The 54,927-nt window shown below is 62.3% G+C and carries 57 protein-coding genes and 1 pseudogene (2 of these 58 only partly in view); 26 read left to right on the top strand and 32 right to left on the bottom strand.

From position 1 onward, the window contains the following. On the top strand, window positions 1–652 hold the end of the coding sequence (locus ACZ5G6_RS21715; RefSeq protein WP_498688079.1) for a PucR family transcriptional regulator. Its footprint begins 839 nt before the window's first position; only the last 652 of its 1,491 coding nucleotides appear in the window; the start codon falls outside the window, past its left edge; the stop codon is at window positions 650–652. 83 nt (window positions 653–735) lie between these two features. Here ACZ5G6_RS21715 and purU read toward each other — a convergent pair whose 3' ends face one another. From purU to glyA, 7 genes are read right to left on the bottom strand one after another with little or no spacing between them, the layout of a single operon-like run. Then, window positions 736–1,635 carry a formyltetrahydrofolate deformylase gene (gene purU, locus ACZ5G6_RS21710; RefSeq protein WP_223934851.1) on the bottom strand — a complete coding sequence of 300 codons (900 nt, stop codon included), beginning with the start codon at window positions 1,633–1,635 and terminating at the stop codon, window positions 736–738. Window positions 1,636–1,637: 2 nt separating this feature from the next. Then, window positions 1,638–3,041, bottom strand: a complete 1,404-nt coding sequence (locus tag ACZ5G6_RS21705; protein WP_223934850.1) for an L-serine ammonia-lyase — start codon at window positions 3,039–3,041, stop codon at window positions 1,638–1,640. Further along, complete coding sequence (locus ACZ5G6_RS21700) at window positions 3,041–3,685, bottom strand: sarcosine oxidase subunit gamma (protein WP_223934849.1); 645 nt, start codon at window positions 3,683–3,685, stop codon at window positions 3,041–3,043. Before ACZ5G6_RS21700 ends, ACZ5G6_RS21705 begins: the two co-directional genes overlap by 1 nt. Further along, window positions 3,678–6,623: a sarcosine oxidase subunit alpha family protein gene (locus ACZ5G6_RS21695; RefSeq protein WP_498688076.1), complete on the bottom strand. Its 2,946-nt coding sequence runs from the start codon at window positions 6,621–6,623 to the stop codon at window positions 3,678–3,680. Before ACZ5G6_RS21695 ends, ACZ5G6_RS21700 begins: the two co-directional genes overlap by 8 nt. Before the next feature lie 2 nt (window positions 6,624–6,625). Next, the gene (locus ACZ5G6_RS21690) at window positions 6,626–6,979 is read right to left on the bottom strand and encodes a sarcosine oxidase subunit delta (protein WP_223934847.1); all 354 of its coding nucleotides are present in this window, start codon (window positions 6,977–6,979) and stop codon (window positions 6,626–6,628) included. A 28-nt stretch (window positions 6,980–7,007) separates the two neighbouring features. Beyond that, window positions 7,008–8,228, bottom strand: coding sequence for a sarcosine oxidase subunit beta family protein (locus ACZ5G6_RS21685; RefSeq protein ID WP_498688073.1), 1,221 nt, complete (start codon window positions 8,226–8,228; stop codon window positions 7,008–7,010). Next, a complete protein-coding gene (gene glyA / locus ACZ5G6_RS21680) occupies window positions 8,225–9,586 on the bottom strand; it encodes a serine hydroxymethyltransferase (protein WP_498688071.1) in 1,362 nt (453 codons plus the stop codon). Before glyA ends, ACZ5G6_RS21685 begins: the two co-directional genes overlap by 4 nt. Window positions 9,587–9,738: 152 nt before the next feature. Between glyA and ACZ5G6_RS21675 the strand changes: the two genes are divergently transcribed. The 4 genes from ACZ5G6_RS21675 (at window position 9,739) to ACZ5G6_RS21660 (ending at window position 14,550) form a co-directional block, all read left to right on the top strand. After that, window positions 9,739–10,410, top strand: coding sequence for a GntR family transcriptional regulator (locus ACZ5G6_RS21675; RefSeq protein WP_498688068.1), 672 nt, complete (start codon window positions 9,739–9,741; stop codon window positions 10,408–10,410). A gap of 596 nt (window positions 10,411–11,006) precedes the next feature. Beyond that, window positions 11,007–12,374, top strand: a complete 1,368-nt coding sequence (locus tag ACZ5G6_RS21670; RefSeq protein ID WP_223934843.1) for an MFS transporter — start codon at window positions 11,007–11,009, stop codon at window positions 12,372–12,374. Between the two features lie 29 nt (window positions 12,375–12,403). Continuing rightward, entirely contained in the window at window positions 12,404–13,660 is a 1,257-nt protein-coding gene (locus tag ACZ5G6_RS21665) for an aminopeptidase P family protein (protein ID WP_498688065.1), read from the top strand. 86 nt (window positions 13,661–13,746) lie between these two features. Beyond that, complete coding sequence (locus tag ACZ5G6_RS21660; protein WP_223934841.1) at window positions 13,747–14,550, top strand: IclR family transcriptional regulator; 804 nt, start codon at window positions 13,747–13,749, stop codon at window positions 14,548–14,550. A 153-nt stretch (window positions 14,551–14,703) separates the two neighbouring features. Here the strand turns inward: ACZ5G6_RS21660 and ACZ5G6_RS21655 are convergent, their stop codons facing one another. Continuing rightward, window positions 14,704–15,183: a DUF4383 domain-containing protein gene (locus ACZ5G6_RS21655; protein ID WP_498688063.1), complete on the bottom strand. Its 480-nt coding sequence runs from the start codon at window positions 15,181–15,183 to the stop codon at window positions 14,704–14,706. Between the two features lie 156 nt (window positions 15,184–15,339). Here ACZ5G6_RS21655 and ACZ5G6_RS21650 point away from each other — a divergent pair, with 156 nt between their 5' ends. The 3 genes from ACZ5G6_RS21650 (at window position 15,340) to ACZ5G6_RS21640 (ending at window position 17,237) form a co-directional block, all read left to right on the top strand. Continuing rightward, window positions 15,340–16,311, top strand: a complete 972-nt coding sequence (locus tag ACZ5G6_RS21650; protein WP_498688060.1) for a hypothetical protein — start codon at window positions 15,340–15,342, stop codon at window positions 16,309–16,311. 93 nt (window positions 16,312–16,404) lie between these two features. Continuing rightward, window positions 16,405–16,773, top strand: a complete 369-nt coding sequence (locus ACZ5G6_RS21645) for an ArsR/SmtB family transcription factor (RefSeq protein ID WP_498688058.1) — start codon at window positions 16,405–16,407, stop codon at window positions 16,771–16,773. Next, the gene (locus ACZ5G6_RS21640) at window positions 16,770–17,237 is read left to right on the top strand and encodes an SRPBCC family protein (protein ID WP_498688055.1); all 468 of its coding nucleotides are present in this window, start codon (window positions 16,770–16,772) and stop codon (window positions 17,235–17,237) included. The genes ACZ5G6_RS21645 and ACZ5G6_RS21640 overlap by 4 nt, the downstream gene beginning before the upstream one ends. A 19-nt stretch (window positions 17,238–17,256) precedes the next feature. Here ACZ5G6_RS21640 and ACZ5G6_RS21635 read toward each other — a convergent pair whose 3' ends face one another. After that, complete coding sequence (locus tag ACZ5G6_RS21635; protein WP_498688053.1) at window positions 17,257–17,901, bottom strand: LysE family translocator; 645 nt, start codon at window positions 17,899–17,901, stop codon at window positions 17,257–17,259. 102 nt (window positions 17,902–18,003) lie between these two features. Between ACZ5G6_RS21635 and ACZ5G6_RS21630 the strand changes: the two genes are divergently transcribed. Continuing rightward, the gene (locus ACZ5G6_RS21630; protein WP_498688051.1) at window positions 18,004–18,459 is read left to right on the top strand and encodes an Lrp/AsnC family transcriptional regulator; all 456 of its coding nucleotides are present in this window, start codon (window positions 18,004–18,006) and stop codon (window positions 18,457–18,459) included. Window positions 18,460–18,462: 3 nt separating this feature from the next. On the opposite strand, the gene ACZ5G6_RS21625 is transcribed toward ACZ5G6_RS21630, so the two are convergent. Continuing rightward, window positions 18,463–18,921 carry an Lrp/AsnC family transcriptional regulator gene (locus ACZ5G6_RS21625; protein ID WP_223937668.1) on the bottom strand — a complete coding sequence of 153 codons (459 nt, stop codon included), beginning with the start codon at window positions 18,919–18,921 and terminating at the stop codon, window positions 18,463–18,465. Between the two features lie 337 nt (window positions 18,922–19,258). On the opposite strand from ACZ5G6_RS21625, the gene gluQRS reads away from it, so the two are divergent. From gluQRS to ACZ5G6_RS21600, 5 genes are all read left to right on the top strand, one after another. Next, the gene (gluQRS, locus tag ACZ5G6_RS21620) at window positions 19,259–20,146 is read left to right on the top strand and encodes a tRNA glutamyl-Q(34) synthetase GluQRS (RefSeq protein ID WP_498688049.1); all 888 of its coding nucleotides are present in this window, start codon (window positions 19,259–19,261) and stop codon (window positions 20,144–20,146) included. Window positions 20,147–20,170: 24 nt separating this feature from the next. Beyond that, window positions 20,171–21,295 carry a serine hydrolase domain-containing protein gene (locus ACZ5G6_RS21615; RefSeq protein WP_498688046.1) on the top strand — a complete coding sequence of 375 codons (1,125 nt, stop codon included), beginning with the start codon at window positions 20,171–20,173 and terminating at the stop codon, window positions 21,293–21,295. Between the two features lie 422 nt (window positions 21,296–21,717). After that, a complete protein-coding gene (mgtA, locus tag ACZ5G6_RS21610) occupies window positions 21,718–24,396 on the top strand; it encodes a magnesium-translocating P-type ATPase (RefSeq protein ID WP_498688043.1) in 2,679 nt (892 codons plus the stop codon). Window positions 24,397–24,443: 47 nt separating this feature from the next. Next, window positions 24,444–24,701: a hypothetical protein gene (locus ACZ5G6_RS21605; protein WP_498688042.1), complete on the top strand. Its 258-nt coding sequence runs from the start codon at window positions 24,444–24,446 to the stop codon at window positions 24,699–24,701. 432 nt (window positions 24,702–25,133) lie between these two features. Next, window positions 25,134–25,289, top strand: coding sequence for a hypothetical protein (locus ACZ5G6_RS21600; protein WP_498688040.1), 156 nt, complete (start codon window positions 25,134–25,136; stop codon window positions 25,287–25,289). A gap of 124 nt (window positions 25,290–25,413) precedes the next feature. On the opposite strand, the pseudogene ACZ5G6_RS21595 reads toward ACZ5G6_RS21600, so the two are convergent. Beyond that, window positions 25,414–25,830: pseudogene (locus ACZ5G6_RS21595) on the bottom strand (LexA family protein); the annotation flags it as partial. Then, entirely contained in the window at window positions 25,721–26,359 is a 639-nt protein-coding gene (locus ACZ5G6_RS21590) for a TetR/AcrR family transcriptional regulator (protein WP_498688038.1), read from the bottom strand. The gene ACZ5G6_RS21590 and the pseudogene ACZ5G6_RS21595, both read right to left, overlap by 110 nt. A gap of 122 nt (window positions 26,360–26,481) precedes the next feature. On the opposite strand from ACZ5G6_RS21590, the gene ACZ5G6_RS21585 reads away from it, so the two are divergent. Continuing rightward, window positions 26,482–27,270 carry an SDR family NAD(P)-dependent oxidoreductase gene (locus ACZ5G6_RS21585; RefSeq protein ID WP_498688036.1) on the top strand — a complete coding sequence of 263 codons (789 nt, stop codon included), beginning with the start codon at window positions 26,482–26,484 and terminating at the stop codon, window positions 27,268–27,270. A gap of 136 nt (window positions 27,271–27,406) precedes the next feature. Further along, complete coding sequence (locus ACZ5G6_RS21580; protein ID WP_498688034.1) at window positions 27,407–27,943, top strand: HD domain-containing protein; 537 nt, start codon at window positions 27,407–27,409, stop codon at window positions 27,941–27,943. A gap of 10 nt (window positions 27,944–27,953) precedes the next feature. Here ACZ5G6_RS21580 and ACZ5G6_RS21575 read toward each other — a convergent pair whose 3' ends face one another. From ACZ5G6_RS21575 to ACZ5G6_RS21560, 4 genes are all read right to left on the bottom strand, one after another. Then, window positions 27,954–29,159 carry a type II toxin-antitoxin system HipA family toxin gene (locus ACZ5G6_RS21575; RefSeq protein ID WP_498688033.1) on the bottom strand — a complete coding sequence of 402 codons (1,206 nt, stop codon included), beginning with the start codon at window positions 29,157–29,159 and terminating at the stop codon, window positions 27,954–27,956. Further along, the gene (locus ACZ5G6_RS21570) at window positions 29,156–29,398 is read right to left on the bottom strand and encodes a helix-turn-helix transcriptional regulator (RefSeq protein ID WP_498688031.1); all 243 of its coding nucleotides are present in this window, start codon (window positions 29,396–29,398) and stop codon (window positions 29,156–29,158) included. Before ACZ5G6_RS21570 ends, ACZ5G6_RS21575 begins: the two co-directional genes overlap by 4 nt. Window positions 29,399–29,524: 126 nt before the next feature. Further along, complete coding sequence (locus ACZ5G6_RS21565; protein ID WP_498688028.1) at window positions 29,525–30,769, bottom strand: low temperature requirement protein A; 1,245 nt, start codon at window positions 30,767–30,769, stop codon at window positions 29,525–29,527. A 115-nt stretch (window positions 30,770–30,884) separates the two neighbouring features. Further along, window positions 30,885–32,198 (bottom strand): ATP-binding protein, encoded by a 1,314-nt coding sequence (locus ACZ5G6_RS21560; protein ID WP_223934826.1) that lies wholly within the window; start codon window positions 32,196–32,198, stop codon window positions 30,885–30,887. A gap of 210 nt (window positions 32,199–32,408) precedes the next feature. On the opposite strand from ACZ5G6_RS21560, the gene ACZ5G6_RS21555 reads away from it, so the two are divergent. Continuing rightward, entirely contained in the window at window positions 32,409–33,557 is a 1,149-nt protein-coding gene (locus ACZ5G6_RS21555; RefSeq protein ID WP_498688025.1) for an FG-GAP-like repeat-containing protein, read from the top strand. A gap of 21 nt (window positions 33,558–33,578) precedes the next feature. On the opposite strand, the gene ACZ5G6_RS21550 is transcribed toward ACZ5G6_RS21555, so the two are convergent. The 7 genes from ACZ5G6_RS21550 to ACZ5G6_RS21520 form a co-directional block, all read right to left on the bottom strand. Beyond that, complete coding sequence (locus tag ACZ5G6_RS21550) at window positions 33,579–33,716, bottom strand: hypothetical protein (protein WP_223934823.1); 138 nt, start codon at window positions 33,714–33,716, stop codon at window positions 33,579–33,581. A 596-nt stretch (window positions 33,717–34,312) separates the two neighbouring features. Continuing rightward, window positions 34,313–34,435 carry a hypothetical protein gene (locus tag ACZ5G6_RS21545; RefSeq protein ID WP_498688022.1) on the bottom strand — a complete coding sequence of 41 codons (123 nt, stop codon included), beginning with the start codon at window positions 34,433–34,435 and terminating at the stop codon, window positions 34,313–34,315. Window positions 34,436–34,554: 119 nt separating this feature from the next. Further along, window positions 34,555–35,133 carry a chymotrypsin family serine protease gene (locus tag ACZ5G6_RS21540; RefSeq protein ID WP_498688020.1) on the bottom strand — a complete coding sequence of 193 codons (579 nt, stop codon included), beginning with the start codon at window positions 35,131–35,133 and terminating at the stop codon, window positions 34,555–34,557. Window positions 35,134–35,233: 100 nt separating this feature from the next. Further along, window positions 35,234–36,286: a CU044_5270 family protein gene (locus tag ACZ5G6_RS21535; RefSeq protein ID WP_498688018.1), complete on the bottom strand. Its 1,053-nt coding sequence runs from the start codon at window positions 36,284–36,286 to the stop codon at window positions 35,234–35,236. Next, window positions 36,252–36,848 carry an RNA polymerase sigma factor gene (locus ACZ5G6_RS21530; RefSeq protein WP_498688017.1) on the bottom strand — a complete coding sequence of 199 codons (597 nt, stop codon included), beginning with the start codon at window positions 36,846–36,848 and terminating at the stop codon, window positions 36,252–36,254. The genes ACZ5G6_RS21535 and ACZ5G6_RS21530 overlap by 35 nt, the downstream gene beginning before the upstream one ends. A 1,009-nt stretch (window positions 36,849–37,857) precedes the next feature. Then, window positions 37,858–38,619 carry an SDR family NAD(P)-dependent oxidoreductase gene (locus ACZ5G6_RS21525; RefSeq protein WP_498688013.1) on the bottom strand — a complete coding sequence of 254 codons (762 nt, stop codon included), beginning with the start codon at window positions 38,617–38,619 and terminating at the stop codon, window positions 37,858–37,860. Next, a complete protein-coding gene (locus ACZ5G6_RS21520; protein ID WP_223934819.1) occupies window positions 38,619–39,527 on the bottom strand; it encodes a fumarylacetoacetate hydrolase family protein in 909 nt (302 codons plus the stop codon). The genes ACZ5G6_RS21525 and ACZ5G6_RS21520 overlap by 1 nt, the downstream gene beginning before the upstream one ends. Before the next feature lie 144 nt (window positions 39,528–39,671). On the opposite strand from ACZ5G6_RS21520, the gene ACZ5G6_RS21515 reads away from it, so the two are divergent. From ACZ5G6_RS21515 to ACZ5G6_RS21495, 5 genes are read left to right on the top strand one after another with little or no spacing between them, the layout of a single operon-like run. Continuing rightward, window positions 39,672–41,006: an L-fuconate dehydratase gene (locus ACZ5G6_RS21515; RefSeq protein ID WP_498688010.1), complete on the top strand. Its 1,335-nt coding sequence runs from the start codon at window positions 39,672–39,674 to the stop codon at window positions 41,004–41,006. After that, window positions 41,003–42,292 (top strand): alpha-L-fucosidase, encoded by a 1,290-nt coding sequence (locus ACZ5G6_RS21510; protein WP_498688008.1) that lies wholly within the window; start codon window positions 41,003–41,005, stop codon window positions 42,290–42,292. The genes ACZ5G6_RS21515 and ACZ5G6_RS21510 overlap by 4 nt, the downstream gene beginning before the upstream one ends. Next, window positions 42,289–42,603 carry an L-rhamnose mutarotase gene (locus ACZ5G6_RS21505; protein WP_498688007.1) on the top strand — a complete coding sequence of 105 codons (315 nt, stop codon included), beginning with the start codon at window positions 42,289–42,291 and terminating at the stop codon, window positions 42,601–42,603. The genes ACZ5G6_RS21510 and ACZ5G6_RS21505 overlap by 4 nt, the downstream gene beginning before the upstream one ends. Next, on the top strand, window positions 42,600–43,544 hold the full coding sequence (locus tag ACZ5G6_RS21500; RefSeq protein ID WP_498688005.1) for an aldo/keto reductase: 945 nt from the start codon (window positions 42,600–42,602) through the stop codon (window positions 43,542–43,544). Before ACZ5G6_RS21505 ends, ACZ5G6_RS21500 begins: the two co-directional genes overlap by 4 nt. Further along, on the top strand, window positions 43,537–44,406 hold the full coding sequence (locus ACZ5G6_RS21495) for an amidohydrolase family protein (protein WP_498688003.1): 870 nt from the start codon (window positions 43,537–43,539) through the stop codon (window positions 44,404–44,406). Before ACZ5G6_RS21500 ends, ACZ5G6_RS21495 begins: the two co-directional genes overlap by 8 nt. Window positions 44,407–44,418: 12 nt before the next feature. Here the strand turns inward: ACZ5G6_RS21495 and ACZ5G6_RS21490 are convergent, their stop codons facing one another. The 5 genes from ACZ5G6_RS21490 to ACZ5G6_RS21470 all read right to left on the bottom strand — a co-directional run bounded on the left by ACZ5G6_RS21490 (window position 44,419) and on the right by ACZ5G6_RS21470 (window position 50,060). Then, window positions 44,419–45,090: a FadR/GntR family transcriptional regulator gene (locus tag ACZ5G6_RS21490; RefSeq protein WP_498688000.1), complete on the bottom strand. Its 672-nt coding sequence runs from the start codon at window positions 45,088–45,090 to the stop codon at window positions 44,419–44,421. Between the two features lie 141 nt (window positions 45,091–45,231). Further along, complete coding sequence (locus tag ACZ5G6_RS21485) at window positions 45,232–46,743, bottom strand: amino acid permease (protein ID WP_498687999.1); 1,512 nt, start codon at window positions 46,741–46,743, stop codon at window positions 45,232–45,234. A gap of 137 nt (window positions 46,744–46,880) precedes the next feature. After that, window positions 46,881–48,296 (bottom strand): aspartate ammonia-lyase, encoded by a 1,416-nt coding sequence (locus tag ACZ5G6_RS21480; protein ID WP_498687997.1) that lies wholly within the window; start codon window positions 48,294–48,296, stop codon window positions 46,881–46,883. Window positions 48,297–48,309: 13 nt separating this feature from the next. Further along, entirely contained in the window at window positions 48,310–49,314 is a 1,005-nt protein-coding gene (locus tag ACZ5G6_RS21475) for an asparaginase (protein ID WP_498687996.1), read from the bottom strand. Between the two features lie 17 nt (window positions 49,315–49,331). Continuing rightward, a complete protein-coding gene (locus ACZ5G6_RS21470) occupies window positions 49,332–50,060 on the bottom strand; it encodes a FadR/GntR family transcriptional regulator (protein ID WP_224093488.1) in 729 nt (242 codons plus the stop codon). Between the two features lie 100 nt (window positions 50,061–50,160). On the opposite strand from ACZ5G6_RS21470, the gene ACZ5G6_RS21465 reads away from it, so the two are divergent. From ACZ5G6_RS21465 to ACZ5G6_RS21450, 4 genes are all read left to right on the top strand, one after another. Further along, window positions 50,161–50,667: a hypothetical protein gene (locus ACZ5G6_RS21465; protein WP_498687993.1), complete on the top strand. Its 507-nt coding sequence runs from the start codon at window positions 50,161–50,163 to the stop codon at window positions 50,665–50,667. Window positions 50,668–50,745: 78 nt separating this feature from the next. Then, entirely contained in the window at window positions 50,746–51,354 is a 609-nt protein-coding gene (locus tag ACZ5G6_RS21460) for a hypothetical protein (RefSeq protein ID WP_498687992.1), read from the top strand. 61 nt (window positions 51,355–51,415) lie between these two features. Then, the gene (locus ACZ5G6_RS21455; protein ID WP_498687990.1) at window positions 51,416–51,877 is read left to right on the top strand and encodes a DUF3817 domain-containing protein; all 462 of its coding nucleotides are present in this window, start codon (window positions 51,416–51,418) and stop codon (window positions 51,875–51,877) included. Window positions 51,878–52,048: 171 nt separating this feature from the next. Further along, complete coding sequence (locus tag ACZ5G6_RS21450; protein WP_498687988.1) at window positions 52,049–52,381, top strand: hypothetical protein; 333 nt, start codon at window positions 52,049–52,051, stop codon at window positions 52,379–52,381. Here ACZ5G6_RS21450 and ACZ5G6_RS21445 read toward each other — a convergent pair. The 4 genes from ACZ5G6_RS21445 to ACZ5G6_RS21430 form a co-directional block, all read right to left on the bottom strand. Continuing rightward, window positions 52,378–53,352: a hypothetical protein gene (locus ACZ5G6_RS21445; RefSeq protein WP_498687986.1), complete on the bottom strand. Its 975-nt coding sequence runs from the start codon at window positions 53,350–53,352 to the stop codon at window positions 52,378–52,380. The two genes, ACZ5G6_RS21450 and ACZ5G6_RS21445, sit on opposite strands and share 4 nt — an antisense overlap. Further along, window positions 53,349–54,020 carry a DUF6318 family protein gene (locus ACZ5G6_RS21440; protein WP_498687983.1) on the bottom strand — a complete coding sequence of 224 codons (672 nt, stop codon included), beginning with the start codon at window positions 54,018–54,020 and terminating at the stop codon, window positions 53,349–53,351. Before ACZ5G6_RS21440 ends, ACZ5G6_RS21445 begins: the two co-directional genes overlap by 4 nt. 237 nt (window positions 54,021–54,257) lie before the next feature. Next, window positions 54,258–54,635: an RNA-binding S4 domain-containing protein gene (locus tag ACZ5G6_RS21435; RefSeq protein WP_223934799.1), complete on the bottom strand. Its 378-nt coding sequence runs from the start codon at window positions 54,633–54,635 to the stop codon at window positions 54,258–54,260. Between the two features lie 166 nt (window positions 54,636–54,801). Beyond that, a protein-coding gene (locus tag ACZ5G6_RS21430; RefSeq protein ID WP_223934798.1) for a sulfite oxidase crosses the window boundary here: on the bottom strand, window positions 54,802–54,927 show its 3' end. 978 nt of this gene lie beyond the right edge of the window; the window shows 126 of its 1,104 coding nt (coding positions 979–1,104); the start codon falls outside the window, past its right edge — the gene reads right to left on this strand; the stop codon is at window positions 54,802–54,804.

Below are 54,927 nucleotides of genomic sequence, written 5' to 3'. Positions count from 1 at the left end.
GTCGGGCTTTCCCGCAAACGGCCAGGTTGCTGCGCTGGTGATCCGCTCCACCGGCGCTGGGCACCTGCGCTCTGCCCTGGATGCCCTGCTTCGTGTGCACGTTCCGCACAGTGCCAGCTACGCAGACAACGCGGAGCTGATCGCGCTTGCTTCCGTTGGCGATGGCGCTGCGACCAGGACTGCTTTGATGGATGCGCTCCGTGCCTTGGAGATGCCGGCTGGCTCCGCCGTAGCCCTGGGCCCGGTGGGCAAGGGGATCGACGAAGCTCCATGGTCGCTGGCCCAGGCCCGCCGGACGCTGGACTTGGGCCTGGTGGGAGGTGGCGTGGTGGATGCTGAGGCCTTCGCCGTGGAACGGCTTGCCGAGGAACATCTGGACCCGGCCACGCGCGATGGTTTCGTACAGCGGCAGTTGGGGGCCGTCGTCGAGCATGACCAACTGCGCCGATCCGAGCTCTTGCGGACACTGACCGTGTGGCTGGACACCGGCTGCAACACGGCCCAAGCCGCACGCGAACTGCATTTGGAACGGCAGTCCATGCACCATAGGCTGCAGCGGATCTTCGAACTATGCGGGGGAGATCCGAGGGGAACGGGACGGCTCGCTGCACTGCATCTGGCAACGCGGCTGGCGCGTCTGTCGGCTCCTTAAAAGCCAAAACGACGGTCCCTGCGCAGTAGACGGTTGGAACCATCGAGTACGCAGGGAGCCATCGAAATGGGGCGGGCAAGGCCCTACTTCAGCACGATCGTCCTGTTCCCATTCAGGATGATCCGCCCCTCGCAGTGCCAACGAACGGCGTTGCTGAGGGCCTTGCACTCCGTGTCCCGACCGGCGGCTACGAGATCGTCCGGTCCGAACGTATGATCCACCTCAATCACCTGCTGCGAGATGATCGGGCCCTCGTCCAGCTCGCCGTTGACGTAGTGGGCGGTGGCGCCCACGGTCTTGACTCCGCGGGCGTAGGCCTGGTGGTACGGCTTGGCACCTTTGAAGCTCGGCAGGAACGAGTGGTGGATGTTGATGGCCCGGCCGTCCAGCTTCCGGGCGAGCTCGTCACTGAGGACCTGCATGTACCGGGCGAGCACAATGAGTTCCACGTCCAACTCGTCGATGATTTCCAGCAGCCGGGCCTCGGCCGCGGGCTTGGTTGCCGCAGTGACGGGCACGTGGAAGAAGGGAATCCCGTGCCACTCGGCGAGCCCCTGATGGTCCGTATGGTTGGACACGACGCCCACAACATCGATCGGCAGCTCACCGATCCGCGCACGGAACAGGAGGTCGTTCAGGCAGTGACCAAACTTCGACACCATGATCAGTACGCGCCGCTTGTAACCCTGACGTTCCAGTTGCCAGTTCATGTTGTACTTCTCGCCCACAGGGGAAAACGCAGCCCGCAGAGCGTCCACGGTGGATTCATCACCCGAGGAAGCGAAGTGCACCCGCATGAAGAAGTGTCCTTCAGCCCGGTCACCGAACTGCTTGTTGTCGATAATGTCGCAGCCATGCTCCAGCAGGAAGCCGGACACAGCGTGCACAATTCCGGGACCCTCGGGGCAGTCCAACGTCAGGACGTGCTCCACGGTGGTCGCGTTGGAGGAACCGGTAGAAGCTTCAGTTTGGATGGCAGTCATGGCTAGCACTCCACTACGTTGACGGCGAGACCTCCACGGGAGGTCTCCTTGTACTTGGATTTCATGTCGGCGCCTGTCTCGCGCATGGTCTTGATGGCTTTGTCCAGGGACACCTTGTGGCTACCATCGCCGTGCAGGGCAAGGCGGGCAGCGTTGATCGCCTTGACGCTGGCGATGGCATTGCGTTCGATGCAAGGGATCTGCACCAGCCCGCCCACGGGATCGCAGGTGAGGCCCAGGTTGTGCTCGATGCCTACTTCGGCGGCGTTCTCCACTTGCTCCGGCGTTCCGCCCAGGACTTCGCAAAGGCCAGCAGCGGCCATGGAGCAGGCGGAACCCACCTCGCCTTGGCAGCCGACTTCTGCGCCGGAGATGGACGCGTTGATCTTGAACAGAATTCCGACGGCGGCTGCCGCGAGCAGGAAGCGCACGACGCCGTCGTCGTTGGCCCCCGGAACAAACTTTGTGTAATAGTGCAGCACGGCAGGCACAATTCCGGCGGCACCATTGGTTGGCGCGGTGACAATCCTGCCGCCGGCCGCGTTTTCCTCGTTGACTGCCAACGCGAACAGGTTCACCCATTCCATGGCGAGGAGCGGGTCCGGGGGAATGGATGCAGCGGAGTCGGCCTTAGTGGCGGCGTCGGTCTCGGACAGCTTCTTAAACAACGACGGCGCCCGTCGCCTGACCTTCAGGCCTCCAGGCAGGATTCCCTCGGCAGAGCAGCCGTTGTCCACGCATTCGCGCATCACGGCCCAGATGCTGAGGAGGCGCTCGCGGAGCTCGTCCTCAGATCGCCACACCAGTTCGTTGGCCAGCATGACCTCGGAGATAGACATGCCCTCCCGTGAACAGATGGCCAGCAGCTCATCAGCCGTGGTGAAGGCGTAGGGCAGCACGGTGTCATCGGCTACCACTTTGTCCGTGCCCGTGGCATCCCCATCCACCACAAAGCCGCCACCGATTGAGTAGTAGCTGCGCTCACGTAGTACTGCGCCGGTGTGGTCAAGGGCCCGGAACGTCATGCCGTTGGGGTGTGCCGGAAGTGACTTGCGTCGGTGAAGAACCACGTCCTCGTCCCAATTGAAGTCCACCCGGTGCTCGCCGCCCAAGCGCAGTTCGGCGTCGAGTGCCGCTGCTGCAACTTGGTCATCAGCCGTTTTGGTGTCCACGGTTTCGGGTGAGTGGCCCTGCAGCCCCAGCACCACGGCCTTGTCGGAACCGTGGCCCCGGCCGGTGGCGCCCAGGGAGCCGAAGAGCTCAGCCTGGACGCGCACCGTGGCCGGAAGCTGGCCGGACGATTCAAGACCGTCCGTGAACTGCTTTGCCGCCCGCATCGGGCCGACCGTGTGTGACGACGACGGCCCGATGCCAACAGAAAACAGGTCAAGCACACTCAGTGCCATTAGGGGACCTCGGGTGAGGCATACTCCCGCATGGCGTCCAGGAGCCAGCGCCCCAGGAAGTCGGCAAACGAGGCCCGGGGAAAGATCCGGTAGGTCTCGTCCGAGGTCTTCCAAAGCATCACGGGAATGTGTGCGAGCTCCGTTGAGACGGCTGTTCCTGCCTTGAAGACGCGGGGGTGAAGGTCCAAAGAGCAGGTCTTTTCGAGCACAGCGCGGGCATGGCTGCCGGAGAGCTCGAACGTAGTGCGGTTGGCGGACAGGTCCACTACCTGGCCTTCATCGCTGCCGAGGGCCGTGGTCAGGTCGCTGACCAGGGAGCCGCCGAGCGAGTCGTGGGACTCCTCCGGAGCGACCACCAGGAACTCAGTCGGGCCAAGCCAGAGCGTGTTCACGGAACCGGCGCCCGTCACTTCACCGCAAGCGGCAGGCAAGCCGCCGGTGATGGACGCAACGCGGGTACCGGCGTCGGACGTTCGCTCAACCCGGATGCCCACCATGGCCTGGTAGGGGATTTCCTTCAGCGTCACCGTGCCCGGCACGGAGCCGGAGGTGAAGGCGTCAGCCAAGTGCTCGGCCGGGCTGCGGCGGGCACCCCGTACGCGGTCGACGTGTGCGGTTTCTGCTGGTGTTGCTGTTTCAGCCATCTTTGCGGGTCCCTTCAGCATCGAAAAGTACGGTTTCGCCAACAACCACGTCCACCAATTGGTCTCCCACCGAGGCCACGAGGGTCTCGCCGATGCGGTTGCGGCCGTTTTGGATCAGTGCCAGGCCGAAGGAACGGCCCAGTGCGGCACTGTGGTAGCTGGAGGTCACGAAGCCCTCCATGGGGACGGGTCCGTAGGCCGGGTTGACCGGGATGCCCTTCTCAACCAGCTGCGTGCCTTCCGGCAGCCTCAGCGAGTGATCCACGGGAAGGACGCTCACCAGATGCTTGCGGTCCTCGCGGCTGGCGTCCTCACGGAGGTAGGAGCGCTTGCCGATGAAGTCCTTGGCCTTGGAGACAATCCATTCCATGCCGGCGTCCTGCGGGGTGACCGTGCCGTCGGTGTCCTGCCCTACGATCGGGTAGCCCTTCTCAGCGCGGAGCACGTGCATAGTTTCCGTGCCGTACGGGGTGATGTTGAATTCGGCGCCCGCGGCAGCAACGGCTTCCCAGGTGTTGAGCCCGTACCAGGATGGGACGTTGATTTCGTAGGCCAGTTCGCCGGAGAAGGAGATACGGCAAACGCGTGCCTGCACTCCGGAGGCCAGCGTGGTCTCGCGGAACGTCATGAACGGGAAGGCTTCAGCGTCCAAGCCGCCGTTCTCGGCGAGCTGCGGAGCGACCTTTGCGATCACCGCACGGGACTTCGGGCCTACCACTGCGATGGTGCTCCACTGCTCCGTCACGGAGGTGAAGACCACATCGAGTTCCGGCCATTCGGTCTGGTGCCATTCTTCCAACCAGTCCAGCACCTTCGCGGCGCCGCCGGTGGTGGTGGTCATGAAGAAGCGGTCCTCGTCCAGGCGCAGGGTCACGCCGTCATCGAAGATCATGCCATCCAAGGTGCACATGACGCCGTAGCGGGCGGATCCCGGAGCGAGCTTCTTGAACGCGTTGGTGTACACGCGGTTCAGGAATTCGCCGGCATCCTTGCCACGGATTTCGATCTTGCCGAGCGTGGTTGCGTCCATGAAGCCCACGGAATCGCGGACAGCTGCGCATTCACGCAGGACTGCCGTGTCCATGTCCTCGCCGGACTGCGGGTAGTACCAAGGGCGCTTCCACTGTCCGACATCTTCGAACAGCGCACCCTGGGCAACGTGCCACGGGTGGATGGAGGTCACTCGGGCCGGATCGAACAACTCGCCGCGCTGGCGGCCAGCCAGGGCTGCGAAAGCTACCGGCGTGAAGGGTGCGCGGTAAGCCGTGGTTCCGATCTCGCCGACGCCGGGAACGCTTTCCGCGCCGCCGAACTTCAGCGCCGCGGCGATGACGCCGATCGCGTTGACGCCGGACGTCTTGCCCTGGTCATTGGCTGTGCTGATGGAGGTGTACCGCTTGACGTGCTCCACCGAGCGCATGCCGGCTCCGGTGGAGCGGAGGACATCAGCCACGGACTGGTCGCGCTGGAAATCAACGAAGTGGTGGTGCCATTCGCCAGGTTCGCCTTCCTGGCCGGGAACCAGCCACAGCTGGCGTGTCGGCGCGCTTGCCACGGGTGCCTGCAGTTCCGCGGGGGTTACGTCGGAGCTGAAACCTGCGGCGACGGACGCTGCAGCTCCGGCCGAGACGCCCTCTGCCAGGCAGTCCTGGAGTTCGTAGCTGCCGCGGCCGGCGCCAACAACCTGCTGGTCCCTGACCGGCTTGACGGGTACGAAAGCTGCGAGCTCGTCGTCCCAGCGCAGCTTGCCCTGGCGCTGGCTGTGGAGGTGGACCACCGGGGACCAGCCACCGGAAACCGCCAGCAGATCGGCAGCCAGCTGTTCGACGCCCGAGGTGAGTTCGCCGTCGTCGTTAATGCTGCGGATGGTGACGCCATTCAGGCGGCCATTCTCGTCTGCCGACGTGTCGGCCACGGCGCTGCCGATGAGTACCCGGATACCGGACTCGACGGCGGCTGCGGCCTTCGCGCTGATCTGCGGACGGGCATCGACGACGGCGGCAATCGCCACGCCTGCTGCCTTCAGGTCCGCGGCGAGCAAGTAGGCGGAGTCATTGGTGGTGCTGATGACGACGCGTGAACCTGCGGCCACGGCGTAGCGGTTGAGGTATGTGCGGACAGCCGAGGCGAGCATGATGCCCGGGCGGTCGTTGTTCTCGAAGACCAGCGGACGCTCGTGGGCGCCGGGTGCGAGCACAACCTGCTGTGCGCGGATGTGCCAGATGCGCTGGCGTGAAACGCCCGGCGCGGCCGGAACGGTCAGGTGATCCGTGCGGTTCTGCGCTGCGATGAAGTAGTTGGAATCGTAGGAACCGAAGGCAGTGGTGCGGTTCAGCACCGTGCATTCTTCGGCGGAGACCAGCTCGGCTTCAACGTCGGCAACCCATTCCAGGGCAGGCTTGCCCTCGATGGTTTCCTGCAGGCCCTCGGCCGTTGAGCCGGAGAGGATCGAACCGCCCAGTTCGGGCTGGTCGTCGATCAGGATGACGCGGGCCCCGGTGCGGACTGCTTCGCGGGCGGCTGCCAGGCCGGCAACGCCGCCGCCGACCACCAGGACGTCCGTGTGGACGTACTTCTTGTCGTACTCGGCCTTGTCCTCGGCAGGGTCAAGCTTGCCCAAGCCTGAGAGCAGCTCAACGTTCATGCCGTCGACGAGTGAAACGGCGGTGGCGGGGAGCATGGATTCGGCAACGTGGCCCGGGAACCGGGGCGCGATCTTGACCAAGGCGTTGGACTCTTCAACACCGGCGGCCATGATGCCGCGGGGACGGTCCTCGTAAAGGGAGTTGCCTGCGTTGATGTGGCCATTGGCCAGCAGCGCCGAGGCGATGGTGTCGCCGGGGTGGCCGGTGAATTCCTGGCCGTCCACAGTGAAGCGCCAAGCGATGCTGCGGTCGATGCGTCCGCCGGTGGCGAGGCGTGCGTTCTTGCTGGTCACTTCTAGACTCCTTCCGAGGAGGTGGGTGCGGTTGCTGCGCCGGGCGCAAGGCCCGGTCCGCCGGACTGGCCGTAATCGCCGCTTGTGTCGGGGCGGGGCTGCCCCATCGCGTAGATGGAGTGGATGTCGTAGGTCACGGTGTCGCGCAGCATGTTGAACCACTGCCTGCAGCCAGTGCTGTGGACCCAACGTTCGGCGAAGGTGCCCTTGGTGTTCTCGCGGTAGAACAGGTACTCGGCCCATTCACGGTCCGTGAGGTCGTTCGGGTTTTCCGGGTAGGCAATGTGTGCCTGGCCACCGTAGTGGAATTCGGTTTCGTCGCGTGGCCCGCAGTTGGGGCATGAAATGAGAAGCATGTCTTTCCTGTCCTGTGCTGGTGGGCGCTTAGTGGGCCACGGCTGCGGCGCCGTGTTCGTCGATCAGGGCGCCGGTCTCGAAGCGTTCAAGCGCGAACGGCTTGTTCAGCTTGTGCGGAGTACCGGTCGCAATGGTGTGCGCGAAGGTCAAACCAGCCGCAGGAGTGCCCTTGAAGCCACCCGTTCCCCAACCGCAGTTGACGAACATGTTCTCCACGGGGGTGAGCCCAACAATCGGCGAGGCGTCCAGCGTGGTGTCCACGATGCCGCCCCAGGTCCGGAGCACATGCGCCCGGGCGAAGATCGGGAAGAGCTCCACGGCCGCTGCCATTTGTTCCTCGATCACGTGGAACGATCCGCGCTGGCCGTAGCCGTTGTAGGAGTCCACGCCAGCGCCCATCACCAACTCACCCTTGTGTGCCTGGGACACGTACACGTGGACGTGGTTGGACATGACCACCGTGGGGTGGACCGGCTCGTGCAATTCAGACACAAGTGCCTGGAGCGGGTGCGACTGGATCGGGAGGCGGAAACCGGCCATCTCGGCGAGGACCGAGCTGTGGCCGGCGGCGCAGAGACCCACCTTTTCGGTGTTGATGGTGCCGCGCGTGGTCTTGACGCCGGTTACCCTGTTGCCGTCCTTGATGAAGCCCGTGACTTCGCAGTTCTGGATGATGTCCACGCCGAGTTCATCGCACTTGCGGGCGAAAGCCCAGGCCACGTGATCGTGCTTGGCGATGCCTGCACGCGGCTGATACGTGGCGCCCATGACTGGGTATCGGATGTTGTCACTGGTGTTCAGGATGGGGCAGAGTTCCTTGACCTGCTGCGGGTCCAGCCACTCTGCGTCCACGCCGTTGAGCCTGTTGGCCCCGACACGACGCATGCTTTCGCGGACGTCGCCCAAGGTGTGGGCGAGGTTCATGACGCCACGCTGGCTGAACAGGAAGTCGTACTCCAGCTCCTCGGGGAGGATTTCCCAGAGCTTGAGGGCGTGCTCGTAAATTGCAGCGCTCTCGTCCCAGAGGTAGTTGGAACGGATGATGGTGGTGTTGCGGGCCATGTTTCCGCCGGCCAGCCAGCCCTTTTCAAGGATGGCGATGTTGGTCATGCCGTGGTTCTTCGCAAGGAAGTATGCGGTGGCCAGGCCGTGCCCGCCGCCGCCCACAATGACGGCGTCGTAGCTCTTCTTGGGTTCCGGGTTGCGCCAGAGGAAGTCGGGGTGTTCGGGGAGGTGGTCCGCGCTCACTGGGCTGCTCCAATCATTTCTTCGAGTTCAGTTGCGGCGTCGTTGCCGTCGCTGAGGTGTGGGTAAAGCGGGAACTTGTCGGCAAGTGCCGTGACGCGGTTGCGGAGTTCGACGGCGGTCGCATCGTCAAGGGCGACGTCACCACTGTTGCTGCCGCCGGCTGCTGCGGTGATCAACGCCGTCGCAATGATGTCTGCGACTTCGGTGAATTCTTCGGCGCCGAAGCCGCGGGCCGCGAGGGCGGGGGTACCGATGCGCAGGCCGGAGGAGACCATCGGCGGGCGGGGGTCGAACGGGACGGCATTGCGGTTGACCGTGATGCCGATGTGGTGCAGCGTGTCCTCGGCCTGCTGGCCATTGAGTTCGGAATTGCGGAGGTCAACCAGGACCAGGTGAACATCCGTTCCACCGCTGACCACTGAGATGCCTGCCGCGGCAAGGTCGTCCTGCAGGAATCGGTCCGCGAGGATCTTGGCGCCCTCGAGTACGCGGATCTGGCGTTCCTGGAATTCGGGCTCAGCGGCCATCTTGAAGGCCACGGCCTTGGCTGCGATCACGTGCTCCAACGGACCACCCTGCTGGCCTGGGAAGACGGCAGAGTTAACCTTCTTGGCGATGTCGGCGTCGTTTGTCAGGATCACGCCACCACGGGGACCACCAAGGGTCTTGTGCGTTGTGCTCGTGACGATGTGTGCGTGCGGAACCGGGCTCGGGTGCAGTCCTGCTGCCACCAGGCCGGCGAAGTGGGCCATGTCCACCATCAGGTAGGCGCCTACGAGGTCCGCGATGCGGCGGAACTCTGCGAAGTCCAGGTGGCGGGAGTAGGCAGACCAGCCAGCAACGATCAGTTGCGGCTTGTTTTCAATGGCGAGGCGTTCCACCTCGGCCATGTCGATGGTGTGTGTGTCCTCCTGGACGCCGTACGGGACTACTTTGTAGAGCTTGCCGGAGAAGTTGATGCGCATGCCGTGGGTCAGGTGGCCGCCATGGGCAAGATTCAAACCAAGGATGGTGTCGCCGGGCTGGATCAGGGCGAACATCGCGGCCGCGTTGGCCTGCGCGCCGGAGTGGGGCTGCACGTTGGCGAACTCGGCGCCAAACAGGGACTTCAGGCGGTCGATGGCCAGCTGCTCGATCACATCAACGTGTTCGCAGCCACCGTAGTACCGCTTGCCCGGGTAGCCCTCGGCGTACTTGTTGGTCAGCACCGAGCCCTGGGCTTCCATGACAGCCGTGGGGGCAAAGTTCTCAGAGGCGATCATTTCCAGCGTGGACTGCTGGCGGATGAGTTCCTGGGCGATCGCCTGATCGACCTCCGGGTCCGCCTGTGCGAGCGAGCGGATCAGCGGTTCAACCATGGTGTTCTCCTTCTGAAGTACTTGTAGCGGCCGTCTGTTAGGCAACTGATATATTAGAACTATTGCCATAGTATGTTGAAGGTCACATGGTCGTCAACAGGTCTGCGGCGATCCATCCAGCAAACTGGATTGGCGACAACGGGAGAGAGCAAATGAGCGCAGCACTGGAAGCACTGGAATCCGCTCCGCAGGGTTCGTCCCTCGCGGAGAACGCCTACCTGCTCCTTCGCGACAGGCTCATCATGCTGGACATCAAGCCCGGCGACCCCATCAACGATGGTCAGATTGCTGCGGAACTCGGTATTGGGCGCACCCCTGTCCGCGAGGCCATCAAGCGTCTCGAAAGCGACCACCTCGTGGTCTCCTACCCGCGGCGCGGGACATTTGCGACAGGCGTGGACATCACCCAGTTGGCCGAGGTCTCCGAGATCCGCGAACTGCTGGAACCGCTGGCCTCCAGGAAGGCCGCCCGCATGGCGAGCCCCGCCCTGCGTCTTGAAATCCGTGCAGTTGCTGAGGCGATCCGCGACCTTGAGGGCCAGGATGCCTCCTCCCAGGAACTCATGCGGTACGACATCCAGGTCCACCGGCTGATCTACAAGGCCTCCGCGAATGCGCACCTGGAAGACGTCCTGATCCGCTACGACAACCTCGCCACCCGCATCTGGTGCTACATGCTGGAAAAGATGCCCTCCGTCTCAGGCCACATCTCCGAGCATGCTGAACTGTTGACCGCCATTGCCGACGGCGACGAAGACCGCGCCGCCGAGCTCGCCCTTCACCACGTGGTTAGCTTCGAAGAGACGATCCGCAAGGTCCTCTAGGCGTCGCAGGACTCTTGCTCGCTTCCTGCGGAGGCAGCCTGGGCCTCCGCCTGCCTCCGCCTGCCTCTGGCGGCGGGGTCATCCTCTCGGACTACCGGATAACCCCGCCCCCTCCCGATGTTCTCTCACGTCCTGCGGCTTTTTGGCGGTTGCTCTCTCACGTCCTGCTGCTTTCTGGCGGTTGCTCTCTCACGTCCTGCTGCTTTCCGGCGGTTGCTCTCTCACGTCCTGCTGCCGCGGCGGTATGGCCCCAACGCACTAAAGCCCGACGTCGGGCACTCACCGCGAGTCCCCGACGTCGGGCTTTCTTCGTGAAAGTGAGCGAGCGTTTCGCGATGGGCCGCAGGATGTGCGAGAGCATCCGCGGAAAAGGGTTGGGATGTGCGAGAGGATCGCTGGTTTTTGGGCGGTGACTGCAACGCGGTAGCGCTTCTTGCAACAACAGCGGCAAAGGCTCAAAATCGCCTAACGCCCAATGGGAGCCTCACGAAGCTTCCTAAGACTTTTAAATAGACTCTTGACCGTGACGCGGAACACACATACTCTGGTGCAACAGCGTTGCTTCTAATGCAACCCCAAATATTCTTGGTGGACACATGAGTAATGAACTTTCCTCTGTGGCAGCCGTTCCGGGAGATCGGTCCAATGGCGGACGCGGCACCTCTCCCGAATCTGGCCCCAATCACACAGTCAGCAAGGACACGCGCCGACGCGTAGTCACTGCAAGCTTCATCGGCAACTTTGTCGAATGGTTCGACTACGCCGTCTATGGATACCTGGCCGGCATCATCTCGACCGTCTTCTTCCCGGAGTCGGACCGGCAGACAGCCCTGCTCGCGACCTTCGGTGTCTTCGCCGTCAGCTTCTTCGTAAGGCCGCTTGGCGGATTCATCTGGGGCCATATCGGAGACAGGCTGGGCCGGAAGCAGGCGTTGTCGCTCTCGATCGTCCTGATGTCGGTGGCCACGTTCTGCATCGCCTTGATTCCGGGGTACGCCACTATCGGCGTCATGGCCCCGATCCTGCTGTTGCTCGTAAGAGTCGTCCAAGGCTTCTCCGCTGCCGGGGAGTACGCCGGTGCGTCCGCCTTCCTGGTGGAGTACGCGCCGTCGAACCGCCGCGGACTCTATGCCGCCGTCGTGCCTGCCAGCACCGCAGCGGGGCTGCTGCTGGGGTCCTTGCTGGCCGCCCTGCTGAGTTCAGTCCTGACCCCGGAGCAGCTCAACGAATGGGGTTGGCGCCTGCCATTCCTGCTGGCGGCTCCCATGGGCTTGATCGGCAGGTACATACGCACCAAGCTCGAGGACACCCCTGCGTTCCGTGAGCTCTCCGAGAAGGACACTGCAGTCAAGGCGCCGGCCCTGGCAATGTTCAAGACCTACCGGAAGCAGCTCATCATCGCCACGGGCGCAGTGCTGCTGAACGCCGTCGGCTTCTACGTAATCCTCAGCTACATGCCCACATACTTGTCCGTGGAATTGGGCTTCGGCGCGGCGGAGTCGTTCCTTGCCACCACCATCGCCCTGGCAAGTTACATCGGCTTCATCTTCCTGACCGGCATCGCGTCGGATAAGTTCGGCCGCAAGCGCATGCTCATCACCGCGTCTGTCCTGTTCGTGGTGCTGACCGTTCCGGCGTTCATGCTCCTTGATACCCGCAACTTCCTGGTGATCGTCCTTGTCCAGATCCTGCTGGGCGGAATGCTCACCCTCAACGACGGCACCCTGCCGAGCTTCCTGGCCGAACTCTTCCCGACGAAGGTGCGTTACACGGGCTTCGCTGTCAGCTTCAACCTCTCCAACGCGTTGTTCGGCGGCACTGCGCCGTTCATGGCAACGCTCCTCATCGGCATGACCCACAATCAACTGGCCCCAGGCTGGTACCTCGTGGCTGCCGCCCTGGTTTCCCTCATCGCAGTCCTGTTCGCCGCCGAGACTTCCAAGAAGCCACTGCAGCAGGACTGAAACCAACCCACCCATTGAAAGGAACCACCATGACCATCACCGAGAACGAGGCCATCAATGATGTGGCCAAGCTCGAACGGCTCAAGGTCCTCAACAACGGCGAGAAGGTCTCGCTGACCTTCTCCGACGCAGAGTTTGAGCGTCGCCTCGCCGGACTTCGCAGCATCATGGCCGAGAAAGACCTCGACGCCGTAGTCCTCACCAGCTACCACTCCATCAAGTACTACTCTGACTTCCTCTTCACCTACTTTGGCCGCTCCTACGGCATGGTGGTGACCAAGGATGACACCGTCACCATTACGGCAAATATCGACGCCGGTATGCCTTGGCGCCGCAGCTACGGCGACAACCTCGTGTACACGGACTGGCGTAGGGACAACTACATCCACGCCATCCAGGAAGTCCTGCGTACCCGGGGCATCAACCCGCGCCGCATCGGCGTCGAGGATGACTCCCTGCCGCTGGATAATCGCAACAAGATCCAGGCCGCGTTCCAGGAAGCCACCCTGGTGGACGTTGCCCAGGCTGCGATGCGCCAGCGCATGATCAAGTCGGACGAGGAAATCGCTGTCATCAAGCACGGCGCCCGCATCGGCGATCTTGGCGGCGAAGCCATCCGCAATGCGATCACTGCCGGCATCACCGAGTACGAGGTCGCCCTGATCGGCACCGAAGCCATGGTGCACGAGATCGCCCGCACGTTCCCGGACTCCGAAATCCGTGACACCTGGGTCTGGTTCCAGTCCGGCATCAACACCGATGGCGCGCACAACTGGGCGACCACACGGAAGATCCAGGAACACGACATCCTGTCCCTGAACTGCTTCCCGATGACCAGCGGCTACTACACCGCATTGGAGCGCACCCTGTTCTACGGGGAACCGGACGCCCGCTCCTTGGAACTGTGGAACATCAACGTGGAGGTCCACAAGCGGGGCCTGGAACTCATCAAGCCCGGGGCCGTCTGCAAGGACATCGCCGCGGAGCTCAACGAGATCTATGTCGGCCACGGACTCCTGGCCAACCGCACGTTCGGCTATGGCCACTCGTTCGGTGTCTTGAGCCACTACTACGGTCGCGAGGCCGGCCTTGAGCTGCGAGAAGACATCGATACCGTGCTGGAACCAGGCATGGTGGTTTCCATGGAGCCGATGATTACGGTGTTGGACGGCCAGCCGGGTGCTGGCGGTTACCGCGAGCACGACATCCTGGTGGTGGGCGAAGACGGCGCGGAGAACATCACCAAGTTCCCGTTTGGCCCTGAGTACAACATCATCGGAGCCTAGGTGGACCGGCCGGTGTGCGCAGTGCACGGCGTCCACCGGCCCAACGCTGTCCCTGTCCCTGAGCTTCAGCCAAATATAGTGAACCCATGACTCCCACGGAATCCAACGACGTCTCAGGCAACGGCGAAGCCAAAGGTACCTCGGTCATTGTCAATGCCATCGCGGTCCTGCGGAGTTTCAGTGCCGACGAGCCGCTTTTGGGGGTCACTGAAATCGCAGGGCGCGTCGGCCTGCACAAGAGCACGGTTTCCCGCATCCTGGCTACGTTGGAGCAGGAGCATTTGGTGGAGCGCGACGTCGATTCGCGCAGGTTCCGCTTGGGGCTGGGCATGATCGCCATGGCGGGCCCGCTCCTGGCGGAACTCGAAGAGCGACGCGTGGCATATCCGGTGCTGCGGGAACTAACAGAACGCACGGGTGAGACAAGCGCGCTCATGGTCTGGAATGGAAGCGAATCCATGTGTGTGGAGCAGATCCCCAGCCGCCATCAGGTCAAGCACCTCGCCCCGCTGGGTGTCCGCTATAGCGAGGCGCTTAGCTCTTCAGTGCAGGTTTTCCTGGCCGCCGAGGACCAGGACCGCGTCCGGAATTTACTGCGGAGTGGTGCCATCACCCTTCCCGGCCTCGATGAGGAAGCTATGGAGGCGTACCTGCAGCGGTTGGAGGACTCCACGAAGCGTGGCTGGGCTGTGAACTTTGGAGAGACGTCCATTGAGGAAGTGGGCGTGGCCTCGCCGGTCTATGACCACAGGGGAAACATGGTGGCGTCCGTGCTCATCCCCGCACCAAAGTTTCGGGTCTCGCAAGATACGCTCAACAGCCTCGGTGAAGCCTGTGCCGATGCCGCGGCCAAGGTCACCACACGCCTGGGTGGCCGCGCTCCACGGTAACGCCCATCAAGCCGCAGCGAGTTGGCATTTGATGACAGTCCCGAGGCCTGGGATTGTCATCAAATGCCAACTCGGCGCGGAAGCACAAGAACGGCGACCGTTCCCGCGAAGGGTCCGACCGCCGTCGTTGTTTGAGCTGGCGTACGCGAGGTATTACATCCTCCGCCGTGCCGCGGTTGTCTCGTCCATGGCATCCCTGCCCAGCCAAGCACCCAAACCGATCATGGCCACGCCGAGGATCAAGTGCAGCCAGTTGTCAGCAGTGTTGAACGGAACAAAGTTGGCGCCCGTTTCCTGATTGATGATCAAGCCGTAGATCCAAAGAACGATATAAACGGCGCCGCCGCCAATGAGGAACAGTCGAGCCATGCGTGCTGTCCTTGCCATGGCCAAACCGGCCACGCCAAACAGCAAGTGCACGATGTTGTGGAGAATGGACACTTGGAATACTCCAAGCAGCATGGCGCCGGATTCATGTCCCGCGAAGGTCATGGCGCCGTAATTGGTGGTAATACCTGGGATAAAGCCCAAGACACCGACCAGCAGAAAAACAATGCCAGCGCCCATGGCGGTGTTGTGAAGAGTCAACCCCATCGCATGATGGTGTTCGGTGGGGTGCGAAGCGGTGGTCATGAAGTCCTCCCTTTCACGCTGTTACACGGCTCTTCTCATGGAGAACCGTCCCGCGGCAAGGGGTGTCGGATAACCTTGCCGACGCCGCCATAATACTCCTGAAATGCCTCCAAATGCAGGGGATAGGGCCACTTAGGTGCCAGTTAGCATGGGTTCATGAGCCAAGCTCCAAACGGGGATTTCCAATCGATCTTCCATGACACGCGGGACCTCACTCCCTTCCGGGAAGGATACGTTCGCACGCCGGTCCGCGGGTTGGCCGACGGCGTGGGTGAGGTGCTGTCCGGCGTCCTGAGTGGCCGGGATCCTGCCCGCCTTTCCGTGGTGGGCGATGTTCCCCGGTTGAAGCGCTTGTCCACCAAGCCTGCCAAGGCTATGCACGAGGCTGTTTTCACTGCTACTGAGCCGGATCGGCTCATCTCGCTGGGGCGCCTTTACCCGGGGTGGGCGGGCTTGTGCTACGTGATGGCGGGATTGTTGGCGTACAAGCACGGTGGGTATCTGCGGGCATCGGAGTTGCTGCGGCGCGGCTTAACAACAAGGATCGACGACGACGCGAGCCAGTTCTCGGCGCTCTACCTTGGGCAGGTGGTCACCCGGGTGGAGGTGGCCGAACGTATTGAAGTCCCGGTTTTGTTCAGCGAGGAGTCCGTGTTCCTGGCGCTGGCGCATTGCCTTCGGGAGATGGGGATGATCGAGTCGGCGTTGGAAGCCGTGGTGGGTTTGCCGCCGTCGTTGCCTTCGGCCTTGGCCCGCTGCACCGCGGCGTTTGCGCTGGGCCGGCACCGGGACGTGGTGATGTGCACTGAGGGCTTGTTGAATACCGATGACCTCTCGGCGGCCTTGCTCCTGATCCGGGCTCGATCGCAACGGGCGCGTGGCGACTTCGAATCGGCCCAAGCGGCGCTGAAAGAGGTCCTTCGGCGGAGGAAGACCAGCCTGGCTCTGCGTAATGATGCCCTCACGGACCGCGCCCTTCTCGCATTGGACCAGGGTCGCCGGACCTTGACTCCCCGTTCCAAGCGCCCCGCCCCGCCGGCAGAGCTGGAGACACTGGAAGTGATCCGCAAGGATGCAGAGATGCGTCGGCTGTGGGAGAACGACTTCAGGCAGCTCAGCGGCGAATAAAGACATTGTGCAGGCGCTGATGTAAGCGTAATCTTGTAATCAACCAAATGATTGATAAAGCATTTGGTTGATAACGAAAGGTCGCGCAGGGTTATGGATCCAGACGCTCTGGACAAGGCGTTCATGGCCCTTGCTGATCCCGTCCGGCGGGGAATCGTCGCCCGGCTGTCACGGGGGGAGGCAACAGTCAATGAACTGGCAGAGCCGTTCGCCATCACCAAGCAGGCTGTTTCAAAACACATCCAGGTCCTGGAACGTGCAGGTTTGGTGACCCGCTCGCGCGAAGCCCAACGCAGGCCCGTGCATCTGGACGCAGCCGCGCTCGAAGAGCTGACGGCATGGATAGACCAATATCGATTGATCGCCGAGCGTCGCTTCCGGCTACTCGACGAACTCCTGGCCGAAACGGGTCCTGATCCCGCAGGGATCCCAAGTAAAGAAGAAGAAGAGGAACTGCAATGAGCAATCCAACAGCAATCACCGCTGATGACGGCGTTCCGTTCGTAGATACCGTCCGCGAATTCGATGCACCGGTCAGTGCAGTGTTCAAGGCGCACGTGGACCCGGACCTCCTGGCCAAATGGCTTGGTCCGCGGGACGCCAAGCTCAACGTCACCGAATACAACGCAACCACCGGCGGCAGTTGGCATTACGAAAGTGGTCACGAGACCGCCATGTACGGATTCCGCGGGGTCTTCCACACCGTAGACACCGACGAGTTGATCATCATGACCTTCGAATTCGACGGCGCCCCGGGCCAGGTGGGCATCAGTACCACCAGGTTCGAGGAAATCGACGGCCGCACCAAGATCGTGGTCCACGAGGTCTACCCATCGGTGGAAGCGCGCGACATGGCGCTGGCCACGGGCATGAACTATGGCGTGATCGAAGGGTACGAGCGACTTGACGAGGTTCTTGCCGCCTAGGCTGGGCTGGCCCTCGCCGCTACGCGCCCCGCACCACAAGGGGAAGGAGTTGCTCCGTCAACAGCACTGCTCCCAGCCCAATCATGATGATCCCGCTGGCCAGCGTCACCACGCGCGCGGCGCCCGGACGTGAAGCGAGCAGCTTCCGCGAGGTCAATGCGACCCCGGTGTACACCAGGCCGGCGAGGATCACGAAGGTCAGCCCTAGCAGCCCCGACTGAACAGGAACAGGAAGTGCGGCTTCGGGGCTGACGAATTGCGGCACCAGCGCCACAAAGAACAACAGGCCTTTAGGGTTGATGCCGCTGGTGCCCATGCCTTGGAAGAACGTCCGGAGCTGGTTGCCGGACTGCACGACGGCGCCTTCCGCACTGAAGGTGGCCCCTCGCCAGGAACGGATAGTCCCGAAGCCGAGCCACAACAAGTAGGCGGCGCCGGCGATCGTGAGCCAACCCAGCAGGCCGGGCACTCCCGCGAGCAGGGCTGCCAGGCCTGCCGTCATAAGCACGGTGTGAATCACATATCCGCTGCATAGCCCGGCGACGGCGGGCACGAAGCTGCGCTGGCGAAGTCCGGCCGAGATCGAGTAAGCCCAGTCGACGCCGGGAGTGCAGGCCAAGGACACTGCGACGAGCAAGAAGGCGAGGAACAGCTGTGGATTCACGATCTCTCCAGGGGTGTAGTGGTAGGAAAACTCTAGGGAAAATCCGCCCATAAGTGTTCCCCGATTTATCCCTGAAACCGGTGATTTGGGTAAGATCATTGCGTGATTGACAAGATTGATAGAAGTATTTTGCGCCACCTCCAAGAGGATGGCCGAATGACTGCCACTGCCCTGGCATCAAAGGTGGGTTTGACGGTTGCTCCGTGCCATCGCCGGCTCCGGGATCTGGAGACTTCCGGAGTTATCCGGGGTTATCGCGCGGACGTTGATCCAGCAGCGGTGGGGCTCGGATTCGAGGCAATTGTTTTCGTCACGCTCCGGCAAGTGGAGCGCACCATCATGGCGGAGTTTGAGGAGCGTGTCACCGCAAGCCCCAACATCGTTGAGGCTCAGCGGCTGTTCGGCTCGCCGGACTACTTATTGAAGGTCATCGCGGCCGACCTCCCTGCCTATCAACGCTTCTATGACGACGAGCTTGCAGCCCTCCCGGCTGTTGAGCGTCTCACTTCCACATTGGTGATGAAGAACTTGAAGACCAACATCGGGCCGCCGGTCTGAGCGCTATTCCTTCAGCAGTCCGGTTGTCCGGTAGGGAATCACTTCGCGCAGGAACATGCTGGTGGATGTGCGCACGATTCCCGGGCAGAGCCTGATTTCTTCCGAGACGCGGTAGAGGTCATCCGGGCTCTTGGCTACCACCCTGATGATGAGGTCTGTGTCGCCAGCAGGAGCATGGCATTCGAGCACCTCCGGGATTTCCCGCAGGGCAGCGATGGCTTCATTGAGGTGGCTCTGGTCGAGTTCGGCGCTCACAGCAGCGGCCACACCCCGGCCGAGTGCCGAGGGCAGCACACGGCTGCTGTTGGCGCGCAATGCCCCCGATGCCGTCATCCGCTCCAGTCGCGACTGGACAGTGCCGCGCGCCAGGTGCAGTTTCTGGGCAAGGACCATGATGGGGACGCGGGGATCCTCATCAAGTGCGGCGATGATCCTGCGGTCCGTAGCGTCGAGTTCCTGCAAAGTGACCACTTCCTGTCTGCGAATTCAACTGTGATTAGTCAGATCGACCACTCAATGCCACGTCTGTTGCACCTACTGTATGCGTACTGCTGAAATAGTGACAACGAAGCAGGGCGAGGCTACCGCCGGATCCCGCAGGCAGCAGGCACCTGGAACACCACCCGGACCCCTGTACAGGTTTCCCGCAAGGAAGCAGCCGCTGATTGACTCTTGTTCACAGCATTGTCATTCCGCACCCGCCCGCCTGTCGGGCAGCACAGCAAGAGCCCCTGAGCCACCGGATCGTTGCGGTAGCTGAGGGGCTCTTGTGGTGTGTGCGGACGCATAGGCTTGGACCATGACATCTGCAGGCCGCTTCGCCCCTAGCCCTTCCGGCGAACTGCATGTAGGCAATCTCCGCACGGCGATCCTCGCCTGGCTCTTCGCTAAATCGACTGGCCGCGACTTCCTGCTGCGCGTGGAGGACCTGGACCGGGCCCGATCCGGCGCGGAAGCTGAGCAGCTCCGCGACCTGAAGGCCGTCGGCGTCAGTTGGGACGCCGCCGTCGTACGTCAGACTGAGCGCGGACCGCTGTACGAGGACGCAATTGGGCGCCTGACTGCCGAGGGCCGCACCTACGAGTGCTTCTGCACGCGCCGCGAAATCCAGGAAGCGCCGTCTGCGCCGCACTCTCCGCAAGGTGCCTATCCGGGTACCTGCCGCAGGTTGTCGGAGGCCGAGCGCGAGATACGGCGGGCGTCGCGTCCGGCGTCCATACGCCTGCGATCGGACGTCGATGAGTGGGCTGTTGAGGACCAGTTGCACGGCCACTACGTGGGTGTGGTTGACGACTTTGTGCTGCGGCGTAACGACCACGTGATGGCCTACAACCTGGCCGTCGTAGTAGACGATGCCGCCCAGGGAATCGACCAGGTGGTCAGGGGCGATGATCTCCTTCCGTCCACTCCGCGGCAGGCGTACTTGGCCACCCTTTTGGGGTTGCCAGTGCCGGAGTATGCCCACGTTCCGCTGGTGGTAAACCACGACGGCGTGAGGCTGGCAAAGCGCGACGGTGCGGTGACGCTGGGCGACCTTGCCGCCGTCGGAGTTTCAGCCGAGCGCGTACGCGACCTCCTCCTTGAGTCGTTGGGACTACCGGCTGGTTCCTTGCAGGATGCCGTCCCGGAATTCGACCCTGGGAGGCTGCCGAGGGAGCCTTGGGTGTGGAAAACGCCCATGGCCTGAGTGCGTGCCAAGTAGGCTGTCTGGATGCATTCACAGGTGATCGCCCCAGGTTTCGAATCCGTTGCTGAGCTCTTCGGCAGTTTCCTGGAACAGGACCCCGACTATTCTGCCCAGGTTGCCGCGTACCACCGCGGCGAGAAGGTGCTGGATCTCAGCTACGGACCGCACGCCCGTCCTGATTCCGTCACCGGTGTTTTCTCGTGTTCCAAGGGCATGGCCGGGCTGGTCATGGCGCTGCTGGTCCAGGACGGCGAACTGGATCTCGACGCGGAAGTGGTCAAGTATTGGCCGGAGTTCGGTGTTGAAGGAAAGGCGTCCATCACCGTCTCCCAACTCCTTTCGCACCAGGCCGGATTGTTGGGCGTCGAGGGAGGCGTGAGCCTTGAAGAAGTCAATAATTCCGAACTCGCGGCCGCGAAGCTCGCCAAACTTCCGCCCCTATGGAAGCCCGGCGCGGCGTTCGGCTACCACGCCCTGACAATTGGCATTTTCATGGAAGAGCTGTGCCGGCGAATCACCGGTTCAACGCTCCAGGACGTCTTCGAACAGCGCATCCGGTCCGTGACGGGTGCCCACTTCTACCTTGGGCTACCGGAGGTTGAGGAAGAACGCTTCGCGCCTTTCCGCTGGGCGGCCGACCCCGCGTCGCCGTGGGTGGACCCGGCCAGCCACTTCGGTTTGGCGGCCAATGCTGCAGTGGGCGACATCCTGGATCTTCCGAACATCCGCGAGGTCCGCGCTGCGGGTATGAGCTCGGTAGCCGGTGTTTCCAGCGCCGAGGGCATGGCCAGGATCTACGCTGCGGCGGTGACAGGGTTGGCGACCGGCGGCCAAACCGCCGTCGCACCTCTTCTCACGGAGGAGACCATCCGCAGGGTTTCAGCTGAGCAGGTGTTCGGGATCGATCGCGTCTTCGGCGAGACCGGTTGCTTCGCCACGGTCTTCATGAAGTCGCACAGCCGGATGCCCTTCGGCAGCTACCGCGCGTTCGGGCACGACGGCGCCAGCGCGTCTTTGGGGTTCGCGGACCCTGTGTATGAACTTGGCTTTGGATACGTCCCGCAACAGGCCGAGCCCGGAGGAATTGGATGCAACAATCTCCTGCTCAGTTCGGCCGTCCGGGAGGCGATTGCAGGGCTTGCCTTGTAGTTTTCCCCGTCTCGAAAAACTAATGGTTTCTGAGACGCCCACCGATCCCGCCAGACGGGAAATGCCCCTTTATACCAGCGAGTGATGATGCTTCTCGTGTACCAGGCAGTCGTGGACTTCCCGGAATGGGGAAAGTGCTGCCGCCTGGACGACGGGCACTCCGGTGAAACCTGTGATAGCGAGATTCACAGCGGCGAGAACTCGTTCTGTCGCGGCCATCCCGGCATGGCAAACCGGTCAGGTGGCGGCTGATGCTTAAAATGTAGGACCTTGGGTGGCTCGGCGAAGGGTTCCCAGACCCCTAGGCATCATGGAAGACTCCAGCCAGGAGTCACGTCAATTTTTGGTCCTTTTGGACGTTTACTCCAGAACTGCGGGTTTTGCCTCTGGCTTGACTGTTCGTTTCTAAAGGGACGGATCGAATGACTTCTGTTGATGGTCGGGAGCGGAAGTTCCTGGAGCTTTCCACCGCGACAGCGGCAAACCTTGATGTTGATGGGGTGCTGCGGCAGCTCGGTTCTGACCTTTCTGGCTTATCGGATCAGGAAGCGGCAGCCCGATTGGCTATCGTGGGACCGAACGCAGTCCTGTCGCATCAGGCGAATGCTTGGGCAGTGTTGGGTCGTCAGCTCGCTAGTCCTATTCTGATCTTGTTGTTCGTCACCGCGTCGGTGTCACTCTTCCTGGGGGATGCGACCAATTCGATAGTCATCGGAGTAATCCTTCTGGTTAGTGTGGGGCTGGGATTCAGCAACGAGTTCAGAGCTGAGCGCGCATCGGAATCCCTGCACTCCCAAATCACGCACCGGGCTCTGGTACTTCGGGAGGGCAGGACCTTACCCGTAGACGTGACGGACGTTGTGCCCGGCGATGTCGTCCAGCTGGGACTCGGGACGATTATTCCTGCAGACCTGCGACTGTTGGAGACGAACAATTTGCTCTGTGATGAGAGCATTCTTACCGGGGAGTCACTGCCGACGGAGAAAGGTCCGACTCCTGTTCTCAATGGCGCAGCCCTGGGCGATCGGACATCGTGTGCGTTCATGGGGACTGTTGTTCATTCCGGTGGGGGAGCCGGGGTGGTCGTGGCCACCGGAAGCGGCACGGAATTTGGACGAATCGCTTCAGGTTTGGGAGAGCGTCAGCCGCAGACTGAGTTCCAGCTCGGCCTTCGACGTTTCTCTTTCCTCTTGCTGCAGGTGGCCATTGGTCTGACCTCGCTGATCTTCCTCATCAACATGTTGCTTCAACGGCCCATCATTGAATCGCTGCTTTTCTCGCTGGCCATCGCTGTCGGTATCACACCTCAACTTCTCCCCGCTGTCGTGAGTACCAGCCTGGCCACTGGGACACGACTTCTGGCCCGGCAGAAAGTGCTCGTCAAACGTCTGGTCTGCATCGAAGACTTGGGCGATATGGACATCCTGGTCACCGATAAGACCGGCACCTTGACCGAAGGAAGGATCAGTTTCACGGGAGCACTGCCAGTAGCCCCGCCCACGACCCCGGATCAAGTACTCACTATGGGATTGTTGGCCACTGAGGCCGACTACACGACGGCCAGAAATTCCGTCGCCGGCCAAAACCCGTTGGATGCGGCCCTCTGGGCCAGCCCGCAAGCGGCACGGCTTTCCCCTGAACGGTTCACACGTCTGGACCTCATCAGCTTCGACCACGAACGACGCCGCACCACGGTGCTGGTTCACGAACCCGGGGGCGGGGAGCAACTGATGACCAAGGGTGCCCCGGAAGACATCCTCGCCCTGTGCCGTCCGACAGCCAGGGCCGCGTTGGAGATGTTGAATGAGCAGTTTGCCGCAGGATCCCGGGTTGTGGCGGTTGCCTACCGTGACGTCCCTGGACTGAGGCAAGTCTCAGAGGCGGATGAACAGGACTTCACCCTGGCGGGTTTTCTGATCTTTCTGGACCGGCCCAAGGCGAACGTAAAAGCGTCACTGGACCGGCTCCAGTCCTTACAGATCACGGTGAAGATCGCCACCGGCGACAACGCCAAAGTTGCAGAGAAAGTCTGCGCCGACATCGGAATTGATTCCGGTGGCACCCTCAACGGGGCCGATATCGATGGGATGTCTGATGATGAATTGGTCTCCGCGGCACGGGCGGCTTCTATTTTCGCCCGGGTGTCCCCGGAACATAAAGCACGAATCATCACTGCCCTCCGCAAGAGTGGCGGTTCCGTAGGGTTCCTGGGCGACGGGGTGAACGATGCTCTGGCCCTCCACAAGGCCGATATCGGCATATCGGTGGATTCGGCCACCGACGTTGCCAAAGACGCGGCCGACGTCATCTTGCTTGACAAAGACCTCGGAGTCCTCGCCGCCGGGGTCGGGGAAGGACGGCGGATCTTCGCCAACACCATCAAGTACGTCCTGATGGGCACGTCAAGCAATTTCGGGAACATGTTCAGCGCCGCCACTGCCTCGGCGGTGTTAAACTTCCTGCCCATGCTGCCCAGTCAGATCCTGCTCAATAACCTGCTCTACGACGCCGGGCAGCTGGCCATTCCCACCGACAGGGTTGATAAAGAACAACTCCGTGCTCCCGCGCACTGGAATATCGCCTTCATCCGACGCTTCATGCTTCTTTTTGGGCCTATCAGTTCGGTCTTTGACTTCGCGACGTTCGCGCTGATGCTGTTGGTGTTCAATGCTGTCCCTGGGGAGTTCCGGGCTGGCTGGTTCATTGAATCAATCGCCACCCAAACCCTGATCATTTTCGCGATCCGCACCCACAAGGTACCCTTTCTCCGCAGCAGGCCCTCGGCAGGGCTGACCATAGCATCGCTGAGCGTCGTCGCGGTGGGCGTCGCACTTCCCCTATCACCGATCGGACCAGTCCTCGGCTTCGATCCGTTGCCGGCGCCCTTCTTTCTTGCCCTCATAGGTATGGTGATCATCTACCTAACCATGGTGGAGTTCGCCAAACAATGGTTCTTCTCCCGCGCCAAGCAACAGACCCCCACCACCTCAACGCCTGTCCCTCGGCGCAGGGCAACCCATCACATCAGCAGGCGTGCATCCCGCTTCAGCACTGCGGGTAAATTGCCAAGCGCGGCAGAGGAGTCCGCCCTTAGTATTTGATCGCCGATCCAAGCACGTCCGTCGAGTGTTGAAAGGGATGTTGGCAGATGCACATCGCTGTTGAGTACTCCTTCAGGTTCCAATATCAGGACACCTTCCACGAAGTTGTCGTCCCGGCAGAGCGATTGCTGGGTGTCCCGCTGAGCGTGGAGTTGGTCCGGCAATTGGTGGAGGACGACGAGTCCTTGTTGAGGGCACTCTTCGGGGAGCTCCTGGCCCAATATCGTTTGATGATGAGGTATCCGGAGTACTGGTCCAAGGAACTTGAGCGGGAATCTGAGATCATCAAGCTCGTCGAAGCTTGATGATGAGATTTGGCCCGATGCCCTGACCCGACGGAAGGGAGAACGGTCTCGTTCATCGGAGCCGTGGCGATGCATACGCCGCACTGAGCAGCTGCCGGGCACATTCGTGCCCTAGCTGGTCATTCAAGGTTGCGGCGCAGCAGGCCTTGTCGTGTCCCTTGCTGGGACGATGGATCAAGGAAACATGTCACTGGCAGGCATGGTCGGGGTCCTGTTTATCATCGGGTTCTTCTTCCAGAATCTTCGCCCCTAGGGTGCCCCTACGGCTGTTCACGGGCTGTCTGTTGTTTTCACTCATCGCGAGAGGATTCGTGCCGCCCCGCCCTGTCGTAGACCATGCTGGCGTAAAACAGGACGCATGGGCTACCTATTCGAAGAACCCCTCGACTAGACGCTGGACGCGAAGTCCAGCGGCCAAGTCAGGACGACATCGTGGGCTCACCTCGCGAAAACTCTGCTGCGGATACATTTCCCGCCGGCAGCATTGTTGGCTACATCAACGAAGAGGGCGGCGCGGTGGGCATTGAGCAGACCCTCAATGACCAACTCAAGGGTGCAGACGCTGAGCGGACCTTCCATTGGAGCTGACGGGATCATCATTCCCACAGCGGCCAATCAAGTGACGCCGGCTGCGGACGGGGACACCGTGAAGCTGACGATTGACAGTGATCTCCAGTTCTATTCTCAGAATGCCATTGAGAAGCAAGTACAGGTGCAGGCACCTGGCGGCCTCGCCCCAATGCTAAGTTCCGACAAGGCTGGAACCTCGATATCCGGGAAGCGTGGGTTATCGGCCTGCAGGACAACACCGCGGTCGGTGATCCTGAGTCGCTTGATCGTCAGCTCCCCGTCCAGGACCGCCACGGCAACGGAACCATCCTTGGGTTCCAGCGCGCGGTTCACGATCAGTTCGTCGCCGTCGCTGCTGCCCGCCTGCTCCATGGATTGCCCCGGTGACCTTGACGATAAAGGTGCCGATCACCTCTTGGATCAGATGTTCGGTCAGATCAATGCGGCCCTCAAAGTAGTCCTGGGCCGCCGGTAGTTTGTGCGGGCTGTGCTGCTGGAACCCCGGTGGCCATGCCCGCCCACAGCGTGTCAGTGGTGGCAGCAACAACGTCCTCAACACTGTTGCCGTCCAGCTGCTTGCCTGCCGCCAGGAGCGCGGCGCCATGCAAGCTCACGAAGCACACCATGGCCAAGGTTTCTGTGTCGCCCGGGGCCAAGGCCCCGTCATCCTGTGCCTCTGCGATGAGGGCGCGGGCTACGTGGATCCCTTGTTCGCCGATGTTCCGCAACTCAGTGCTGGACCCGGGGTGATGCTTGGTGGAGTACATGACGGTCAAGAGCGCCGGGTGGGAAACGGCGAAGTCCACATAGGCGGTGGCCACGCTTGCAAAGCGCTGACGAAGGTCATCTCCTGCGTGGGCAGCCGCGAGTATGCGCTGGTTCATCAACTCAAAGCCAGCCAGCGCCAAGGCGTCGACGAGGGCTTGCTTGTCGCGGAAATGTTTGGCCGGCGCGCCGTGGCTGACGTTAAGGTCCCGGGCCAGCTGCCTCAGGGAGAGTCCGTCGACGCCCGCTTGCTCAATGGTTTCCATGGCGCGCTCCAGCAGCGCTTCACGCAGCTTGCCGTGGTGGTAGGGCTGGTCAGTCATGAACATAGTTTACCGAAGAAGTAGTCATTGACAACAATGTAGACACTGCCTACGATGTTGGCATTGACTACTTCGAGTCAGGCCGGCGTATCCGAAGCCGGAGTTTACAGATTGGAACCGCCATGACCATGACCTATTCCGGTACCACCGCGCTGATCACAGGCGCCAGCTCCGGGCTCGGCGCAGAATTCGCAAGCCGCTTTGCCGCGCGTGGCTCCAACCTTGTCCTCGTGGCACGCCGCGCGGACCGCCTGGAAGAGCTGGCCAAGGAATTGCGAGCTGAACATGGCGTAGCCGTAACAGTGCTTCCCATGGATCTAGGTCGCCCCGGTGTTGGCCAGGAGCTCGTGGCCGAAATGGCGAACCGCGGAATCACCGTGGACACCCTCATCAACAATGCAGGCTTCGGAACCCGCGCTCCCTTGGTGGAGGAAGACCCAGACGTCATCGCTTCCGAGATCGCACTCAACGTAGCTGCCTTGGTGGATATCACCCGAGCGTTCATGCCGGGTATGCTCTCCTCCGGCAAGGGTGCCCTGGTGAATGTCGCCAGCACCGCCGCGTTCCAACCCATCCCTGGCATGGCCGTCTATGGGGCCACCAAGGCGTTCGTCCTCAGCTTTACCGAAGCTGTTGCCCACGAGGCCAAGAGCTCCGGCCTGAGTGTGCTTGCCCTCTGCCCGGGCGCCACCCGCACCGAGTTCTTCGATGTCCTCGGCAGTGAATCCGCGGCAGTCGGACGCATGCAAACCTCAGCGCAGGTTGTCCAAACGGCGCTCAAGGCGCTGGACCGCCCCGGAACGCCGGCAAGCGTTGTGTCTGGCTGGGCCAACCGGATCGCAGCCGGTCTTGCGCAGCGCGTGCCGAGGGCCCTCGCGGTGGGCATCGCTGCCCGAGCTGTTCAGGAGTAGAACCTGGCACCATGGCTGGAGTAGTGCCTGTGCAGGAGTGGCGCCAATCTGCGGATAGGCGCTGTGCGGAACTTTGCGGATAGCCTGAAGAAAGGTCCGATCCCTGTTCGGTGCCTATATCTATCCGGAGGCCAGTATGACCGAATCACGCTTCACCGTTGAGACGGCGAAGGTACTCGCCGAGGTGGCCCACAACCGCCAAAAGGACAAGCTCAAGCGCCCTTACCGTGAGCATGTCCTGGCGGTGGGGGACGCGCTCGCCGACTTCGACGAGGACATCCAGATTGCGGGCTACCTTCACGACATTGCCGAGGACACTCCCATCACGCGGCAAGCCCTGTTGGAAATGGGCGTCTCCGAGCGGGCCCTTGCCATCATCGAACGCGTCACGCGCCGCTTCCACGACGACCCCGACGACTATGAAGCAGGGATCCGGTTTGTGGCCGAAGACCACGATGCCACCTTGGTCAAAATTGCCGATAATGCCCACAATTCCCTGCCCGAACGAGTCCAGGCGCTGGCAGAGAAATGGCCCGATAAGCCGCCCATGACCCGCTACGCCGACGCCCGCCCAGTGCTCTACTCGGCCGTGCCGCGGGAAGAAGTTGAGATGATCCTGCAGCGGATCAACCCGTATCTGCTCCGGGAGCTGGACGAGATCGTTCCCGATTAATCCCGGTGCGTCAGGCCTCCAGCAGGCGCCGACGATGCTTGAGTTCCTTCGTCCAATCTTTGGTTTGCCTCGCCGCGAAGGGCGAGGCACCGCCGTCGAGGTCGCTGATCAACGAGGCGGTGGCTTTGAGGGCGACGTCCACTGAGTGCTGGGCAGCCCGCTCCGTCAGCCCGAGCTTCACGGCCCAAGCGAGGAAGTGCCTGCGGGAGATGCCTGTCTTCTTCCCGCCGACGGCCAATGCGAGCGTCTTGTCGCCGTAAACCACTGTGGAGGGGATGTCATATACCGGGGCGATGGTGAATTCGCGTGCGCCAAGAACTCCGGGCGCCTCCACCATCGAGACGTTCTTGGCGTGGAGATCACCATTTCCCGTCAGCCAGGCAAACGCCAGTTGGATGACCAGATTCCGGAGTGCCGGGAGGCGGGCAGGGCAATGCCTGGCCAGCGCCGAACAGACTTCGCCGAAGGGAACGCTGTATTTGTCTGCAGGGTACAGCCCCAGGATCTGGGCTCCATCTTCCACGGCCAGCCGCAGCGGTGAGCCGTCGGCTGCGGTGACCCGATCAAAACGCTCCACCAGAAGGCCCGCCCGGCCGCCGACGTCGTGCACCAACTGCACGTTGCTCACAGGAATCCGCAGCCGACGCGCGTAACGGAACATCAGGAACTCGTTTTCCACAACGGAGGGGAACTCCGGGGCGTTGAGCTTAAGGATGTACCGCTTGCCCGCCTGCGCCACGGGGAGTGAAATCATTCCCGCAGACAACTTGTCCTGCACGCCCGCCAGGGCCACGGGATCGATCAGTCCGGAATCTCCCAGCAGCGCATCAAAGTCCAGCGGCAGTTTTGAATCAAGCACGACGGCGGCGCCCCCTTCCGCCAGCGCCTCGCCGTGGGGGACCGTCTGGACATCGCCCACGGCGTCGCCGCCCGCTGCCATGAGGAGGGCGAGTTCGTCGTCCGCGCTCGCCTTGACGCTGCGCCGTAGCGAGTTGAGCCGCCGGCCCTCAGGCAGCAGGCCAGTGAAATAGGGCGGGACGGCACCGCTCGGCGTGAACACGGGCTCGGCGCTCACCGGCAGCGTCGTTGCCACGGCGGGTAGGCCGGCGTCGAGGTAGCGAGGGAGGTAGCTGAACTTGGTGCCGCCCTCATGCCGTTCGAGGCGCGCTGCCAGAATGCCCTGCTTGTAGACGTCGGCGATGCGGTGGAAGGTCATCTTGCTGTCTCAGAAGCCGCAGGCCTGCCTGCTTGGCGGAGGGAAAGTTCCAAGCCAAGGGTGTCAAGGACAGCCAAAAGGGGCTCAAGCTGGACCGTGCTCTTGCCCGTTTCCACGAATCGAACGAACCGTTCTGAAACGCCTGCGAGATCGGCGAGGTCCTGTTGGCTAAGGCTCAACGAGGCACGGCGGGCGCGCACTTCAGGGCCCAAAGTGGCCATGAGGCTGTTGGCTGGCATCAGGTCCTCACCTTCTTACAAATCGGTACGAACGTGCCGGTTCCTCTAGTTTGCACCGTAAGAAGGGAGGAAACAAGGCGTCCCCAAGGGAAATCGGCACGAACGTACCGGATCATTTGGGGGACTTCAGCCCGCCGCCGCCTCCAAGCGCCGAAGCGCTGCAGCACGGCCCTTGTGTCCCCGGCGCTCATCGAAAATTATCGAGAGGCCAAGCACCACCATCATCTCCAGCATGCACAGAGGCAGGGATGCTCCCGCTGCCGCCATGGCGATGCTTCCCGCCAATGCGATCACCACCAGCGCTGAGCTCAAGAGAAGCTCCCGGTCTGGGCCAAGCATGACGCCGTAGAGAGTGGTGAGCGAAACCTTGAAGAGGACAATCGGGATGGCAATCGAGGCAACGGCGACGGCTCCACTGATGTGTGCCTCGTGATCAATGAAGTACGCGGCAACGTGGAGTCCGGCGCCGGTGGCAGCGATGGCTGCAAAAAGGGGGAGGTGCCCGTAGCCGAAGATCCACGAGCGGTGACGCTGTACGTGAAGGGCTGGGCCTGAAGGCAGGATGAAGTAAATCCACCACATGGCGAAGGCCAACCCTGTCCCGCTCAATCCAACCAAGGCAGCATCCAAGGTCCAGCCGTGGAGGGCAACGATTGCGCGCAGCGTTTCAATGGCGCCGATCAGGCACTCGCCCAGGGCAATAATGGCCAGGAGACCGTAGCGTTCGGCGATGTGGTGGGCATGCCAAGGGGTGCGGATCTTCCGTTCTGCGAAGTATGGCGCCGCCATCTCCAAGATGAACAACGGGGTTGCCATGAGGAAAGTAGTGGCGACGCTCGCATCAATCACGAGGACCGCGACCCACCCCACTTGTACGAGTGCAACGTATTTTGCGTACCGCAAACACGTTTCACGGCGTGCAGGGTCCTGACGGGCAGCGCGCAGCCACTGGAAGATCAGGGCCACGCGCATGATGATGTAGCCGAGCAGGATAGCGACGTTGTCCACGTGCTTGCCTTCGATGATCGAGTGGAACATCGGCTCTATGCCCATGGCCAGGATGAGCACGCCCACCATTTGGACCATGGTGACCACCCGGAACACCCAGTCATCGGTGTCGTATGCGCTGGCGAACCATGTGAAGTTGATCCAGGCCCAGATCACGGCAAACATGGCGAAAGCGAACGCAAGGAGTCCTGCCCAGAAATGCGCCTCCGCCACTGCATGGGCGAACTGGCCGCCGGCAACCCCGAAGGCAATAACAAACGTCAGGTCGAAGAAGAGTTCCAGCGGGGTAGCTGTGCGGTGCTTTTCGTGGGGATCGCGGCCGCCCATGCGGGCAAGGGCATGGCGCAGGGGATTCGTGGACATGGGTCAAAGATTACCGGTGCAGCTGTTCCCGCGCCGAGATCGCCGGAGAGCGTCCGAATTCGCCGGAACGCTCCGGCGAACTCGCAGCGTTCCGGCGAGCTCGCGGATGGAGCCCCTAAACACGTCCCAGCACATCGATGTCTTCGAGGAACTCCTGGTACACCTCATCGCTCACCGTCGTGCGGGTATCGGCGATGGCGTCGAGGTAGTCCTGTGTGACCGGCCCCTTCCGTCCGTTCGATGAAACGGTGGACGTCGCACCCGAAGTAGCGGCGTCGTCGTACACGGCCTTTTCCAAGGCGCGCTGGGAGGCGCTGCGCGCGGCGAACTCGATGTCCGCCGGCGAGAAGCCCTGGGTGCGTTCCACCAACTGGGCGATGTCGACGTCGTCCACAACGGTGGCGGGGATGAACCGCTGCCACATTGCCTCGCGGGCGTGGACGTCCGGCAGGCCGATGGGGATGACGTAGTCGAACCGGCCATGGCGCAGGAACGCGGTGTCCAGGGCGCGAATGAAGTTGGTGGCGCAGACCAGGAGACGGCCTGGCTGTTCGCGGAAAGCCGGGATGATCTTGAGGAGCTCGTTGGTGACGCCCTGCAGCGGCGACGGGGGATCGCCCGCGCGCTGCGAGGCGATCTCCTCCACTTCGTCAATGAACACCACGGCGTGTTCCAGCTCGGCGATTTCCAGGAACGTCTCACGCAGCGCCCCCGCGAGGCCCTTGGGATCCGATGCCAGGCGCGACGGGAACACCTCCACGAACGGCCACTCGAGCCGCGACGCAATAGCCTTGGCGAACGTGGTCTTGCCGGTGCCCGGAGGACCAAAAAGCACGACGGCGCGCGGCGGCACCACGCCGTACTCGTCGGCGAGGTCCGCCTCCGCCAACGGGAGGACCAACCGGCGTTCCAACAGTTCCTTCTCGCGCTTCATCCCCGCCACGTTTTCCCACAAGTCACGGGCAAGGATACGGCCACCCAACAGGCTCAGCGGCTCCAGCTCCTGGCGCTGCACGGGAATGGTCCGCTCGAAGTAGCGCAGGTTCTTCTTCACCACGAAGCCGCGGCCCAGGAATGCTTCCACCCGCGTCTCGGTTTCCGGCATGAGCGCGGACAGTTTGTTGAGGCCGTGCGGAGCCATCCGGTTTTCGACCGCGGACAGCAACGACGTGCCGATGCCGCGTCCGCGGAACTCGGTTAGCGTCGCAAGGAAAACGACCCAGCCTTGGTCATGCGCCGCACGCCCAACGGCGGCGCCAACCACTTGGTCGCCCTGGACGGCCACCACTGCATGGTCCTTTTCGCACGAGGCAAGGACCTCAGAAAGTGCGTACACGGGCTCCACGCCATCGGCCTTGAGTGACTCCCAGAGGTGCAGGATGCCGTCGAGATCGGACGAGTGGAAGTCCCTGATACGCCAGTTGGTCATGGGGTTTCTCCTGGGTGTGCTTGGTGGATCGCCGTTGATTCCTTGGAGTTGAGCATAGGCGAACCACCCGTCCCGTACGTTGCGGGCCCGTTGCGTTACGGCGAACCCACGACGGCGGCCTGTCGGCACCCGCTTTCGTCTCGGCGTCGCGCGCGCCATCTAGGATTGGCGCAACAGACCGGTTGTGGCGAACGTTGGCGAGGGGGAGCCGTGGGCTTGTTTTCCGGGAAGAGGATCAGCACGGCGTGCCTGATGGCTGCGTTGCTGGTGGGCACAACCTTGGCGCCGGCCGCGCACGCAGCGGACACGCAGGACGTGAAGGTCTATGGCCACCCGGTCGTGGGCGCTGTGCTGTCCGTGGAAGGCGCGCCGGCCTACTTCGCCAACTGCGGCGGAAACGGGGACCCTGGATACTCCATTCAGTGGTTTCGCGACGGGGACCCGGTTGCACCGGATCCCCGCTATACCCCATACCTCCATGTCGTGAACCTGGACGACCTCGGCGGACGGATCTCTGCGGTCGCCAGTGGTTCACCCACGAAGTGTGCCGGCAAGGTAGTGGTGACGCAGGAAACCGCAGTAGTAGAACGTGCCCCACTACGGGCTGCCGGGTTCACAGGCCGCGGAGTCTTCGAACTGCTGGGCCGAACCCATGACGGGACACTGATGCTTTACCTCGGCAAGGACACATCGAAGGGATGGAAGGAAAGCCGTCGGGTGGGCCCCGGATGGGGACTGTTTACCAGGGTCATTGCCGGGGGCGATCTGACCCACGACGGCATTGCCGATCTGATGGTCGAGAACACCTCGGAGACGCTCTACCGGTTCCCGGGAACAGGCGACGGCGGATTCCACACTGATAACGCCCAGGGCACCTGGGAGTGGAGCGCCATGGACAATGCGATTGGGCCCGGTGACTGGAACGGCGACGGACTCAACGATCTGCTGGCCAGCGACGCAACTGGCGATCTCTTCATCTTCCCGTCCCAGCCCTTTGGCAGTTGGAGTCCCCGGGTCAAGGTGGGCCAGGGCTGGGACGTGATGGACCTCCTGATCGGACCGGGTGACTGGGACGGTGACGGCAACGTGGACGTGTTGGCCAAGGACAAGACGGGCAGGCTGTATTTCTACGGCGGCGATGGCCACGGTAGCTGGACCACTGCTCGGCAGATCGGGCAGGGTTGGAATGCGCTGACGATGATTGGCAGTGCTGGCGACTTCAACCGGGATGACTTCAACGACGTCCACGGCGTCAACAGTGCCGGTGACCTCGTCATGTACTACGGCGACGGACGCGGCGGTTGGAAGGGCGTCGAGACCGTCGGTTGGGGCTGGAACATCTTCAACGGGCTCTACTGAAACGCCCAACCAAAGCAGCCCCTACTGGACCGGCCGCAACCGCAATCCTTGCATGCCGCCGTCGACGGCCAGGGAGGTTCCCGACTTCGAGCGGGTCGCGAAGGTCCGTTCCACAGCGGTCTGCAGCGCTGATGCCTCGCCGCGGGTCCGCAAGTCCACAGGCCGTAATCCCTGCAGAGCAGGGAGGGGATCATCATTCACAGCGCGTCAGAGACTCATCTATGTTTGTCAAGGCGTTGCCGTTGCTGAGGCATTGAGCGTGCGGTAGATCTGGCCAAGCAGTAAGAGCGGCCATAAAGCCAAAGATGGGACCGATATTCCGTGGACAGGTTATCCATAAAGCCGTGAAAACGGCCGCTCAACAGGATTCTGCGCTCAGCCACCTGTGGGTCTAGCGAGCAGGAGAATGCGGTCCTGACTTCCACGATACTACGAGCACTTGGTGGGACGTTACGACTCCGGGGCTGTTGGGGCCAGAACGTTAAGGCGTACTCCACTCCGTTCGGCAGCGGAATAGGCTTGTTTACACAATGACTTTGAAAGCACTGCAACAACAGTGGAAACCAGAAGACGGCCGCGCTTTGGCGGGGGAGGTGCTTCGGTTCCTCCACGGCACGCGAGACGACATGCCTGCGGGCGTTGGAATACACGATGGGCGGCATGACCTGAGGGGGCTGGCACTGCCCGGACCTACGCTTTGGCCCTACTGTGGTCGCCGGTGGTAACACTGCGGCGGTTCTGCCAGGGCAGTAGATTCAGTCGTCGACGAAAACCCGGAAGAGCCGCCGCAGCACAGATTCGGGATCCTCATGCATGGTAAAGAGCCGTTCGCGGTCTTGGTCGACGGTGGGCAGGTTGCCGTGACGAATTGAGAGCATATTAAATGGATGTCCTCCTAGCTGCATTGGTTCTCTGAGCAGCCAGGAGGACATCCCATATTTAGTTTGTACTAGCGAGCAAACACGTTTGCCCAGCTACCCCTTCCGGAGACGCCCACTTAGTCGAGGATCAGCTGCACACCATCGGCGGCTGTGAGTACGGGCGGGAGCTCGTTGCTCGGGCTTGGAGGCATCAATTCTTCCTCTGAAACTGTGCCACGAGCTGCGTACGCTGGCCAGAAGTTCATGCTCGCTCCCCACTGACTCAAAAGAGTGTCTATGGGGATGTAGCAACCGAGAATGGAACCGTTGTAGTTAAGGGCGCCGACGTGCATGCCAACAGCTCGCAGACCTTGGCTGTCCTGTCGCCAAACGGGACCGCCGGAATCACCTCCGGCTCGGGCATAGTTGGCGCAGTAGACGTAAACTCCGTTCCAATCCAAAAAGCGGTATTGGATCGTTCCTTCAGTCCAGCCTGTTGTATTGCCCATCTTGCCGACCGCAGTGCCGAGAGTCTGATCAGCACTGGGCATCTTTCCCGTTACATGCCCGCTGCCAGGAGCATTCCCTGTCTTCGGATCAACAATGGTCTGGTACACGTCGACGCCGGCGTCGGGTCGAACGAGCCCGGAGTCACCGTCAGTGCCGTTGTACTTTCGGTACTCCAGCGTGCCGAACTGGGCGCCCGTGCCGGACACCCGTTCCCCCACAGAAGCTCAGTCTCTCCACTTGAGGTGGTCATCCCCCAAGTGCGACCGCCCCGCCGTGATGTGCGGCAAATCTCCCTGGTGCGACAGCTTAGGGAGCGAAGTCCACCACGGAGGTCCTCAGCGAGGTCCACGTCGTGACGGTCCCCGCGGGATATCCGGGATAGTCCTTGAGCAACACGGACTGTACCCCGATGACCAGACCTGAGGCAGGATCGATAACGATGTTCGCTCCCGTCACTCCGTCAGATGATGCAATACCGATGGCGATGCCTGTGCGGTCGTCGATCATTGCGTGCCTGTCAGTCACCGTAACGCCGGGAATCAGGGCAGCTGCCTTGTATAGCGCGGCGCGCAGGTCAGCCGGAACGACTCCTGTCCGCAGGCCGTCCGCGATTGCCGTGAAAGCCTCACCGTCGGGGGACTTCCCGGCGCCCTTGGTGCGTTCGTAGATCAAATCCAGCAGAGCCCGTGGATCCCTAGGCAGACTCGCGGCCTCCCTTAACGGCGTACCAACGATGACGGTCGGCTCACTCCCATAGAAGACGCCGCCCGGGGAACGCAGAATCCCGACGAACTCAGGTTGCCCATCCGACTCGGCTTCCTGAGCCTTACGGACCTCGTCTGGCAGGGCCTTGGCTTCCTCGCTCGGCGAGTCCAAAATCAGGCGAGGTTCCCGGTTCCAGACCCATACATCTGCCCTGTCGGCTGGCACGTACATCTGGCTGTTTGTGGTCTCTTCCCATCTCACGTCGCTTACATCGGCAGCCTGCCCGCCCGTTCCAAAGACCGACCTCGTTGCGATCTTCAGATACTGGCCGGGTCCCACCACAGGGTCGGACGTTTGAATGGTTGCAGCGGCGGCGTTGTTCAGCACCTCGGCCGCCTCTGCTGTGGTTCCCGGACCTCCAGGTCTGACGACATCGGCAATGACGATACCGCCGACCAACAGCGCGGCAGCGGCAGAAGCGAAAAGGGCACGTCGCCGGAACCAGATGGGTGTAACGGTGGGTTTCCGCTGAGGTGCTGAGGTGACGGACGCTTGCACTTTGGCCATGACTTTTTCCCTGCCCCGGGCCAACTTAGCAGGTGGTGCTGAGCCGACATCGCTACGCATCTCGCGGAGCAGCTGAAGGTCGTCCATAGTGGTTCTCCGTTTCGGTAGGTCTTTCAAGGTTGAGCTGGGCTCGAAGTGTTTGCCGCGCACGGTTCAAGCGGGAACGAACCGTCCCGATCGGAACGCCCATGGCCTGGGCAATGCCTTCGTAAGTCAGATCAGCCCATGCGTAGAGCAACAACGTTTCCCGGTCGATCGCAGCCATATCCCGGAGGGCTTGAGCAACTCTCCCGGTGGCTACCTTGGCGTCGACCTCAGCAACGATCCGGTCTGAATCGTCGGCAGTTGCCTCGCGCTCCGCGGACCTGGCGGCCGCCTTGAGGACATTGGCTTCAGCCCGGTGATGTTGTCGAAGCAAGTTGGTAGCGATGCCGAACAACCATGGCCGGGCGTCGTCCCGGCTCGTGTCGTATCTTTCCAGATGCTCCCAAGCGACCAAGAAGGTTTCAGAGGTGACGTCGTCTGCGGCGAATTCCCCGGCTCTTCTGGCCGCATACCTGTAAATGGCTGAGGCATGCCGATCGTACAGCTCCCCGAAAACTGCGGGGCTGTCCCGGGACCGCCTGATGATTTCGCTGTCTGTGCTCACACTATGTATTGACCGCTGGCCACAAAAGAGTTCACGCAGCGGCCCTTCTTCCTCCCTTGGACCTCGATCACAGACTATCCGTGCCTTCGGATCTCATCTGGGACGCCGCCTTACTCAAGCACTTTGACAAGGTGCAGTGACGAACCGTCCCACTTGGGTTCGTAGTAGGAACCGCGTGGGAGCGCATGCGGACCGGGGAGGGTTTGGACGAGTTTCGCAGGGCAACGGCAACTGGTGGTTGCAGTGCAGTGGGATGGAATCGGCCGCGGACCCTTCGTTTGGTTGCAAGGATTGTCCTCCGCTTTGCGCCGGCCTGTAAAGCACTTGGTTGCCTTACATGCGGCTGGGCTGTTGTCCGTACAAGGCCACTTGTCGCAGCCGCCTGGGGCCCACTCGGACACCCTTGGCCATCAGTCGGTCGCTGCCCAGCTGTTCCGGCCCGTCACTCGCCCGGCATCTGCCAGCAGACCGAGCAGACAGGGCGTCGCTCGCTACGCTCACCCGTGCCTGGCACAAAGCGACATGCCACACAAGCGACAACCGATGGGTACCCGGTAGGCTACACAGGAGGCCGCCCAAGTGGTAGTGAGCTTTTGCTCTCATCGGTTGGATATCCAGCCTCCCATTGTCACTCGGTATCCAACCTCAAGCATGGACGAGGGGCACGACAGGATAACCACGCCGGGTCGGCGTGGACGGCTCGCAGTGGGCACAGCCCGCTTCAAGGCCAGGGGTTTCGGCGCCTGCCTAGGAAGGTTCGAAGTCCCACTGTCCATCTCTCTTCCTGACACAAGTGTCCCGCCTGGAATTGGGGGACCAGGCGGGACTTCCCCCGTACCAACCCAGCCTGACAGTTTCTGGGAGAACAGGTTTCCGCTCCGAGAACAAATCCCATTAGTGCGTGAAAAAACTGTACATCCGCGAACATCACCGCAGGTCAGCGGCCTGCCGCTCCGCGAGACCACAGCCCGTGAGCCAACTCAGGAGCCAGCCCCAACCAAAGCAGCCCCTACTGAACCGGCCTTAGCCGCAGACCCTGCATGCCGCCGTCGACCGCCAGGGAGGTGCCCGACGTCGAACCGGACAGCGGACTCGCGAGGTAGGCGACGGCACCTGCGACCTCTGCCGGGTCCACCATCCGACCATGGGGCTGGCGGGCATTGAGGGCGGCGCGCTCAGCTGCAGGGTCCTCGGCGGAATCCAGGAGTCGGCCCACCCAGGGCGTGTCCACCGTGCCCGGGTTAACGCAGTTCACGCGGATGCCCTCGCGGACGTGATCGGCAGCCATGGCAAGCGTCAAGGACAGTACTGCACCCTTTGACGCCGAATACAGCGCCCGTTGGGGAAGCCCGGCGGTGGCGGCAATCGAGCAGGTGTTCACGATGGCCGCGGACGGCGACTCGCGCAAGTGTGGCAGTGCCGCACGGCTGACCCTCGCAATTCCCACGACGTTGATGTTCAGGACCCGGAGCCACTCGTCGTCGTCGTTAGCGGCGATGTCGCCTTGGGCGCCTATGCCGGCGTTGTTGACCACGATGTCCAGGCGGCCAAACTGCTTGGCAACGGTTTCGACGGCGGTCCGCACCGAGGCGTCATCGGCCACGTTGCATTCCACGCCGAAGTGCGGGCTGGTTTCCGGTGTCAGGTCCAGGACGGCAACTTGCGCGCCACCGGCGGCGAGCCGGTCTGCGATGGCCGCACCAATGCCGGAGGCTCCGCCGGTCACGAGTGCTGCCAGGCCTTCGAATTCCTGGCCCATTGGGGATGCCATCAGGCGTTGATGTGGGCAGGGGCGGCGGAAACAGCCCCGGCCTGCGCGCGGTAGTATTCCTGCCGCTGGCGTCCCAGGCCGTCAATCTCGAGTTCCACCACGTCCCCGGGCTGGATGTACGGGAATCGACCGGAGAGGGCCACACCTTCGGGTGTGCCTGTGATGATGACGTCGCCGGGCTCGAGGACCATGTACTGGCTGAGGTGGTGGACGATCGTGGCGGGGTCGAAAATCATGTCCGAGGTGTTTGAGTCCTGGCGGGCTTCGCCGTTCACCAGGGTCCTCAGGCGGAGGTTGCTGGCATCCACGTCAGCTGCGGGAACCAGCCATGGGCCCAGGGGAGTGGAGGCGGGAAGGGACTTTCCCTTGGTCCACTGTCCGGCGGCTCCGGGAATCTGGTAGTCGCGCTCGGAGAGATCATTGGCCACGGCGTAGCCCGCGATGCATGCTGCTGCTTCGCCCACCGAGGAAAGGTAGGACGCTTCCTTGCCGATCACGATTGCCAGTTCCACCTCCCAGTCATACTTTTCAGCCCCCGGCGGGATGGGTGCGGCGTCGAATGGGCCACTGATGGTGTTGGACGGCTTCAGGAAAACCACTGGAACTTCGGGCGGATTTGCGCCGGATTCGGCAGCGTGCGCGGTGTAGTTCAGGCCAATGGCAATCACGGCGCCGGGCCGGGCAATGGGAGCGCCGATACGCAGGCCCTCCGCGGAAATTTCCGAAAGTTCCCCGGATTTGAGGGCTTCGCGGGTGCGGGCGAAACCGTCCGAGGCGAGGAAACCGCCGTCGATGTCGTTGGTCAGCGGCGAGAGATCGAAGTACTTCTGTGTACCGTGGGCGTCTTGGGCGATGACTGCCGGTTGTTCGTTTCCGGCTGTACCGAGCCTGGCGAATTTCAAGGTCATGGCTTCCTCCGTGCGTTGGGACCAACATCCGAGCTCTAGTGTGCTGTTTCCGTCCATAATACGGAAATATGACCCATTGACAAGGTAGACATCGGATGTTTAGCTCTACCTAGATTAACGACCGGCTGCCAAGCAAGGAGCGCAATGAGCGTCATCACTGCAGTGGACACTTTCGATATCCGCTTTCCCACTTCACAGGACCTCGATGGCTCGGACGCCATGAATCCGGACCCCGACTATTCAGCGGCCTACCTGATTATTCGCACCGACGCCGAAGACGGGCATGAAGGCCACGGCTTTGTTTTCACGATCGGGCGCGGGAACGAGGTAGAGACGGCCGCCCTCGACGCGCTCCGGGAGCACATCCTGCGCCGCAACGTGGAGGATCTCCTGGACGACATGGGCGCTACCTGGAGGCTGATGGCGCACGATTCCCAACTCCGCTGGCTTGGCCCGGAGAAAGGTGTGATGCATATGGCGATCGGCGCGGTGGTGAACGCCCTCTGGGACCTGAAAGCCAAGCGGGCAGGACTGCCGCTCTGGGAGCTGCTCGCAGACATGAGTTCTGAGGAACTCGTGGCCGTAGTGGACTTCCGGTACCTCACCGATGCCCTCACTCCGGATGAAGCGCTGGCGATTCTTCGCGCAGCGGAGCCGGGCAAGGAGCAACGCAAAGTAGCCCTTCGCGCTGAAGGCTACCCGGCGTACACCACGACGCCGGGATGGCTGGGTTACAGCGACGAGAAACTCACACGCCTGGCCAAGGAAGCGGTGGCCGATGGGTTTGCACAGATCAAGCTCAAGGTAGGCGCCTCTTTGGAGGACGATATCCGACGCGTAGGCATTGCCCGCGAGGCAGTGGGACCGGATATCAAGATCGCGGTCGACGCCAACCAGCGCTGGGATGTGCAGGAAGCCATCGATTGGATGGCCCACTTGGCGCCCTATGACATCGCCTGGATAGAGGAACCCACGAGTCCTGATGATGTCCTGGGGCACGCGGCAATTGCCCGCGGGGTTGCCCCCATCCCTGTCGCAACAGGGGAGCACGTCCAAAACCGCGTGGTGTTCAAGCAGATGCTCCAAGCTGGTTCCCTCCAGGTCCTGCAGATTGATGCAGCCCGTGTAGCAGGGGTCAACGAGAACATCGCCATCCTGTTGCTCGCTGCCAAGTTCGGGGTGCGGGTGTGTCCGCACGCCGGCGGCGTGGGGCTGTGCGAGGCAGTACAGCACCTGTCCATGTTCGACTTCGTTGCCGTCTCGGGTACCAAGGAAGGCAGGATGATCGAGTTCGTGGACCATCTGCACCAGCACTTCATCACCCCTGTGGACGTCCGCAGCGGCGCCTACTGGCCGCCGTCGGCTCCGGGTGCGGGCAACGAAATGGTCCGTGAAACACTGGCCGAATATGCCTTCCCCGACGGCCCCGTCTGGGCCCCCAGCAAAGAAGCCGAGCCCACCAGGAAGGTATCCCGTTGATCCAGCACGCACCTTGGTTCGAAGAAGCACGCTTTGGCATGTTCGTGCACTGGGGCCTCTACGCCCTGCCCGCCCGGCACGAGTGGGTGATGAACCGGGAGGAAACCACTGTGGAGGAGTATTCCAAGTACTTCCGCCGTTTCGACCCCGACCTCTACGATCCCCGCGAGTGGGCACGGGTCGCCCGCAGGACCGGCATGAAATACGTGGTCCTCACTACAAAGCATCACGACGGCTTCTGCCTGTGGGACTCAGCCCTGACGGACTACAAAGCGACCAACACGCCAGCGGGCCGTGACCTGATCGCGTCCTACGTGGAAGCGCTGCGGGCTGAAGGGCTCAAAGTCGGTTTCTACCATTCGCTGATCGACTGGCACCACCCGGACTTCACCATCGACGGCGTGCACCCCCAACGCAACGCAGCCGACGTCGAAAACCTCAACGCCGGACGCGACATGGCGCGCTACCGAGAGTACCTGCACGGCCAAGTGCGCGAGCTCCTGGGTAACTACGGCAGCATCGACTACCTGTTCTTCGATTTCTCCTACGCGGGAACCGAACACGCAGAGTTCTGGGGTGGCAAGGGTGCCAAGGACTGGGACTCGGAAGCCTTGCTCGCCATGGTGCGGGAACTGCAGCCGGGGATAGTGGTCAACGACCGCCTGGGTATTCCCGGAGACTTCGTCACTCCGGAGCAGTACCAGCCGGCCGGGCCCATGATGGTGGACGGCGTCCCCGTCACCTGGGAGGCCTGCCAGACCCTGAACGGCAGTTGGGGTTACGACCGTGACAACCTCAACTACAAATCCGTGGACCTGCTCATCCGAATGCTGGTGGATGGCGTCTCCAAGGGCGGCAACCTCCTGCTTAATGTCGGTCCAACTGGCAGGGGCAGCATCGACCCCCGGGCGCTCGCCTCCCTGGAAGGGATCGGCGAGTGGATGAAGCTGCATTCCCGCTCGATTTACGGCGCGGGGACCTCGCAGTTCACGGCACCTCCGGATGCCCGCTACACCCAGCGCGGCAACAGGCTGTACGTGCACCTCTTCGCCTGGCCTTTTGAATACGTCCATCTCCCGGACCTGGCCGGCAAAGTGGAGTATGCCCAACTCCTGAACGATGCGTCCGAGGTCTTCCTGGAAGAGGTGGATCCCGCACAGCAAGCCATGAACATGACTCCCGGAGGCCAACCGGCAGGTACCCTGACCATCAAGCTCCCCGTCCAGCGGCCCGATGTCGCTTTGCCCGTTCTTGAGCTGTTCCTGAAGCCCGGGGTCGCAGAGTGACTCAGAGCATCGCCCTCCATACGCGGCTCAAGCCTGGAACCGAAGAGGCATACGCTGACGCCCACGCGAACATTCCGCCCGAACTCGTTGAAGCCCTTAAAGGAGCCGGTGTACGGAATTGGAGGATCTGGCGCAGCGGGCTGGACCTTTTCCATGTGGTGGACGTCGAGGACTACCAAGCCATGCGCCATGCGCTCGCGGACCATCCAGCCAACGTTCCGTGGCAGGCTCGAATGGCAGAACTTCTTGAGGTTGAGGACGATTACTCCGGGAACGATTTGGGTATCCAGAAAGTATGGGAACTGCCATGAACTCTGAACCACTCAATCTCGGCAGGCTCGGATTCGGCGGTGCCGGCATCGGAAACCTGTACAAGGCCATCCCCGATGGCGAAGCCCTGGCCACTGTCTTGGCCGCCTGGGATTCAGGATTCCGTTACTTCGACACCGCTCCCCACTACGGCCTTGGCTTGTCCGAGCAGAGATTGGGCGCCGTCCTCCGGGACAAACCCCGTGAAGACTTCGTTATCTCCACCAAAGTGGGCCGCTTGCTGAAACCCAACGGCTCCGGTGGCCGTGACCCCGAGGGCTTCGATGTCCCCGCCACCAGCACGCGCGTGTGGGACTTCTCCGAAGCCGGAGTCCGACGCAGCCTGGAGGATTCCCTGGAGCGCCTGGGCTTGGACCACGTTGACATCGCCTACCTCCATGACCCCGACGTCCACGATCTCCAGGCAGGAATCGCGCATGCCTTGCCCGCTTTGGAGAAGCTGCGCGCCGAGGGCTTGGTCAAAGCCATCGGCGTCGGCACCAACTCCGCGGAGGCCGCCCTTGAGTGTGTCCAGGCCGCGGACCTGGACCTTGTCATGCTCGCCGGCCGGTACACGCTGCTCGAGCAGCCCAGCGTCCCGTTGCTGGACCGCTGCGTGGAGCGCCGCACCGGCGTCGTCAACGTCGGTGTGTACAACTCCGGGCTCCTCGCCCGTCCCGAAGTCCCTGAAGACGCGCACTACAACTACGACCGCGCCCCGCGTGCAGTGGTTGAGCGTGCGCGTGCACTTGCGGCTGTCTGCCAGGACTTCGGGGTGGAACTTCCGACGGCGGCACTCCAGTTCCCCTTGCGGCATCCGGCCGTGGTGAACGTGACAGTCGGGGCCAGTAGGCCTGAACAGGTCACCTCGAACGCCCGCCGTATGCGGGAATCCGTGCCGGAAGAATTGTGGGACGCGTTGGAGGCGCTGGGGCGTGATTGACGCGCATCTGCACCTGTGGAATCTCGATACCTTCGTAACGGGAGGTGTCCGGCCCTACCCATGGCTGGGTCCGCAGCACAGCGCGCTGTTCCGCAGCTTCGGCGAGGATGAGGCAGGTGAGGTCCTGGCCGCAGCGGGAATCAGGGGAGCAGTGCTGGTCCAGGCGGACGATACGGTTGCTGACACTGAGAGCATGCTGGCCGTTGCCGCGAGGAATCCTTGGGTACTCGGCGTCGTGGGGTGGATCCAACTGGACTCTCCCGCGGAAGCCGCGTCCCAACTGGACCGCTTCGCCGCCCATTCCGTTTTCAGGGGCGTGCGGCACCTGGTGCACGATGATCCCCGGGATAACTTCCTTGACCTGCCCGAGGTCCGCGAATCACTGGCCTTGGTTGCTGCACGCGGCCTCGCCTTCGATGTCCCGGATGCCTTCCCTCGGCATCTCGGTGCCGCCGTCCGGCTTGCCCGCGATTTTCCGGAGCTGACTGTTGTTCTGGACCATCTAGGCAAGCCGCCCCTTGCCGACGCCGCTGCGATGGACGTCTGGCGCTCTGATTTTCGGGAACTTGGGCGGCTGCCCAACACGGTGGCCAAAGTGTCCGGGTTGCACCTGCCCGGCATCGAGTACTCCGCTGATTCGTTGCGGCCCTTGTTCGACGAAGCACTGGAAGCCTTCGGTCCCGATCGCTTGATGATCGGCAGCGACTGGCCGGTCAGCACCTTGGGTGCGCCCTACGGCAGGACGTTGGATGTGTTGTTGGAGCTCATCTCTTCGCTGGGCGTCCCTGAACAGGATGCCGTGCTGGAGGCGACAGCGATCCGAACCTACGGACTGCCTGTCACACCCATTCCCCAGGCTTAGGGTTCACAGGGTTTAGAGCGCCAGCCGCAGCCAGTTCTCCACGCCGCTGATGTGGACCGTCACGAGTGCCCGGACGAGTTCGGCATCGCGGCGTTCCAAGGCGTCGACGATGGCGCGGTGTTCTGCCAGTGTGTGGGCCACGGCTTTTTCCTGCGTCAGTCCACGCCAGATCCGGGCTCGGACTGTGCTGCTGGACAGGGCTTCCAAGAGGCTGCCAAGGTAGTCGTTTCCGGCGGCCTCGGTGATGATTCGGTGGAATTCGAGATCGTGGGCTACGAGTTCTTCGACGTCCGTATTTTCGTCGATCCCATCCATGGTGGCACGGAGGGCAGTGAGCTCATCCGGGCCGATCTTGCCGGCGGCAAGGTGGGCGGTGGCGGGTTCCAGGATTCGTCGGACCTCAAAAAGCTCCAGGATGGAACGGTCCTGATGAAGGTCAACCACAAAAGCTACGGCTTCGTTGAGGAGTTTGGCGTCGAGGCTGGTGACGTAGGTTCCATCGCCGCGGCGAACATCGAGCACGCGGATCAGCTCCAGGGCCTTTACTGCTTCACGCAGGGAACTCCGCGAAAGGCCGAGCCTTTCGCTCAGTTCCTTCTCTGGTGGCAAGCGGTCGCCGGCCTTGAGTTCGCCGCGGATCAGCATGTCCTTAATCTTGCCAATCGCCTCATCTGTGACAGCCATGGACCAATAGTAGTCGCCAATCATCGGATGTCTGGCTTAGGCGCGTTCCCCTAGTTGGGTTCGTTAACCAACGACGGCGGCACTTGCGTTCCGTTGTCACGGAACCCAGGTGCCGCCGTCGGGCGCTGTTTGGGGCTGTTGTTAGGAGTCGCCGCCGCGCATGGGACGGTTCGCAACCACCGGGGCGCTGCCGGTGTAGCCGTCTCGGGTCGCAGCAAGCTCGTGGATCTGCTTGCGGCACAGGTACCAGCCCACCACCATGAGTGCACACGCGATGGCCGTGACCAGCATGGTGAGCGGGGAATCGATGAAGACCATCACCAAGACGCCCACCAGGAACAGGAGCGAGAGGTAGCCCGTGTAAGGCGCCCCGAACATCCGGAATGACGGGCGCTTGAGCCAGCCCTTGTCTGCCCAGCGTTTGAGCTGCATCTGGCACAGGACGATGGTGGCCCAGGTGACGATGATGCCAACGGAGGCAACATTCAGGACGATCTCGAACGCCTGTGACGGGACGAGGTAGTTCAGCGGAACGCCAAGCAGCGAGACGCCGGCAGTGATCGCAATGCCACCGTAGGGAACACCGGCCTTGTTCATGCGCTGGGCAAATTTCGGGGCGGAGCCGGCAACAGACATCGAGCGCAGGATACGGCCGGTGGAGTACAGGCCGGCGTTCAGCGAGGACAGCGCCGCGGTGAGGACCACGAGGTTCATGATGACGTCCACGCCCTGGATGCCGATGGAACCGAAGAACGTCACGAACGGGCTGACGCCCTTCTCGTACGAGGTGTACGGGAGCAGCAGAGCCAGGAGGATAACCGAGCCAACGTAGAACACTGCGATTCGGAAGACCACGGAGTTGATGGCCTTGGGCATGATCTTCTCCGGGTTGGGAGTTTCACCGGCAGCGGTGCCGATGAGTTCGATCGATGCGTAGGCGAACAGCACACCCTGCATGAGGATGATCATGGGAAGAATGCCGTTGGGGAAGATGCCGCCATTGTCCGAGAGGAGGCTGAAGCCAACTTCCTGGCCATCGACGGGGGTGCCGAAGATGACGAAGTAGCTGCCTACCACCAGGAAGGCCACCAACGCAGCGACCTTGACCAGGGCGAACCAGAATTCAAGCTCGCCGAAGACCTTGACCGAAACCAGGTTCAAGCAGAGGACCACGACAAGTGCGATAAGCGCCCAGGCCCACTGCGGAACGACTCCGATCCAAGGGACATATTTGCCAAAGAAGTTCATGTACAGCGCCGCTGCTGTGATGTCCACAATGGTGGTGGTGGCCCAGTTGATCCAGTAGAACCAGCCAGAAACAAAGGCTGCCTTCTCACCGAAGAACTCACGGGCGTAAGAAACGAAGGATCCCGACGACGGGCGGTGGAGAACGAGTTCACCGAGCGCGCGGAGGATCAGGAAAGCGAAGAAGCCACAAACGGCATACGCGATGACGAGGGAAGGGCCAGCTGCGTTGAGGCGGCCACCAGCGCCGAGGAACAGGCCGGTGCCGATTGCACCGCCGATCGCGATCATCTGGATCTGGCGGGGCTTCAGATCCTTGTGGTAGCCCTTGTCCTCCGTGTGGAGGGCTTTCTCGCTGGCATGCGCCTGGGCCGGGACCGTGTGGTCCGTGATGGGTGGGTTGGTCATTGGAATCCTTAGGGGTGTCCTGTTGGGGGTGTCCTGAACGCGTCCGGTCGAGGGCCGGAGCGCAGGACAGGGCCTCGTGGGGTGTGCCGTATCGGGCGGGCTCTCTTGAGCCGCTGGGCTTACTGGCCGGTTTCGGCTTACTTGCTCAGGTTTGCCAGACGTTCCGGGCTGAGCAGTTCCTCAAGCTGGGCAGCGGTCAGCAGACCGTGCTCCAGGACGAGTTCTGCAACACCCTTGCCGGTAGCCAGCGCTTCTTGGGCGATGGCCGTGGCGGAGGCATAACCGATGTGGGGGTTCAATGCCGTGACGAGACCGATCGACTGCTCCACGGTAAGCCGTAGCCGTTCGGTGTTTGCGGTGATGCCCCGGACGCAGCGTGCCGTAAGGGTGCGGCACGCTGCTTCCAGGTGGGAGATGCTCTTGTGCAGGCTGTGCACAATGATCGGTTCGAAGGCGTTCAGCTGAAGCTGGCCCGCCTCCGCGGCCATGGTGACTGTGACATCGTTGCCGATTACCTCGTAAGCCACTTGGCTGACCACTTCCGGGATCACCGGATTGATCTTGCCGGGCATGATCGACGAGCCGGACTGTACAGCCGGCAGGTTGATCTCGCCCAAACCCGCACGCGGTCCGGAGGACAGCAGGCGGAGGTCGTTGCAAATCTTGGAGAGCTTAACTGCCACGCGCTTGAGCACACCGGACAGGTGCACGAAGGCGCCGACGTCCTGCGTGGCCTCGATGAGGTCAGCCGACGTGAGGAGCGGAAGGCCAGTGATTTCTGCCAGGTGACGGCAGGCAGCATCTGCGTAACCGACCGGAGCGTTCAGGCCCGTGCCAATGGCGGTGGCTCCAAGGTTGATCTCATGGATCAGCATGTGGGACTCGTCCAGGCGCGCACGGTCCTCGCCGATGGTCACCGCGTATCCGCCGAATTCCTGTCCCAAGGTCATGGGAACGGCGTCCTGAAGCTGGGTGCGGCCCATCTTCACAACCGTGCGGAATTCACGGCCCTTCTCGGCAAATGCCAGCTCGAGTTCTTCCAGCGCGAGGAGGAGTTCCTTCACGGAGAAGATCGTGGCGAGGTTCACCGCGGTGGGGTAGACATCGTTGGTGGACTGGCTCAGGTTGACGTGGTCATTGGGGTGCAGCTTGGAGTAGTCGCCCTTGGGGTGGCCAAGGATTTCCAAGGCACGGTTGGCGATGACCTCGTTGGCGTTCATGTTGGAACTCGTACCCGCGCCGCCCTGGATCACATCCACCATGAACTGCTCCTGGAGCATGCCATCCATGACGTCCTGGCACGCCTGATCGATGGCTCCGGCGCGTTCGGCATCCAGCAGGCCGAGCTCATGGTTGGTGCGAGCTGCCGCTTGTTTTACCGCAGCGAGGCCGCGGACCAAGTGGCGGTTGGTGGACAGCGGCTGTCCTGTGATGGGGAAATTCTCGATTGCCCGGAGGGTGTGAACGCCCCAGTAGGCGTTCGCGGGAATATCGCGGTCCCCCAGGAGGTCGTGTTCGGAGCGGATGGGGATCGCCTGATCGACGGTGGTCATAGCTGTCCTTGGTTTAGTTCTTGCTGAAAAATTGCGCTGCGCGGAGCTCGCCGACCGGAAGGCCGCCGCCCAGCACCGGTGGGCTGTGAAGCGTGTCCAAGCTGCCGTCGTCGACCCCCAACTGGCGGAGAATCTCAACGGTGACGGGCATCCGCGCGCGGTCACCGCCGTCGGAGATCTTCACGGCGATGCCGCGGCCGTCCGGCAAGCCCACCAGTTGGAGGCCTTCAAAACCGTCCTTGGCAAGCAGCCCCGGGACGGCGCGCATCAGCGCGGTGACGTCGCGGCCTTCACCGGCGACCATCTCGGGGAAGCGGCGCATGGCGTGGGCAACTTTGCCCTCGTGGGTGCTTTGGTCAGCGGCGGCCAAGCGGCCATAAGCGCGGGCCATGCCGTGCAGCGTGTGGGCAAACAGCGGTGTGCCGCAGCCATCGGTGCTCACAGCCGCCGCATCCTCGCCGGTCAGTTCGGTGATGGTGTCACGAACCAGGACCTGAAGCGGGTGTTCCGGGTTCAGGTAGCCCTCCACCGGCCAACCGTTGATAACGCAGACTGCAGTCATGGAGGCGTGCTTGCCGGAGCAGTTCTGCGCAAGTTGGGTGGGGCCGTTGCCGGCGCGGAGCCACTCTTCGCGCTCAGCGACGCCGTATGGCAGGTCCGTGCTGTTGCCCAGCACCGCTTCGGTCAGGCCATGAAGCGCCAGGATTTCGGCGGCGCCGTCGCGGTGCATTGCCGCGCCGGAATGGCTGGCGGCTGTGAGGGCGAGGAGGTTCTGGGGGATGTCCAAGCCGGCGCGGAGGAGTGCTACGGCCTGGAGCGGCTTAAGGGAGGAGCGCGGGTACATCGGCGCGTCCGGCTCGCCGGCTTCGATGGCACTGCTGCCATCGGCATTGAGGGCGATCAGCGATCCGTAGTGGATGCTCTCCACCAAGCCGTCGCGGGTCTGTTCGACGAGCGGGACGTGGCTTGGCGTTCTCTGTGCTGTTTGGGCCGCTGCTGCCGCGGTCACTTGGGGCATGGTGTCCTTTGGGTGGTTCATTTGCTGAGGATCGTGTCCAGTGCGACGCTGACGGCCTGAAGGTGATCGGCCATCGCTTTGCTCGCGGCTTCGGCGTCGCCTGCTTCGATTGCGTTCAGCACGGCAACATGTTCCTCGTCCGAGCGGTGTTGCCGGTCGGCGACGAGGTTGAGGGTTTCGGACTGGTGGGCCAAGGCGTCACGGATATCGGAGACGACGCTGGCGAACACCCGGTTGCCGCTGGCCCGGGCGACGGCGGAATGGAAGCTGGCGTCCAGGTTAACCCAGGCCTCGGGATCGTTTTCATTGAGCATTTCCTGGACGATGTCCTTCAGGTGCTCAAGTTCTTCTTCCGTGCGGCGCTGGGCTGCCAGTCCGGCTGCGGGAATCTCAATGTGTGGACGTGCTTCGTTCAGATCACGCGCACTGTACTGACCCAAGGTAAGGTCATTGGCGACCTTGTTGGCCACAATGAACGTGCCCTTGCCGGTCTTGGTCACGGTCAGCCCCAGCGTGTTGCAGGACCGCAGGGCTTCGCGGATGACCGAGCGGCTCACACCGTACTGGGCTGCGAGCGTTGCTTCAGAGCTCAGCTTGGTACCGATATCGAACTGGCCGCCCTCGATGGCCCTCCTGAGTGCTGCGAAGACCGCCTCAGCCGCGGAAATGCGCGAGATCGGCGTATGCCCAGCGGAAGAGCCTTGGGGGGCTGGCTGTCCGGCTGTCCGGCTGTCTGACAGGTTCACGTTATCGAATATGGCACGGGTCACAAGGCCGTGTCAACGCTGAAAGGCTTGCTTCAGGCTTTGGTGGCTGGCGGCTAGCTCATGGTTGACACAATGGACCATGCTCTTCACGAAAAAGTCGCTCACCGCCCAAGGTTTCACAGGCTTCCGACCCCTGGACGAGCTCGACGTCATGCGCGTCCCCCAAGGTCCGGGGGTCTTTGCCCTGCTTTGCCCCGCCGGCTTCGAGCCCGTTTACCTGAACAAGAGCACCGCGGGAACCTTCAAGAAAAAGGACCCGTCACTCAAGCGCGAGGCTCTGGAAGCGGAGTGGGTTCCGGACGCTTCCCTGCTGTACCTAGGCAAAGCCAGCGCCGGAAGCCAGGGGAACCGGGGGCTTCGGAAGCAGATCCAGGAGTTCATGGATTACGGCCGCGGGCGACCCACCGTCGTCTGGGACGCCCGCCTCATCTGGCAGCTCCGGGATGCCTTGGACCTGATCATCGCGTGGAAGGAACTCCCTCCTTCCGAGGTGAACGCAGCCGAGGCCGCCTACCACGCTGATTTCGTTGCGACCCATGGCCGACTACCGTTTGCGAACCTGGTTCAGGCCCGATCCAGGAAGTAAGGCGTCAAGTACGACGGCGGCACGCGGCTTGCGTTGAGGGCCTGCCACAGGAGCCGCGAACGGCGCATAATGTCATGCATGACGGCCAGTAACCCCGCTGGAGGCAAACCGCATGGATCCCGGATCACCATCGAGGTGCCTGTCCTCCGCGTAGGTGCCGGGCAACCCGATTATGAGGGACTGAGCCGTTACGTCGACTCTCTTCGCAGGCCGCAAGGGCTGCACATGACGTTGCTCCACCTGGGTATTCTCGATGACTTGGTCCAGGACATTGAAGCCTGGACCAAAGGAATGTCGCGGCCAGAGAACGTACTTCCGGAGATTGTGGGTTGGTTGACGGAGTTGCCTGTATTGCAAGGGTTCCTGGGGAAGTCGGACAAACTGATCCCTCTGGGTGGGGGCCGTCTCATGGGATTGGAAGTGGACGTTCCCCAGGAGGTGCATGACTATCAGGCCCTTCTGGTTCAGGGGCTCCATGTGCTTTTGGATGACCTGGGCCTGGACAACATTGACGACTTCATCCTGAGCTCACCGGCCCTTGGCTACAGGTCACCACGCTGGTTGCCCCATATCGCCGTTGGCAAGGCCCGGACCCGCCACGAGCCGCCGATGGAGATTGCCCCAGTGCCCGTTGAATTCGGGGACTCGCAGATCCGGAACCGGGACTCGCTTCCGCCCCTGGGCTGAACGCTTTTGTCCTGTCACGGTAAATTGGTCGGGACTCCCGTTTCCCAGCCCAAGGACTTCCATGCAGCCCCGCACCCTGTTTCGTACCGTTGCTTTTGCCGAAGCCGTGACGTGGACGCTGTTGCTGATCGGGCTGTTCCTTAAATACGTCACGCACACCACAGACCTAGGCGTGAGCGTAGCCGGAGGCATCCACGGCTTTGTCTTCCTTTGCTATGCAGCCACAGCCGCCTTCACGTGGATCAACCAGAAATGGCGGGCCCGAACAGGTCTGATCGCCATCGTCTCAGCGGTGATCCCATACGCCACGATTCCCTTGGAAAAGTCGCTCGATCGTCGGGGTCTCCTTGCTGGCGGGTGGCGACTGGCTGAGGGGAGAGAGGAACCTCAAGGCGGACTGGAGAAGGTGCAGGCTTGGGTTCTCGGAAACCCGATCCTGGCCGTTGTGATTGTCTTGGCGGGCGTGGCTGGCGTGTTCAGCTTCCTTCTCTTCATGGGGCCGCCGGACACGTGGTTCTCCTGATCCCGTTGCGCTCCGCGGCTTCCAGACCTTCTTTGCACCTGCTCTTTGCGGACCATGCTTCACAAGCGATGGGAAGCATATTGGATAGGCTCCCCATCGCTGCCCTCGAAATCGGTTGGGATTCGAGCCCGATGAGCGCCCGGATCGAAGGGAACAGGACTTCGATTGTTGATGCTGTCTCAGGGGTCCAACGGGCTGGTCGCGCCGGCCATCCAGCGTGGGCTAGAAGCGGCCCGTTTTACCAAGACGGAAACAGATGCTCTCATCATCATTGCCCGGAAGACTGAGGTGAAGGCGGCGGACCTTCAATCTGCGTTCCCTGGTTCTGCGGCATCCCGGAGCCAAGGAATCCGGAGACTCTTGGAGCGAGGAGTCATCGAACCGATTGGTGACGGGAAGCGAAGCTACCGGCTTCGCCTCGCGCCCAGTGTATTGACGCCGCTCTTGGTGAGGGAACTGGACAGGCGGGACTTCCTTCCTGCCATTCTGCACGACTCACCCTAAAGCCGAGGAGCCTCGGGGCAGCCCCAGGATTTGGGGTTTTCCTGGCAGGTGTCGGCGACGAGTGCTCGTTCTGTTTTCCAGACCTGGATGGTTTTGGGTGGGGTGGTTAGGTCCAGTGTTCCGTTGATGGGCAGTGGTGGGCCGTTGTTCACGGAGTAGGTGCCGGTGAAGCTGGTGGTGATGGTGGCAGGGTAGTTGCCTGTTTCTGTGTAGATGTGGCTGGTGCGGGTTCTGTTGAGGAGCCAGTCGGCTTCGGGGATGGCGTAGCCGGCTGCGGGGGTGGGGCCGAGGCTGGTGGTGTCGCCGAAGTTGTAGGTGAAGCTTGCCGGGGTGGCGGTCAGGTGGACGGCTTGGCCGAGGATGATGACGTTGAAGGCTTGTTCGGTGGCGGTGGTGTAGAAGTTTGTTGGCCCGCCTTTGAGGGTGTGGGGGAAGGGTTGGGCTTCGAGGGTTCCTGGGTTGATCGGTAGTTGGCGGAAGTCGTTCAGGATCCGGGCTGCGATGTTCGCCAGGACGTTCTCGGGTTGGGCGTCGTACAGGCAGGTGGGTCCGCTGATCGCCGGATAATCTGTCCACTGCGGATTCGCGATTGACTTCGGAGCTTGCCTCCAGATCACAGGTGTTCCTTCTTCACCACCAGGTGTTTTGGCAGGGCATTCCATCGCTAGGCATCCCTTGTCCGGAGTGTCCGTACCACCCGAGCGGCAGTGAACATCCGGCATGTACTGGTAGGGATCGTCCGGGGCGGATGAGCCGTCCAGCTTGGGCACTGATTTGCCGGTGGCGGGATCGAATTGCCACACAGCGCCGACGTAGGCCGAGCCTTCCTGGAAACCTGCATCTGGGGCAGGCTCTGATCTGGATTCGGTCTTCGGGTCTAAAGCGATCCTGGTGACTGTGACCTCCTCGAAAGTTGGAATGAGCAGTGTGACAGCAAGTGCAACCGCGTACGCCGCTTTAAGAGGCCTCATCGGATGATGCCCACATCTGTGGTCTGCCAAGAACCGTCACGATAGTCAGCAAAGAAGGCAGCCGCGTCATTGGTTGCTGCGGTAGCCGAACGACTTTCCGACCCTCCTCGATCGAAGTAGTGAATTTCCTGCTGGATTAGCTGCAACTTGCCCTCCTGCGAAGACAACGCTGGATCCCAGAGCACTTCGACTACAGGCGTCTGAAACGTTCCCCCTACAAGCCAGCGATCGTCCATGTAGTTGGCGTTTATGGATTTTACGAGATGACCGCAGAGCACACATGTCATTGACGAGTGCTCCATAACAGCAGTCGTTTCGCCTGTCTCATATGCGTAGCTGAACAACTGAAACCAATACCGGATAAACGCCTCCAGCCCCTCCTTTGTGTTCTCCTTCGCCACCTCGGGCATCACAGGCACCGGCACATTCTCTGCCTTGCCCTTCGCGTCGGCTGGCTTGTACACGCCTGGGGGAGCGGAAGTGGCCGAGGCCGAAGGACCTTGCGGCGAACCGCTCGAGGTGGGCGACGCCGTCGTCGTGCTTGTTTCGGAAGGTGCGCTGCCCGAGGTGCTGCCGCCCTGGCAACCAGTGAGAAGTAACGAGGCTGTCAGTCCGAAGACCGCTCCTCGAACAAGGGCACGTGAAGAATTGGCAGAAAGGCGTGACATGACAGGCTCCCCCAGCAGCTGTTTGGCGATGTGTCGGCCAGTCTAGGCGGGGCTGTATGTGGGATTCACGTCGAAGAGAACCGGTTGTGGATAACTATCGGCCGAAGCAGCAGAGAGACTGCTGGATCATTCGCCCAGGCAACCCGCCGATCCCAATTTTTCCGCGGTCTTGAATCCATGACCACCCCGATGATCCAGCAACAGCGCGCCGAATTCCCAAAGGCCCAGAAACAGCAACTACCCCCGCAATTTTTCCATGTCCCGCCGGTCCTTCTTGGTGGGTCGGCCGGCACCGCGGTCGCGCTGGGGAAGGCCGAGCTTTGGAGCCACCGGCCGCGGGGGAGTGTGGTCGGTGAAGCAGTGGGACGCAGCCTCGGCGCCGACGCGTTTCGCGATCAGTCGCCGTACTTCGAGGATCCGTTCCCACCCGGATTCGCGCACGCGGATGGTGTCGCCAATGATCACAGTTTGCGACGCTTTGACAGGGTTGCCATTGATGCGAATGTGTCCCGCACGGCAAGCAGTTGTGGCCGCGGAACGGGTTTTGTAGGCGCGGATCGCCCACAGCCAAGCGTCGATGCGGACGGTTGCTGGGGAAGAAGTCGGGCTACTCATGATTGACACGAGTCTAGTCCCGGCGACAGTGCCAAGGGAGAACGCGGAAAGTGCGAGACCGGGGGAATGCTTCGAGATCGCAGGGAAAGGTCCGGGCGAACACGCAGCGTTCCAGCGTTTTCGAGGCAGGAGCCATTCTCGGTGGGAGGGCCGCCCCGGGAAACCCCTACCGAACAGTCACCTCAACCCGTTGGGCCATATTGTTCCCGATGCCCTGGTAGTTCCACACCTGGTCGCTCGGCTGCAGCGCACCTGAGGAGTCCATGGCACGGCACCGCAACTCGTGCTCGCC

The sequence above is a fragment of the Arthrobacter sp. TmtSoilC51 genome (assembly GCF_055388015.1).
This window is presented reverse-complemented; position numbering and strand designations above follow the sequence as displayed.

What these genes read in the sequence shown, in the direction of transcription:
- ACZ5G6_RS21525 (WP_498688013.1), bottom strand. Translation starts at nt 38,619, where the DNA reads ATGGCATCCCCAATGGGCCAGGAATTCGAAGGCCTGGCAGCACTCGTG.
- ACZ5G6_RS21545 (WP_498688022.1), bottom strand. Translation starts at nt 34,435, where the DNA reads ATGCTCTCAATTCGTCACGGCAACCTGCCCACCGTCGACCAAGACCGC.
- purU (WP_223934851.1), bottom strand. Translation starts at nt 1,635, where the DNA reads ATGACTGCCATCCAAACTGAAGCTTCTACCGGTTCCTCCAACGCGACC.
- ACZ5G6_RS21670 (WP_223934843.1), top strand. Translation starts at nt 11,007, where the DNA reads ATGAGTAATGAACTTTCCTCTGTGGCAGCCGTTCCGGGAGATCGGTCC.
- ACZ5G6_RS21565 (WP_498688028.1), bottom strand. Translation starts at nt 30,769, where the DNA reads ATGTCCACGAATCCCCTGCGCCATGCCCTTGCCCGCATGGGCGGCCGC.
- ACZ5G6_RS21460 (WP_498687992.1), top strand. Translation starts at nt 50,746, where the DNA reads ATGACGGCCAGTAACCCCGCTGGAGGCAAACCGCATGGATCCCGGATC.
- mgtA (WP_498688043.1), top strand. Translation starts at nt 21,718, where the DNA reads ATGACTTCTGTTGATGGTCGGGAGCGGAAGTTCCTGGAGCTTTCCACC.
- ACZ5G6_RS21580 (WP_498688034.1), top strand. Translation starts at nt 27,407, where the DNA reads ATGACCGAATCACGCTTCACCGTTGAGACGGCGAAGGTACTCGCCGAG.
- ACZ5G6_RS21640 (WP_498688055.1), top strand. Translation starts at nt 16,770, where the DNA reads ATGAGCAATCCAACAGCAATCACCGCTGATGACGGCGTTCCGTTCGTA.
- ACZ5G6_RS21485 (WP_498687999.1), bottom strand. Translation starts at nt 46,743, where the DNA reads ATGACCAACCCACCCATCACGGACCACACGGTCCCGGCCCAGGCGCAT.
- ACZ5G6_RS21650 (WP_498688060.1), top strand. Translation starts at nt 15,340, where the DNA reads ATGAGCCAAGCTCCAAACGGGGATTTCCAATCGATCTTCCATGACACG.
- ACZ5G6_RS21705 (WP_223934850.1), bottom strand. Translation starts at nt 3,041, where the DNA reads ATGGCACTGAGTGTGCTTGACCTGTTTTCTGTTGGCATCGGGCCGTCG.
- ACZ5G6_RS21515 (WP_498688010.1), top strand. Translation starts at nt 39,672, where the DNA reads ATGAGCGTCATCACTGCAGTGGACACTTTCGATATCCGCTTTCCCACT.
- ACZ5G6_RS21575 (WP_498688033.1), bottom strand. Translation starts at nt 29,159, where the DNA reads ATGACCTTCCACCGCATCGCCGACGTCTACAAGCAGGGCATTCTGGCA.
- ACZ5G6_RS21700 (WP_223934849.1), bottom strand. Translation starts at nt 3,685, where the DNA reads ATGGCTGAAACAGCAACACCAGCAGAAACCGCACACGTCGACCGCGTA.
- ACZ5G6_RS21615 (WP_498688046.1), top strand. Translation starts at nt 20,171, where the DNA reads ATGCATTCACAGGTGATCGCCCCAGGTTTCGAATCCGTTGCTGAGCTC.
- ACZ5G6_RS21590 (WP_498688038.1), bottom strand. Translation starts at nt 26,359, where the DNA reads ATGACTGACCAGCCCTACCACCACGGCAAGCTGCGTGAAGCGCTGCTG.
- ACZ5G6_RS21690 (WP_223934847.1), bottom strand. Translation starts at nt 6,979, where the DNA reads ATGCTTCTCATTTCATGCCCCAACTGCGGGCCACGCGACGAAACCGAA.
- glyA (WP_498688071.1), bottom strand. Translation starts at nt 9,586, where the DNA reads ATGGTTGAACCGCTGATCCGCTCGCTCGCACAGGCGGACCCGGAGGTC.
- ACZ5G6_RS21455 (WP_498687990.1), top strand. Translation starts at nt 51,416, where the DNA reads ATGCAGCCCCGCACCCTGTTTCGTACCGTTGCTTTTGCCGAAGCCGTG.
- ACZ5G6_RS21435 (WP_223934799.1), bottom strand. Translation starts at nt 54,635, where the DNA reads ATGAGTAGCCCGACTTCTTCCCCAGCAACCGTCCGCATCGACGCTTGG.
- ACZ5G6_RS21500 (WP_498688005.1), top strand. Translation starts at nt 42,600, where the DNA reads ATGAACTCTGAACCACTCAATCTCGGCAGGCTCGGATTCGGCGGTGCC.
- gluQRS (WP_498688049.1), top strand. Translation starts at nt 19,259, where the DNA reads ATGACATCTGCAGGCCGCTTCGCCCCTAGCCCTTCCGGCGAACTGCAT.
- ACZ5G6_RS21655 (WP_498688063.1), bottom strand. Translation starts at nt 15,183, where the DNA reads ATGACCACCGCTTCGCACCCCACCGAACACCATCATGCGATGGGGTTG.
- ACZ5G6_RS21440 (WP_498687983.1), bottom strand. Translation starts at nt 54,020, where the DNA reads ATGTCACGCCTTTCTGCCAATTCTTCACGTGCCCTTGTTCGAGGAGCG.
- ACZ5G6_RS21665 (WP_498688065.1), top strand. Translation starts at nt 12,404, where the DNA reads ATGACCATCACCGAGAACGAGGCCATCAATGATGTGGCCAAGCTCGAA.
- ACZ5G6_RS21605 (WP_498688042.1), top strand. Translation starts at nt 24,444, where the DNA reads ATGCACATCGCTGTTGAGTACTCCTTCAGGTTCCAATATCAGGACACC.
- ACZ5G6_RS21490 (WP_498688000.1), bottom strand. Translation starts at nt 45,090, where the DNA reads ATGGCTGTCACAGATGAGGCGATTGGCAAGATTAAGGACATGCTGATC.
- ACZ5G6_RS21645 (WP_498688058.1), top strand. Translation starts at nt 16,405, where the DNA reads ATGGATCCAGACGCTCTGGACAAGGCGTTCATGGCCCTTGCTGATCCC.
- ACZ5G6_RS21585 (WP_498688036.1), top strand. Translation starts at nt 26,482, where the DNA reads ATGACCATGACCTATTCCGGTACCACCGCGCTGATCACAGGCGCCAGC.
- ACZ5G6_RS21660 (WP_223934841.1), top strand. Translation starts at nt 13,747, where the DNA reads ATGACTCCCACGGAATCCAACGACGTCTCAGGCAACGGCGAAGCCAAA.
- ACZ5G6_RS21675 (WP_498688068.1), top strand. Translation starts at nt 9,739, where the DNA reads ATGAGCGCAGCACTGGAAGCACTGGAATCCGCTCCGCAGGGTTCGTCC.
- ACZ5G6_RS21465 (WP_498687993.1), top strand. Translation starts at nt 50,161, where the DNA reads ATGCTCTTCACGAAAAAGTCGCTCACCGCCCAAGGTTTCACAGGCTTC.
- ACZ5G6_RS21570 (WP_498688031.1), bottom strand. Translation starts at nt 29,398, where the DNA reads ATGCCAGCCAACAGCCTCATGGCCACTTTGGGCCCTGAAGTGCGCGCC.
- ACZ5G6_RS21560 (WP_223934826.1), bottom strand. Translation starts at nt 32,198, where the DNA reads ATGACCAACTGGCGTATCAGGGACTTCCACTCGTCCGATCTCGACGGC.
- ACZ5G6_RS21480 (WP_498687997.1), bottom strand. Translation starts at nt 48,296, where the DNA reads ATGACCACCGTCGATCAGGCGATCCCCATCCGCTCCGAACACGACCTC.
- ACZ5G6_RS21475 (WP_498687996.1), bottom strand. Translation starts at nt 49,314, where the DNA reads ATGCCCCAAGTGACCGCGGCAGCAGCGGCCCAAACAGCACAGAGAACG.
- ACZ5G6_RS21520 (WP_223934819.1), bottom strand. Translation starts at nt 39,527, where the DNA reads ATGACCTTGAAATTCGCCAGGCTCGGTACAGCCGGAAACGAACAACCG.
- ACZ5G6_RS21535 (WP_498688018.1), bottom strand. Translation starts at nt 36,286, where the DNA reads ATGGACGACCTTCAGCTGCTCCGCGAGATGCGTAGCGATGTCGGCTCA.
- ACZ5G6_RS21450 (WP_498687988.1), top strand. Translation starts at nt 52,049, where the DNA reads ATGCTGTCTCAGGGGTCCAACGGGCTGGTCGCGCCGGCCATCCAGCGT.
- ACZ5G6_RS21445 (WP_498687986.1), bottom strand. Translation starts at nt 53,352, where the DNA reads ATGAGGCCTCTTAAAGCGGCGTACGCGGTTGCACTTGCTGTCACACTG.